Annotated in this window: 48 protein-coding genes, 1 pseudogene and 1 riboswitch (1 of these 50 cut by a window edge); of the genes and pseudogenes, 22 read left to right on the top strand and 27 right to left on the bottom strand. The window is 59.6% G+C overall.

The genetic code is table 11. From position 1 onward, the window contains the following. The 7 genes from CQ012_RS06320 to CQ012_RS06345 form a co-directional block, all read right to left on the bottom strand. Positions 1-38 carry the beginning of a GntR family transcriptional regulator gene (locus CQ012_RS06320; RefSeq protein WP_105661647.1) on the bottom strand. It extends 637 nt beyond the left edge of the window, so 38 of the gene's 675 nt are visible here — the first part of the coding sequence; it begins with the start codon at positions 36-38; its stop codon lies beyond the left edge, outside the window. 52 nt (positions 39-90) lie between these two features. Next, the gene (locus CQ012_RS06325; protein WP_105661648.1) at positions 91-1,830 is read right to left on the bottom strand and encodes an acetyl/propionyl/methylcrotonyl-CoA carboxylase subunit alpha; all 1,740 of its coding nucleotides are present in this window, start codon (positions 1,828-1,830) and stop codon (positions 91-93) included. A 9-nt stretch (positions 1,831-1,839) separates the two neighbouring features. After that, the gene (locus CQ012_RS06330) at positions 1,840-3,444 is read right to left on the bottom strand and encodes a 5-oxoprolinase subunit B/C family protein (protein ID WP_105661649.1); all 1,605 of its coding nucleotides are present in this window, start codon (positions 3,442-3,444) and stop codon (positions 1,840-1,842) included. Next, complete coding sequence (locus CQ012_RS06335; RefSeq protein WP_105661650.1) at positions 3,441-4,199, bottom strand: LamB/YcsF family protein; 759 nt, start codon at positions 4,197-4,199, stop codon at positions 3,441-3,443. The genes CQ012_RS06330 and CQ012_RS06335 overlap by 4 nt, the downstream gene beginning before the upstream one ends. A gap of 225 nt (positions 4,200-4,424) precedes the next feature. Beyond that, entirely contained in the window at positions 4,425-4,574 is a 150-nt protein-coding gene (locus CQ012_RS17570; protein ID WP_181149023.1) for a hypothetical protein, read from the bottom strand. 165 nt (positions 4,575-4,739) lie between these two features. Continuing rightward, positions 4,740-6,425: a formate--tetrahydrofolate ligase gene (locus CQ012_RS06340; protein WP_105661651.1), complete on the bottom strand. Its 1,686-nt coding sequence runs from the start codon at positions 6,423-6,425 to the stop codon at positions 4,740-4,742. Between the two features lie 502 nt (positions 6,426-6,927). Continuing rightward, the gene (locus tag CQ012_RS06345) at positions 6,928-8,388 is read right to left on the bottom strand and encodes an MDR family MFS transporter (RefSeq protein ID WP_105661652.1); all 1,461 of its coding nucleotides are present in this window, start codon (positions 8,386-8,388) and stop codon (positions 6,928-6,930) included. 147 nt (positions 8,389-8,535) lie between these two features. Here CQ012_RS06345 and CQ012_RS06350 point away from each other — a divergent pair, with 147 nt between their 5' ends. The 4 genes from CQ012_RS06350 to CQ012_RS06360 all read left to right on the top strand — a co-directional run bounded on the left by CQ012_RS06350 (position 8,536) and on the right by CQ012_RS06360 (position 13,610). Then, positions 8,536-9,129, top strand: a complete 594-nt coding sequence (locus CQ012_RS06350) for a TetR/AcrR family transcriptional regulator (RefSeq protein ID WP_105661653.1) — start codon at positions 8,536-8,538, stop codon at positions 9,127-9,129. Positions 9,130-9,341: 212 nt separating this feature from the next. Then, positions 9,342-11,564 carry an NADP-dependent isocitrate dehydrogenase gene (locus CQ012_RS06355; RefSeq protein WP_105661654.1) on the top strand — a complete coding sequence of 741 codons (2,223 nt, stop codon included), beginning with the start codon at positions 9,342-9,344 and terminating at the stop codon, positions 11,562-11,564. 708 nt (positions 11,565-12,272) lie between these two features. Continuing rightward, on the top strand, positions 12,273-12,446 hold the full coding sequence (locus tag CQ012_RS17860; protein WP_498724228.1) for an NADP-dependent isocitrate dehydrogenase: 174 nt from the start codon (positions 12,273-12,275) through the stop codon (positions 12,444-12,446). A gap of 144 nt (positions 12,447-12,590) precedes the next feature. Further along, positions 12,591-13,610 (top strand): RNase H family protein, encoded by a 1,020-nt coding sequence (locus CQ012_RS06360; protein WP_181149024.1) that lies wholly within the window; start codon positions 12,591-12,593, stop codon positions 13,608-13,610. A gap of 19 nt (positions 13,611-13,629) precedes the next feature. Here the strand turns inward: CQ012_RS06360 and CQ012_RS06365 are convergent, their stop codons facing one another. After that, positions 13,630-15,162 carry a deoxyguanosinetriphosphate triphosphohydrolase family protein gene (locus tag CQ012_RS06365; RefSeq protein ID WP_105661656.1) on the bottom strand — a complete coding sequence of 511 codons (1,533 nt, stop codon included), beginning with the start codon at positions 15,160-15,162 and terminating at the stop codon, positions 13,630-13,632. A 253-nt stretch (positions 15,163-15,415) separates the two neighbouring features. Between CQ012_RS06365 and CQ012_RS06370 the strand changes: the two genes are divergently transcribed. Further along, a complete protein-coding gene (locus tag CQ012_RS06370; protein WP_286134612.1) occupies positions 15,416-15,967 on the top strand; it encodes an NAD(P)/FAD-dependent oxidoreductase in 552 nt (183 codons plus the stop codon). Here CQ012_RS06370 and CQ012_RS06375 read toward each other — a convergent pair. Continuing rightward, positions 15,964-16,881, bottom strand: coding sequence for an NAD(P)-dependent oxidoreductase (locus CQ012_RS06375; RefSeq protein ID WP_146112915.1), 918 nt, complete (start codon positions 16,879-16,881; stop codon positions 15,964-15,966). The genes CQ012_RS06370 and CQ012_RS06375 overlap by 4 nt on opposite strands. Before the next feature lie 138 nt (positions 16,882-17,019). Here CQ012_RS06375 and CQ012_RS17390 point away from each other — a divergent pair, with 138 nt between their 5' ends. After that, positions 17,020-17,223 (top strand): hypothetical protein, encoded by a 204-nt coding sequence (locus CQ012_RS17390; RefSeq protein WP_146112916.1) that lies wholly within the window; start codon positions 17,020-17,022, stop codon positions 17,221-17,223. Positions 17,224-17,266: 43 nt separating this feature from the next. Here CQ012_RS17390 and CQ012_RS06380 read toward each other — a convergent pair whose 3' ends face one another. Further along, complete coding sequence (locus CQ012_RS06380; RefSeq protein WP_105661659.1) at positions 17,267-17,836, bottom strand: YdeI/OmpD-associated family protein; 570 nt, start codon at positions 17,834-17,836, stop codon at positions 17,267-17,269. 205 nt (positions 17,837-18,041) lie between these two features. After that, a complete protein-coding gene (locus tag CQ012_RS06385) occupies positions 18,042-18,695 on the bottom strand; it encodes a helix-turn-helix transcriptional regulator (RefSeq protein ID WP_502692948.1) in 654 nt (217 codons plus the stop codon). 464 nt (positions 18,696-19,159) lie between these two features. Between CQ012_RS06385 and CQ012_RS06390 the strand changes: the two genes are divergently transcribed. Further along, positions 19,160-19,618, top strand: a complete 459-nt coding sequence (locus CQ012_RS06390; RefSeq protein ID WP_105661660.1) for a hypothetical protein — start codon at positions 19,160-19,162, stop codon at positions 19,616-19,618. A gap of 522 nt (positions 19,619-20,140) precedes the next feature. On the opposite strand, the gene CQ012_RS06395 is transcribed toward CQ012_RS06390, so the two are convergent. The 3 genes from CQ012_RS06395 to CQ012_RS18045 form a co-directional block, all read right to left on the bottom strand. Continuing rightward, positions 20,141-20,884, bottom strand: coding sequence for an SDR family NAD(P)-dependent oxidoreductase (locus tag CQ012_RS06395; RefSeq protein WP_105661661.1), 744 nt, complete (start codon positions 20,882-20,884; stop codon positions 20,141-20,143). A 145-nt stretch (positions 20,885-21,029) separates the two neighbouring features. Further along, positions 21,030-21,287, bottom strand: a complete 258-nt coding sequence (locus CQ012_RS17865) for a YdeI/OmpD-associated family protein (protein WP_502692953.1) — start codon at positions 21,285-21,287, stop codon at positions 21,030-21,032. After that, the gene (locus tag CQ012_RS18045; RefSeq protein ID WP_502692954.1) at positions 21,288-21,407 is read right to left on the bottom strand and encodes a hypothetical protein; all 120 of its coding nucleotides are present in this window, start codon (positions 21,405-21,407) and stop codon (positions 21,288-21,290) included. It abuts the gene before it with no gap. A 203-nt stretch (positions 21,408-21,610) separates the two neighbouring features. Here CQ012_RS18045 and CQ012_RS06405 point away from each other — a divergent pair, with 203 nt between their 5' ends. After that, positions 21,611-22,468 carry a TIR domain-containing protein gene (locus CQ012_RS06405; protein ID WP_105661662.1) on the top strand — a complete coding sequence of 286 codons (858 nt, stop codon included), beginning with the start codon at positions 21,611-21,613 and terminating at the stop codon, positions 22,466-22,468. Between the two features lie 455 nt (positions 22,469-22,923). Here CQ012_RS06405 and CQ012_RS06410 read toward each other — a convergent pair whose 3' ends face one another. Then, positions 22,924-23,490, bottom strand: coding sequence for a YdeI/OmpD-associated family protein (locus CQ012_RS06410; protein WP_105661663.1), 567 nt, complete (start codon positions 23,488-23,490; stop codon positions 22,924-22,926). 223 nt (positions 23,491-23,713) lie between these two features. On the opposite strand from CQ012_RS06410, the pseudogene CQ012_RS06415 reads away from it, so the two are divergent. The 3 genes and pseudogenes from CQ012_RS06415 to CQ012_RS06425 all read left to right on the top strand — a co-directional run bounded on the left by CQ012_RS06415 (position 23,714) and on the right by CQ012_RS06425 (position 30,226). Continuing rightward, positions 23,714-28,492 (top strand): annotated as a pseudogene (locus CQ012_RS06415) (DEAD/DEAH box helicase). Positions 28,493-28,543: 51 nt separating this feature from the next. Continuing rightward, positions 28,544-29,191 carry a helicase associated domain-containing protein gene (locus CQ012_RS06420; protein ID WP_105661664.1) on the top strand — a complete coding sequence of 216 codons (648 nt, stop codon included), beginning with the start codon at positions 28,544-28,546 and terminating at the stop codon, positions 29,189-29,191. Between the two features lie 165 nt (positions 29,192-29,356). After that, on the top strand, positions 29,357-30,226 hold the full coding sequence (locus CQ012_RS06425) for a DUF6602 domain-containing protein (RefSeq protein WP_146112917.1): 870 nt from the start codon (positions 29,357-29,359) through the stop codon (positions 30,224-30,226). Here CQ012_RS06425 and CQ012_RS06430 read toward each other — a convergent pair. The 3 genes from CQ012_RS06430 to CQ012_RS06440 form a co-directional block, all read right to left on the bottom strand. After that, complete coding sequence (locus CQ012_RS06430; RefSeq protein WP_105661666.1) at positions 30,210-30,722, bottom strand: DUF4411 family protein; 513 nt, start codon at positions 30,720-30,722, stop codon at positions 30,210-30,212. The genes CQ012_RS06425 and CQ012_RS06430 overlap by 17 nt on opposite strands. Before the next feature lie 2 nt (positions 30,723-30,724). Then, on the bottom strand, positions 30,725-31,894 hold the full coding sequence (locus CQ012_RS06435; RefSeq protein ID WP_105661667.1) for an ImmA/IrrE family metallo-endopeptidase: 1,170 nt from the start codon (positions 31,892-31,894) through the stop codon (positions 30,725-30,727). Positions 31,895-32,119: 225 nt separating this feature from the next. Next, positions 32,120-33,169, bottom strand: coding sequence for a serine/threonine-protein kinase (locus CQ012_RS06440; RefSeq protein ID WP_181149027.1), 1,050 nt, complete (start codon positions 33,167-33,169; stop codon positions 32,120-32,122). Positions 33,170-33,192: 23 nt separating this feature from the next. Here CQ012_RS06440 and CQ012_RS06445 point away from each other — a divergent pair, with 23 nt between their 5' ends. Together CQ012_RS06445 and CQ012_RS06450 are read left to right on the top strand one after the other, a co-directional pair. Continuing rightward, positions 33,193-33,642 (top strand): hypothetical protein, encoded by a 450-nt coding sequence (locus CQ012_RS06445; protein ID WP_105661669.1) that lies wholly within the window; start codon positions 33,193-33,195, stop codon positions 33,640-33,642. 733 nt (positions 33,643-34,375) lie between these two features. Next, positions 34,376-35,005, top strand: coding sequence for a hypothetical protein (locus tag CQ012_RS06450; RefSeq protein WP_146112918.1), 630 nt, complete (start codon positions 34,376-34,378; stop codon positions 35,003-35,005). A gap of 747 nt (positions 35,006-35,752) precedes the next feature. On the opposite strand, the gene CQ012_RS06460 is transcribed toward CQ012_RS06450, so the two are convergent. Together CQ012_RS06460 and CQ012_RS06465 are read right to left on the bottom strand one after the other, a co-directional pair. Continuing rightward, on the bottom strand, positions 35,753-36,793 hold the full coding sequence (locus CQ012_RS06460) for a methionine synthase (protein ID WP_105661672.1): 1,041 nt from the start codon (positions 36,791-36,793) through the stop codon (positions 35,753-35,755). A 31-nt stretch (positions 36,794-36,824) separates the two neighbouring features. Beyond that, positions 36,825-37,817, bottom strand: coding sequence for a DUF1852 domain-containing protein (locus CQ012_RS06465; protein ID WP_105661673.1), 993 nt, complete (start codon positions 37,815-37,817; stop codon positions 36,825-36,827). Between the two features lie 122 nt (positions 37,818-37,939). Here CQ012_RS06465 and CQ012_RS06470 point away from each other — a divergent pair, with 122 nt between their 5' ends. The 5 genes from CQ012_RS06470 to CQ012_RS06490 all read left to right on the top strand — a co-directional run bounded on the left by CQ012_RS06470 (position 37,940) and on the right by CQ012_RS06490 (position 44,533). Next, positions 37,940-38,881, top strand: a complete 942-nt coding sequence (locus CQ012_RS06470; RefSeq protein ID WP_105661674.1) for a LysR family transcriptional regulator — start codon at positions 37,940-37,942, stop codon at positions 38,879-38,881. A gap of 228 nt (positions 38,882-39,109) precedes the next feature. Continuing rightward, positions 39,110-39,200, top strand: a riboswitch (SAM riboswitch). An 89-nt stretch (positions 39,201-39,289) separates the two neighbouring features. Further along, the gene (locus CQ012_RS06475; protein ID WP_105661675.1) at positions 39,290-40,603 is read left to right on the top strand and encodes an O-acetylhomoserine aminocarboxypropyltransferase/cysteine synthase family protein; all 1,314 of its coding nucleotides are present in this window, start codon (positions 39,290-39,292) and stop codon (positions 40,601-40,603) included. Further along, complete coding sequence (locus CQ012_RS06480) at positions 40,600-41,820, top strand: cystathionine gamma-synthase (protein WP_105661676.1); 1,221 nt, start codon at positions 40,600-40,602, stop codon at positions 41,818-41,820. Before CQ012_RS06475 ends, CQ012_RS06480 begins: the two co-directional genes overlap by 4 nt. A 71-nt stretch (positions 41,821-41,891) precedes the next feature. Next, positions 41,892-42,761, top strand: coding sequence for an AraC family transcriptional regulator (locus CQ012_RS06485; protein ID WP_105661677.1), 870 nt, complete (start codon positions 41,892-41,894; stop codon positions 42,759-42,761). A 62-nt stretch (positions 42,762-42,823) separates the two neighbouring features. Beyond that, positions 42,824-44,533 carry an HNH endonuclease signature motif containing protein gene (locus CQ012_RS06490; protein ID WP_105661678.1) on the top strand — a complete coding sequence of 570 codons (1,710 nt, stop codon included), beginning with the start codon at positions 42,824-42,826 and terminating at the stop codon, positions 44,531-44,533. Between the two features lie 65 nt (positions 44,534-44,598). Here CQ012_RS06490 and CQ012_RS06495 read toward each other — a convergent pair whose 3' ends face one another. Together CQ012_RS06495 and purU are read right to left on the bottom strand one after the other, a co-directional pair. Beyond that, positions 44,599-45,117: a gamma carbonic anhydrase family protein gene (locus tag CQ012_RS06495; RefSeq protein ID WP_105661679.1), complete on the bottom strand. Its 519-nt coding sequence runs from the start codon at positions 45,115-45,117 to the stop codon at positions 44,599-44,601. A gap of 37 nt (positions 45,118-45,154) precedes the next feature. After that, positions 45,155-45,997 (bottom strand): formyltetrahydrofolate deformylase, encoded by an 843-nt coding sequence (purU, locus tag CQ012_RS06500; RefSeq protein WP_105661680.1) that lies wholly within the window; start codon positions 45,995-45,997, stop codon positions 45,155-45,157. Positions 45,998-46,323: 326 nt separating this feature from the next. Between purU and CQ012_RS06505 the strand changes: the two genes are divergently transcribed. Further along, entirely contained in the window at positions 46,324-48,069 is a 1,746-nt protein-coding gene (locus tag CQ012_RS06505; RefSeq protein ID WP_219844351.1) for a hypothetical protein, read from the top strand. Positions 48,070-48,078: 9 nt separating this feature from the next. Here the strand turns inward: CQ012_RS06505 and CQ012_RS06510 are convergent, their stop codons facing one another. Then, a complete protein-coding gene (locus CQ012_RS06510) occupies positions 48,079-49,113 on the bottom strand; it encodes a flavin-containing monooxygenase (protein ID WP_105661682.1) in 1,035 nt (344 codons plus the stop codon). 170 nt (positions 49,114-49,283) lie between these two features. Between CQ012_RS06510 and CQ012_RS06515 the strand changes: the two genes are divergently transcribed. Beyond that, positions 49,284-50,150 (top strand): bifunctional methylenetetrahydrofolate dehydrogenase/methenyltetrahydrofolate cyclohydrolase, encoded by an 867-nt coding sequence (locus CQ012_RS06515; RefSeq protein ID WP_105661683.1) that lies wholly within the window; start codon positions 49,284-49,286, stop codon positions 50,148-50,150. A gap of 266 nt (positions 50,151-50,416) precedes the next feature. Continuing rightward, positions 50,417-52,039, top strand: a complete 1,623-nt coding sequence (locus CQ012_RS06520) for an AAA family ATPase (RefSeq protein ID WP_181148836.1) — start codon at positions 50,417-50,419, stop codon at positions 52,037-52,039. 204 nt (positions 52,040-52,243) lie between these two features. On the opposite strand, the gene CQ012_RS06525 is transcribed toward CQ012_RS06520, so the two are convergent. From CQ012_RS06525 to CQ012_RS06540, 4 genes are read right to left on the bottom strand one after another with little or no spacing between them, the layout of a single operon-like run. After that, the gene (locus CQ012_RS06525; RefSeq protein WP_105657406.1) at positions 52,244-53,635 is read right to left on the bottom strand and encodes an MFS transporter; all 1,392 of its coding nucleotides are present in this window, start codon (positions 53,633-53,635) and stop codon (positions 52,244-52,246) included. A gap of 32 nt (positions 53,636-53,667) precedes the next feature. Then, positions 53,668-54,888 carry an NAD(P)/FAD-dependent oxidoreductase gene (locus tag CQ012_RS06530; RefSeq protein WP_105657407.1) on the bottom strand — a complete coding sequence of 407 codons (1,221 nt, stop codon included), beginning with the start codon at positions 54,886-54,888 and terminating at the stop codon, positions 53,668-53,670. 1 nt (position 54,889) lies between these two features. Next, a complete protein-coding gene (locus CQ012_RS06535) occupies positions 54,890-55,213 on the bottom strand; it encodes a 2Fe-2S iron-sulfur cluster-binding protein (protein WP_105657408.1) in 324 nt (107 codons plus the stop codon). Between the two features lie 15 nt (positions 55,214-55,228). After that, positions 55,229-56,494, bottom strand: a complete 1,266-nt coding sequence (locus tag CQ012_RS06540; protein WP_105657409.1) for a cytochrome P450 — start codon at positions 56,492-56,494, stop codon at positions 55,229-55,231. A 105-nt stretch (positions 56,495-56,599) separates the two neighbouring features. Here CQ012_RS06540 and CQ012_RS06545 point away from each other — a divergent pair, with 105 nt between their 5' ends. After that, positions 56,600-57,511 (top strand): LysR substrate-binding domain-containing protein, encoded by a 912-nt coding sequence (locus CQ012_RS06545; protein ID WP_181149028.1) that lies wholly within the window; start codon positions 56,600-56,602, stop codon positions 57,509-57,511. Positions 57,512-57,671 lie beyond the last annotated feature (160 nt).

Here is a 57,671-nt window from a genome sequence, read left to right on the forward strand (position 1 = left end):
GCCTTGGCTGGATGCGAGGTGCTGCTGGTGGCTTTCATGCTTCCAATTTATCCCAACTGGCTTGCGGGTACGGACTTCATGGCCTGGACGCTAGCCGATGGTGCCCAAGGTGTCGCCGCGGCGTACGGCTGACCCTGCGCTCAAGTCCGCTGCACGGAAGATGCCATCACGGTGCGCGGTGATGGTGGATTCCATCTTCATCGCCTCGACGATGGCAATGCTCTGCCCTTCGGCGACTGCACTGCCATCTTCTGCAGCGAAGCGGACGAGGTTCCCGTCCATGGTGCTGGGTACCGCGGCGGCATCGACCTCGCCGGCAGCATCATCCTGGGTGGCGGCGGCGGTGCCGGCTCCGGGGGTATTGCGCAACGCGTTGGTCAGTGCAGCGGGAAGACCCAGCTGGACGGCCTTGCCATCGAGCTCTATGGTGATGGTTTCACGGCTGGTATCGCGCTGGTCCAGATCCATCTCGTCGCTGGCCTCCACCTCGTTGAGGAACTCGTCCTCGATCCATGTGGTGTAGACGCCCAGGGATTCGCCGTTGAACGCTTCGTGCTCGATGACGGCGCGGTGGAATGGCAGGACCGTAGGTACACCGGCAATGCTGATTTCTTCCAGCGCCAGGCGGGCACGGCGCAACGCCTGGTTCCGGTCGGCACCGCGCACAATCAGCTTGGCAATCATCGAGTCGTAGAACGGCGGAATGACCGAGCCGCTACGGACCCCTGAGTCCACGCGCACGCCGGCGCCGGTTGGCGCTTCGAACCGCTCCACGGTGCCGGGCGCAGGCAGGAAGCCGCGAGCCGGATCCTCGGCATTGATGCGGAATTCGATGGCATGGCCGGTAGGCTGCGGGTCCTCGGTAATGGACAACGGCAGGCCATCGGCAATGCGGAACTGCTCGGCCACCAGATCGACGCCGGAAGTCTCCTCGGTGATCGGGTGCTCCACCTGCAAACGGGTATTGACTTCCAAGAAGGAGATCAACCCGTCCTGGGCCACCAGGTATTCCACGGTGCCGGCCCCGACATATCCGGCTTCCTTGCAGATCGCCTTCGCGGACTCGTGGATCCTGGTCCGCTGCTCATCGGTCAAGAACGGGGCAGGCGCCTCTTCCACCAGCTTCTGGTGGCGGCGCTGCAAGGAGCAGTCGCGGGTGCCGACGACCACCACATTGCCGTGGGTATCGGCCAGCACCTGGGCCTCGACGTGGCGCGGCTTGGCCAGGAAACGTTCCACGAAGCACTCGCCACGGCCAAAGGCCACGGTGGCCTCGCGGGTGGCGGACTCGAAAGCATCGGAGATCTCATCGAGCGAGTAGGCGATCTTGATGCCGCGGCCACCGCCGCCGAAGGCCGCCTTGATGGCGACCGGCACGCCGTACTCTTCAGCGAAGGCCCGCACCTCGCCGGCGTCCGCTGCCGGGCCGTCGGTGCCCGGGGCCAGCGGCGCACCTGCGCGCACCGCGATCTGCCGGGCCGTGACCTTGTTGCCCAGTGCTTCGATGGCCGCGGGAGGCGGACCAATCCAGCTCATGCCGGCTTCGATGACGGCGGTGGCGAAGTTCGCGTTCTCCGAGAGGAAACCGTAGCCGGGGTGCACCGCATCGGCGCCGCAGCGCTTGGCAATCTCGATGATCTTCTCGATATCCAGGTAGGTGTCCGCACCGGTGGAACCGTGCAGCGGGTACGCTTCATCTGCGCGGCGCACGTGCAGGGCGTCGGCATCCGGGTCCGAGTAGATGGCTACCGACGAAATATTTGCGTCGGTGGCCGCCCGGGCAATGCGGACCGCGATTTCGCCTCGGTTGGCGATGAGAACTTTTTTCATGGCAATTCCTTAGGCGTCTGATGCCGCGTGGCTGGCAGCGGGATGGAGTTCGAATCGAATTCTGCTTCCGGGCGGAAGCTGCGCGGCTGCGCTGAGATCTTCGGCAATGACGGTGGCGATCACCGGATAGCCGCCGGTGACCGGGTGATCTGCGAGGAACAGCACCGGCAGGCCGGAGGGCGGCACCTGCAAGGATCCGCGGGCTACGCCTTCACTGGCCAGTTCCCCGGAGCGGACGCGCTGCAGCGGCTGCTGCCCGGTATCCAGGCGTACACCCACGCGGTTGGATTCGCTGGTGACATCCCAAATCTGGGCGGCGAGCTGGTCCAGGCCCGCCTGGCCAAACCAATCGGCACGCGGACCGGGCATGGCGCGCAGCGTGTACACGCCGTTATCGTCTGGGACCGGCAGGGTGCTCGGTTCGCTGTTGCCAACGATGTGGCCCAGATACGGGCGGTTCACCGGCAGCAAGCCACCGGCTTGCAAAGGCTGGGGACCGACTCCGGAAAGGGTGTCGGTAGACAGCGAGCCGAGGACCGGTTCCTGCTCGATGGTGCCGCGCACCGCAAGGTAGCTGCGCAGCCCGCGGCCGGCGGGTTCAACCTCCAGGCGCTCGCCGTGCAGCAGCGCGAACGGTGCATTGGCCGCGGCCTGGCGCGGGGTGCGGACCTGGTCGTCTTCGGCCGGGGTGATCCAGAGTTCTGCTTCGGCGCCGGTGAGCGCCAGCACTTGGTCTTGCTCGGCTTCAACGGTGATGCGGCTGCCGAGGTTCTCGATCACGGCTTGGCCTGGTTGGTTGCCCACCAGGCGGTTGGCCTGGTGGAAGGCGGCCGGGTCTGCGGCTCCTGCGACGCCAACTCCGAGGTTGCCATAGCCGATGCGTCCGGCATCCTGGAGCAGGGACTGCAGGCCGGCGTCGATGATTCTCAGGCCACCGGCAAGTGCCTGCCCTGATGCTTCGTCTTGTGCGGCGGGTGCCTGGCTCACCGATATTTTCCGGGTGGCCCGGACGAACTGCACGGTATCCTGCGGCCGGATCAATGCAGGATTTTCGCGCTGCAAATCCCACATTTGCAGATCGGTATGTCCAATCAGCTGCCAGCCTCCGGGGGATTGGCGCGGATAGACGGCCGAGTACTCACCGGCGAGCGCCACCGCTCCGGCGGGCACCTTGGTGCGCGGGGAGTCTCTGCGCGGGACATGCAAGTCCTGGTTTTCGCCGAGCAGATAGGCGAAGCCGGGAGCGAATCCGCCAAATACTGCACGCCACCTCTGGCTGGTGTGCGCATTGATCACAGCTTCGGTGCTCAGCCCGGTCAGCCCGGCCACGGCGGCGAGGTCTTCGCCATCGTAATTCACTGGTACTTCAACCAGCTTGCCCGCAGCGTGGAGTGCATAAGCTACTTCAAGTTCTGGCAGTGCTGCCATGGCCCGTTCGGCGCTCTGCGCGGAATCGAATTTCAGCAGTACCGTTTGCGCGGCGGCCAAGAGGTCGCGCTGTCCGGACAGGGGAGAGGTTTCCAAGGCGGCGTTGAGCGCCAAGACAGCATCGAGCGAGTCCAGGTCGATAAGCAGATCATGGGAACCTGCCCGGTGAATGGCGCGGATGCTCACGCGAAGCTCCGGATCTGCACGCCGGCATGTTCCAGTCCTGCGCGCACGGCGCTGGCCATGGCCACTGCACCGGCAGTATCCCCGTGCAGGCAGATGCTCTCGGCTTCCATCTTGATGGTGCTGCCGTCCACGGCAACAATGGTGCCTTCGGTGGCCAGGCGGACCATGTTCTCGGTGACCTGCGCGGGGTCGTGCAATACGGCGTTGGATTCGCGGCGGGAGACCAGGGTGCCCTCGGGGGTGTAGTTGCGGTCGGCGAAGGCTTCTGCGACGCCGCGCAGGCCAGCGGCTTCGGCCTTTTGCAGGGCGAGAGAACCTGGCAGCAGCAGGACCGGCAGGTCGGTGCCGAAGGCCTTGATGGCATCGATGACGGACTGGGCATGCACCTGGTGGTGCACGATGGTGTTGTACAGGGCGCCGTGCGGCTTGACGTACTTGATTTCGCTGCCTGCGGCGCGTGCCAGGGCTTGCAGGGCTCCAAGCTGGTAGAGGACGTCATCGGCCAATTCGGTGGCCGAGCAGTCCAGGAAGCGGCGGCCGAAACCGGCCAGGTCGCGGTAGCCCACATGGGCTCCGATGGTGACGTTGGCGCTGACCGCATCGCGGCAGGTCTGGGCGATGGTGCTGGGGTCTCCAGCGTGGAACCCGCAAGCTACATTGGCCGAAGACACGGAGGTGAAGATGGCGGCGTCGTCGCCCATCGTCCAGTTGCCGAACGACTCGCCTACGTCTGAATTCAGGTCTATGTATGGCATTGTGATCCCCGTCTCGTGAAAACCTCTTGGTAAAAGAATGCCCCACTTTCGGTAATTGTTCAACAATCTTGGCAGGGTTTTTGAGCATCGCTTCCCGGAGTTCCGCTGGAGTGGTGCTCCCATCTGTCATCTGATCAGGCATTTTGCACGTGGAATAGCAAAGCCCGAGGCCAGGAATCCTTGCGGAATCCTGGCCTCGGGCAGGTCTTGTGGCTGGCGGTGCGGCTACTGGCCTTCTTCGCCGTCGGAATCTTCATGCCCGAACGGAATAGGCGCGTTCTGGGCCGCATCCGGATCAGGGACAGTAGTGTTCTTGCCCTCCGGGTCCGGAGTCTGAGCTGGACCTGTGGTTTCGTCGTGGTTTTCGGTTCCCATGGTTATTTCCCTTCATCCGTGCCTTGCTTGATTGCCAGCTATCGGGTGCTGGTTCACATAGCCTAGCCGTGAATCGTGGCGAAAAGCGGTGCGATCAGGGAATTACCATGTTCGCCCGCCGTGGAATCCCGGCACGCCGGCGATCCCCGTGGCCTTGCCCGGCCGCTAGGACAGTCCGATGGCGTTGCCGTGCTCGTCGACATCCATGTGCAGGGCCGCTGGCACCCTCGGAAGTCCCGGCATCGTGGTGAGCGCCCCGGTGATGGCCACGATGAATCCGGCACCGGTCTTGGGGATCAGCTCGCGGACCTGCACAGTGAAGCCGCTGGCGGCGCCTAGCAGCTGCGGGTCATCGGAGAAGGAGTACTGGGTTTTGGCGATGCAGACCGGCAGGTGCGACCAGCCATTGTCGTGGATCTGCTGGAGCATCCTCCGGGCCTTGGGGGAGTACTCGACGCCTTCGCCCCCGTAGACGCCGCGCACCAGGGCCAGGATCTTGTCCTCGACCGGCTGCTGCAGCTCGTACAGCGGGGCAAAATTGCCCGGTTCCCCGATAGTCCGCAGCACCATGGCGGCCAGCTCGTCTGCTCCGGAGCCGCCTTGGCCCCAGACATCGGCGATGGCGCAGGCAATGCCCTGCTGTTTTGCCCAGCCGGTGACCGCTTCCAGCTCGGCGTCGGTATCCGTGGTGAAGCGGTTGATGCCGATCACTGGCTGGATGCCGAACTTCGAGACGATCGAGGCGTGGCGTTCCAGGTTCGGCAGCCCGGCCCGCACGGCCTCGACGTTTTCTTCCCCCAGCTCCTCCTTGGGCACCGAACCATGCATCTTCAGTGCGCGGACGGTGGCGACAATGACCACCGTGTCCGGCGGGCACCCGGCGTAGCGGGCCTTGATGTCCATGAATTTCTCGGCGCCCAGATCGGTGCCGAAGCCGGCTTCGGTCACCACCACGTCGGCCAGTGCGCGGGCGGTGTTGGTGGCGATGGCCGAGTTGCAGCCATGGGCGATGTTGGCAAAAGGCCCGCCGTGGATGAGCGCGGGAGTGCCCCCGATGCTCTGCACCAGGTTGGGCTTGATGGCTTCCTTGAGCAGCAGCGCCATCGCACCCGCCGCGCCCAGGTCATCGGCGGTGACCGGGGTCTTGGCGTAGGTGTATCCGACGGTGATCCTGCCCAACCGGGCGCGCAGGTCCGCCAGCCCGGTGGCCAGGCAGAAAACAGCCATGACTTCGGAGGCGGCGGTGATTTCGAAGCCAGTTTCGCGCGGCACCCCGTTGGCGGTACCGCCCAGGCCGATCACCACGTGGCGCAATGCGCGGTCGTTCATGTCCAGCACCCGCTTGAAGGTGATGGATCGCGGGTCGATGCCCAGCTCGTTGCCCTGCTGCAGGTGGTTGTCGAGCATGGCCATGAGAAGGTTGTTCGCGCTGGTGATGGCGTGGAAATCCCCGGTGAAATGCAGATTGATCTCGTCCATGGGCAGCACCTGGGATTGGCCTCCGCCGGTGGCTCCGCCCTTCATCCCGAAGCTCGGGCCGACTGAGGGCTCGCGCAGCGCGATGATGGTCTTGGTCCCGGTGGCAGCCAGCGCGTCGCCCAGGCCCACCACCATGGTGGATTTGCCTTCCCCTGCCGGCGTCGGGGACATGCCGCTGACCAGGACGACTTTTCCGGGCCGGCTTCCGTTGGCCGGCAGCAGGGCAGGATCAATTTTGGCCTTGTACTTGCCGTAGGGCTCCAGCGCGTCCTGCGGGATTCCGGCCGCCTCGGCAATCCGGGAGATCGGCCTGAGCACTGCCCGCGAGGCAATGGCCAGATCGCTCATATCGGTTTCCGGCAATGCTGCCATGTTGTGTCCCCTGTCTGGCTGCCCGGTGACCCGGGGGTGAGGAAGACCAAGGCTTCTGGTTTTCCCTGATTGGCCTTCAAGCTATCACCTTGCAGGCAAGGCGAGAAGGCCGTGATGGGCAGAACGTGGGTCGGTTCTCGGCCCGGTCCGAGGGCCGGACAAGGGGTAATGGCACCCTAAAACCAACTTCTCAAGAATTTAGTTGCGCCCAAGCCGCGGTCGCTGCTTGAAGATCGCGAACCAGGCGGTTTCGTGGCCAGCCTCGCGTTGGGGGAACTTATGAGGTCGCCGTAGCCATGCAACTGCCCAGAACCCAACGGACAAGGAAGCGGCCGACAGCCCGGGGTGCCTCCAAGGACAAATGAAGCCCGAGCGGAGGAATTCCACCAGGAATTCCTCCGCTCGGGCTGAACACTATATTTATCCGGGACGCCTGCCGCTTTCCCGGAGGTCAGCGTCTGCGCATCCAGGCCTTGAGGGCCAGCAACGCCGAAGTGGCGCCTCAGTGATTCGCGTGCGGCTTCTCGCCCTTGATCATGAAGGCGAAGACGATCCCGATCGTGGCCAGCACGGCGCCGACGATGAACGAGATATGCGCGCCAGAGAACAAGGCCTCGGCCAGCTCGGACCCGGCGTCCAGCTGGACCTTTGACAGCAGCGACATCACGGTCACGAAGACCGTGGTGCCGATGGCACCGCCCAGCTGCTGCGCGGTGTTGAAGATCGCTGAACCATGGCCGAACAGGCGCGGATCCACCGAAGCCATCGCGGAGGACATCAGACCGGTCATCAGCAGCGCCAGTCCGATGGAGAAGACGATGTGGCAGAGCATGAACATCCACAATTCGGTCTGCGCGGTCACAGTCGCGTACATCCACTGCCCGGCGGCCAGGAACACGGCGCCGGGGATCAGGACCGGGCGCGGACCGCGCTTGTCGTAGATCCGCCCGAAAATCGGCGAGGCGATGGCCTGTGCCAGTCCGCCGGGAAGCAGCATGATGCCGATCTGCAGCGAGTCGACGCCCTGCCCGGATTCCAGCAGGATCGGCACAATCATCAGCGAACCGAGCAGGGTGCCGAAGGCAATCATGATCATCGCGATCGCGAAGCTGAAGCTGCGCGAGGCAAACGGGGTCAGGTTCAGCAGTTCGCGGCCGCTGGCGGCCAGCTTGACCTGGCGAATGATGAACAGTGCCAGGGCCACCAGGCCGATGGCGAAGCTGGCGATGGTCATCGTGGCGTTATCCGCGGCATGCTCGATGCTGGAAATGCCGTACACCAGGAACCCGAAGGCCAAGGCGGATAGCAGGACCGAAGCGGAATCCACCTTGATCTTGCGTGCACTGGAAGGGATCTTGAAGAAGATGGCGCCCAGTACCAGGACCGCCACGGCGATTGGCAGCATCAGGATGAAGATGTAGTGCCAGCCCAAGGCGTGCACGATGGCCCCCGAGGCGGTAGGCCCGATAGCCGGGCCGACGCCGATGACGATCGAGTTCAGGCCCATGATGGTGCCGCGCTGGTGGACGGGCACCAGCGTCAAGGTGGTGGTCATCAGCAAGGGCAGGACGATGGCCGTGCCGACGGCCTGGATAACGCGTGCCAGCAGCAAGAAGCCGAAGCTCGGCGCCAGCACCGCGATGACGGTGCCGAGGATGAAGCTGATGATGGCGAAGAAGAACAGCGACCGGTGCGCGAAGCGCTGCAGCAGGAAGCCGGTGGTGGGGATGACGACCGACAGGGTCAGCAGGAATCCGGTGGTGAGCCACTGGCCGGTGGACGCCGAAATGCCCATGTCCTGCATGATGCCGGGCAGCGCTACCGTGAGCACGGTCTCGTTCAGGATCATCATGAAAGCGGCCAGGGCCAGCGAGGCGATGATGCCTGTCAGGGTTTTGGCGGAAAGCTGCCCGGCGGGCGCCGCGCTTGGCTTGGCGCTGGTTCTAGGGGGATTTGTAGTCACGAAGTCTTCTTCCTGTGGAGTGTCAACCGCTAAATACTGTCACACTCTGCCACTTTTTCGTAAGCGAATCTGTCAGACTGTGACAGGAAACAATTTTGGTGGACGAGGCCTGCGCAGCACAGGCAGTCCGGAGCATCGGAGAGCGCCATGGGGATTCGCGAGGAACGCAAAGAGGCAACGATCCAGTCCATCCGGGCAGCAACCCTGGACCTGGTGGAACTCCATGGCCTGGAATCGGTGACGGTGGGGCAGATCGCTGCCCGGGCCGGCATTTCCGAGCGGACCTTCTTCCGCTACTGCGAATCCAGGGAAGCGGCCATGGTGCCGGCGCAGCATGAATTGATCCAGGCCGTGACCGAATGCCCCATCGCTGACGGCTCCACGAGCGCGCAGATTTTCCGGCTGCTGGCCAACGAATGCCGCCGGATCCTTGTTGCCGAGATCCGCGGCAATGAATACCGCCGCATTTCCCGGTTGATTGCCACGGAGCCGAAGCTGCTATTGGCCATCACCCGGCAAGATCAAGCCTTCTGCGCTGCCACCTCGCAGGAGCTGCGCCGCCGCGGGCTGGTGCCGGCCATGCCCGCCTTGATGATTGGCGAAGCCTTGGCCGCCCTCTGGCGCGTGGCCTGGCAGAGCTTCGGCCAGGCGGAACGCGCCGGGGAGCCTGCAGATCCAGTTGAGCTCTTCGATGAGGCCATGGCGAATCTCGAAGCGCTGGCCGGCGGAAGAGCCGAATAGCGAATAACTCTGTTGAGTTATCGCTGATTAACTTAAATGTGACGAACTGCTTGCAGGCTGTCCAGCCCGGCATTTCGGTGAATAAACGGCGTTGCCGCGCGTATTTCCCGCTGCCGCAAAGTGTGGTGCAGAGCAAAATCAGGTAGATTTGGAACGTTGAGTTCAGGGCGGTAACACCGCTTCCGCACGACGTTCAGGGAGACGCCACACCTATGGCAAAGATTATTTACACCCACACCGACGAAGCGCCTATGCTGGCGACCCACTCGTTCCTGCCAATCGTGGAGGCCTTCGCCTCGACCGCCGGTGTGGAACTTGAGACCCGCGACATCTCGCTGGCTGGTCGCATCATCGCTACCTTCCCGGATTATGTCACCGAAGAGCAGCGCATCGGTGATGCTCTGGCAGAACTTGGCGACCTGGCCAAGACCCCGGATGCAAACATCATCAAGCTGCCGAACATCTCGGCTTCGATCCCGCAGCTGAAGGCTGCCATCGCCGAGTTGCAGGCTGCCGGCTACGCGCTGCCTGACTACCCGGATAACCCGACCTCGGATGAAGAGACCGATGTCCGCGCGCGCTACGACAAGATCAAGGGTTCGGCTGTGAACCCGGTCCTGCGCGAGGGCAACTCGGACCGCCGTGCACCGCTGAGCGTGAAGAACTACGCTCGCAAGTACCCGCACTCCATGGGCGAGTGGGCCGCTGATTCGAAGACCAACGTGGCCACCATGGGCGTTGACGACTTCGCTGCCAACGAGAAGTCCGTAGTCATCGACGCGGACAAGAAGATCTCGATCCGCTTCGTCGGCGAAGACGGCGAAGTCAAGGTCCTGAAGAAGCCTTTCGACGTGCTGGCCGGCGAAGTCATCGACGGCACCGTCATGCACGCCGCGGCCCTGTCCGAGTTCCTGAAGAACTCCGTGGCCCGCGCCAAGGAAGAGGGCGTGCTGTTCTCGGCTCACCTGAAGGCCACCATGATGAAGGTCTCCGACCCGATCATCTTCGGCCACGTGGTGAAGGCCTACTTCTCCGAGCTGTTCGAAACCTACGGCGACGAGCTGGCAGCAGCCGGCCTGAACCCGAACAACGGCCTGGCAGCCATCCTCGGCGGCCTGGACGAGCTGTCCGACGAGGTGCGCGCCGGCGTCGAGAAGCTGATCGCCAAGGGCCTGGAAGAGGGCCCGGCAGTTGCCATGGTCGATTCCGACAAGGGCATCACCAACCTGCACGTTCCATCGGACGTGATTGTCGACGCTTCGATGCCGGCCATGATCCGCCTGGGCGGCAAGATGTGGGATGCCAAGGGCAACACCGCAGACACCCTGGCAGTACTGCCGGATTCCTCCTACGCAGGCATCTACCAGGTGGCCATCGACGACTGCCGTGCCAACGGCGCGTTCGACCCGACCACCATGGGCACCGTGCCGAACGTCGGCCTGATGGCGCAGAAGGCCGAGGAATACGGCTCGCACGACAAGACCTTCGAAATCGCTGGCAACGGCCACGTGCAGATCGTCGACGAGAACGATGCAGTGCTCATCGAGCACCAGGTCTTCGCTGGCGACATCTGGCGCGCCTGCCAGACCAAGGATGTAGCCATCCGCGACTGGGTGAAGCTGGCAGTGAACCGCGCCCGCGCCTCCCAGACCCCGGCTGTCTTCTGGCTCGATGAGAACCGCGCCCATGACGCAGTGCTGATCGCCAAGGTCAACGAGTACCTCAAGGAGCACGACACCGAGGGCCTGACCATCGAGATCCTCTCTCCGGTCGAGGCGACCCAGTACTCGATCGACCGCATCCGCAAGGGCGAGGACACCATCTCGGTGACCGGCAACGTGCTGCGCGACTACCTGACCGACCTGTTCCCGATCCTGGAACTGGGCACTTCGGCCAAGATGCTCTCGATCGTTCCGCTGCTGGCTGGCGGCGGCCTGTTCGAGACCGGTGCCGGCGGCTCGGCTCCGAAGCACGTGCAGCAGCTGGTGAACGAGAACCACCTGCGCTGGGATTCGCTGGGCGAGTTCATGGCCCTGGGTGCTTCCTTCGAGCACCTGGCAGTGACCACCGGCAACGCCCGCGCCCAGGTGCTGGCCGATACCCTCGATGCTGCAACCGGCACCTTCCTGCTGGAAGACAAGTCGCCTAAGCGCAAGGTGGGCGAGCTGGATAACCGCGGCAGCCACTTCTACCTGGCCAAGTTCTGGGCTGAAGAGCTGTCCAAGCAGGACAAGGACGCAGAACTGGCCGAGGCCTTCTCCGCAGTTGCCAAGGCACTGGGCGAGAATGAAGAAGTCATCGTTGCCGAGCTGGCCGAGGTGCAGGGCAAGGCTGTCGAGCTGGGTGGCTACTACCGCCCAGACGAAGCCAAGACCGCAGCGGCCATGCGCCCAAGCGCAACCCTGAACAAGGCTCTTGAACTGCTGACCAAGTAGTCCTTGCAGCCAATCAGCTGGCCTCAATCCTCAGTGAGGATTGGGGCCAGCTGCTTTAACGCGCGATGAAGCCTCGGTCGTCAGTTCCTCGCTGGTTGTTCCACTAGCGCGGCAGCAACTGGACAATCATTTTCCGGGTTTCTTGCGATTTTCGCCGTTGATTCCTGAAATTCCTGGAGCTGATAGTGGACAGGTTAATTCCGTTATCAGGAAATTGCCCGGGCCATTAAGGTCGGTGAGTGATTGCATGAATTCTGGCGGCAGGCCAGTATCCATAGGGCAAGTCGGAGGCAATGCGAGCTGGTTACCAACTGGCAAGTAGCAGTCGCTGGTACGGCAGTCAAGAATTCTAATGTAAATCGTTCATTGCATCCGTGTAAAAAGTTTCTAATATTCTCTAAATTTGCTCTTGTCAGAACCATGTTGAGTTAGGGTTATACGTGTCGGAACGAGTGGCTCGTACCAACACGAAACATAGATAAGACGAAAATGAATGAGGTAATTTGATGTTGAGCGAACTTCTTGCAGCCTTGGTAGAACTTATCCGCAGCCTGGGTCTCTAAGCTTCAGATCTCGGTCATTGAACCGATGCCATTGATCGCCACTCGTGAAAATGAGTGGCGATCAATGAATTTAACACGGCAGATAAATGCCTTGCTTGAACGGATATGCCGGATCAGGAGTTCGACTTGCGGGGCGTATTCCTCAGTGAATCCTTTTGGCAAAAGAATCCATTATTCAATATGTTTCGCGCTGCACGACTATCTGGCCGACCCGTTTCCGATGGTGGCACTGGCCACCTCGGCCAAGATCCTGTCGATCGATCTGCCGCTGGCTCGGGTCGGCCTGTTCGAGACCGGCGCTGGCTACCAGGCGAAGTAACACGGCCGGTTCATGGAAACCGAAGTCCGCGATATCCTCACCAGGTGCCCGCACCAGAACATTCAGACCCGGGGCTAAATCGTAGGTGCCAGTCGATAGGATCGCCTGACATCAACAAAACAGGCAGGAGGAATCTCAATGCTGGTGTCAGTTCCACGTCCGCAGATGCCCATTGCGCTTGAACCGGATGGCGTGCGGAGATTGGCTGGCGCACAGCGGCAGCCGCAGCCTTCGCGGCTGATCGCCGTTCTCGAACGTTCAGCGTTCATTCGCGATGCCCACGGTAAGAAGCAGCAGTACGTTCCATTTGCGGAGCGGATTGTCGAGGAAAAGCACCTCGCCCAGCGAAGCATGCACGGTCTCCACTTCGATTTTGCACTGACCTTGTGCGATTTCGTGAACCGTCCATTGCTGACTCTCACGGGTACTGCTGTCAACGGGGAATTGGACCAGACCATCCTGCAGGCTATCGCGGAGTTCTCCGGTACCTGCAAAATCTCGCAGCCATCATCGATCGACCTGTTGGTCCCGGACTATGACGACCTCGGAATGGCAGAATTATCGATGAATCCCGTTTTCTGCCTCAATCCGTCGTGGCAATTCGGGCTGGATCTGGGCGTTGCCAACGAGGCCAATAGCCAGGCGCTGGCCCCGCTGGTACAGGACTACACAGCGAACCTTCCAGTCATTGCCTATACAGACGGTTCGGTGCCGCGGAACAGGAAGTTCCGCAGCGCTGGAGCGATGGTGACCTCGCAAGGACATTGGGCCTGCGCAATTTCGCCGAAGCACTACGTCCAGGACACCCTGCTGGCAGAAACCACTGGCGCACTGCTGGCGCTGACCCACGCCCCGCTCGATTCGGACCTGACAATTTTCAGCGACAGCCGTGCCCTGGTGAAAGCGGTCAATGATCTTGTGCAAGGACGGCAGCGCACTGTGAAGGTCCATCATGAGCTGCGCGAGAGTCTTGAACTTCGTACCGGGCGCACCCGAGCCCGCTGGGTTCGAGGACACGATGGAAATCGGCACAACGAAGCAGCCAACCGGATGGCCATCCTGATGTCGCGGCATTTCAGCGCCCGGATCAATCCGCATCTGACACAGTCGATGATGACCCAGATCGTGCGCGAGGAACTGTCCCAGCAGGCTCTCGCGGCATGAAACATGCCGCACCCGGCCGCTAGAGCCCGCGGCCGGCTTCCCAGAGATTGTCCGAGGTGCCGGTTAGCAGTGAATTCAACGAGACGGCTTGGGCATCGGTGAAGGAAGCAATGTAATCGACGATGGCCCGGGCTTGGCCCAGCCGCTGGATTTCTTGCGGGCCGGACTGCGAGAACAGCTCCGGGGTGCTCTCGCGCAGCTGGCGGTATTCCTCGGTGGTAGCTTCCACCGAGTCCAGCAAACGTCGCGGTGCACGCCCTGCATCCTCCGGATCATTGAGCCAGGTGTTGAAGCCTTCTGCCAGGGAACGGATAATTCGCGTTTGCCCACGCTGGTAGACCGCCAGGTCCGAACGGTCCAAGACGAAGCGGGCATGGACGAACTTGAGTACTACGACGTCATGCCATGCTTCATCGCTCAAGCGGATATGGCCGCTGCGCACATTAGGCGTGCGTTCAACGGTGATCGATTCCTGCAACCGGTCAATCCATCGCCGAGTGAAGGCGGTAACCGCACGGTCCGCCTGCAGGCCGCCGTCGTAGGGAACTGCGAGCAAGCCATCGACGAGGTCATGGCCGACCCGTTGCACCGAGGCGCGGAATGCCTCTGGATTGGCAATCCAGGGATCCTTCGCCAGGACATGGCGCCACGTAATTTCCAGCGCGTGGCCCGGCTGCCGCTGGTCCAGCTCTGGAGCCTTCAGGGCTTGGAAGCGCACGGACTGATCCAGCCACGCCCGCAGTTCAGCGGAGACGCTGGTGTATTGCAATATGCCAGCTCGATAGAAATCATCGAGGTCATGAACCGCGTAGGCGATATCGTCTGCGATATCCATAACCGAGCTTTCCAGCGTCTGCTGGTATTTTCCGATGCCCGGGAAGACCGAAAGGACATCGTCCATTTCCTCGGCCTCGATATCGTAGGCCGAATACTTCATTGCGCCAGCAGCCGGATTCGCGCCGACGCCGCGGGGGAGCAACTGCGGGGCGACCGGGGCCTGGCTGCGCCATTCATTGCGCGTCCAGGGATATTTGAGCACAGCCGCGCGAACCGCGCGAGTCAGGTTCATGCCGCGCGGTGTGGCATCGCAGCTATCGAGGGCGGTCAGGATCCGGAAGGTCTGTGCATTGCCTTCGAACCCATCAGGAAGCCCCAAGGTATCGCGGGCGACCCGGTCGAGTTCCTGCTCTCCCAGATGCCCGAAGGGCGGGTGGCCCAGATCGTGGGCCGCTGCCGCTGCTTGGACGACTACCGGGTCGCACCCTCCTAAGTCGGAGATTAGTCGCCTAGTAGGTTCGTCACGCCTTCGGAGGCCGATGGCGATGGAACGGGCCACCGCCGAAACCTTCAGCGAATGGGTCAATCGGTTGTGGACCAGGGTGCCTGAACCCGCCTGGGGAATCACCTGCGTCACCGAGGACAGCCGGGAGAAGTACGGGGAGAAGCGGATGCGCTCAATGTCTACGCGGAACTCATCTTCACCGGTGCGATTCCGTTCGGCGATCGCGCGGTCGCGGCCGCCGGTCTGATGTGTCTGTGCTCTAGTTTCCATCGTATGAACTAGCCTAGGCGATCGAGCAAGAGAAGCCACGCGAATTGGTGCAACTTCGTTTCGGGGCCACGAACGTCCAGTGCCGTTGGGCAGTTGCGCAAAATGCGGAATGGCGGAAATCATCCGAACAACGGCGTTGGGTAATCCCTGTTCGCTGTCGCCTAGTTGGTAAAGTGCTCGTGAACGCCGACAGCAACCACCAGATCTTGCCAGGACATCCCAGTGCCCTTGAAGATGTTAGGCAGGTCAAGTCATCGACTACGAAGCCACCGGATCCAACCTGCACACCTTGGTCACGGACACCGGGAAAGTCTCGGCGCGACACGTTGTATTGGCAATGGGAGCCTCCAGCCGTGAAACCGGCAAGGCCTTGGGAGTCAGGGTGCCAGTTGAGCCTGGATACGGCTGGTCGGTGACTCTGGAAGATCAGGACCGCTTGGTTAGCCGTGCCTTGATGGGGATGGAAGATCATGTGGTCATCAGTCCAATGCCTGGACGTGTGCGAATTACGGGCGGAATGCGTTTTGGCGGCATGAGCAATGCAGTGCCAGCGGATTCGGATATTTCAGCCCTGCGCCACGGTGCGGAAGCATTGCTGCCAGAGCTTAGGCATTTGCCGGAACTTAGCCGTTGGCAGGGTGCTCGGCCGACGACTGCAAGCGGCGTGCCGATCATTGGGCAACGCAAATACGAGAACCTGACAGTAGCAGCGGGGCATGGACCCCTCGGCGTTACCCTGGCTCCGATTACCGTCGACAAGGTTCATGAAATTGTCGAGCGTTCCTTGGCGGCAAGCAGGGCCTAGCCAAGGTTGCGGCGAACAATGTTGTGCGGTGCCGAACCGGTGGATAGCAGCTGAACTTGCTGCGTCGCCAAATCCGACACCAACCGCATGAATTCCGAGGTATCACCAGCCATATGCGGCGTAATGATGCAGTTCGGCGCGGTCCACAACGGATGGCCCGTGGGCAACGGCTCGGGATCGGTCACATCCAGAGCCGCGCGCAGGCGTCCCGAGCGCAGCTCGTCGAGCAGATCTGCGGTGTTCACAATAGGGCCGCGGCCGACATTCACCAGCAGTGCGCCGTCGCGCATGCGCTGGAGGAATCCTGCATCTATAAGGCCTTGGGTCCGGGGTGTGTGCGGCAGAGTGCAGATGACGACATCTGCATCAGGCAGGAGCTCAGCTGCATCGCGCAGGGCGACAACATTGGTGCCATCATCCAGGATTCGCGGGGAACTGGCGACTCCGGTGATTCTGGCTGGTTTGAAAGCTTTGAGCCGTTCAATAGCGGCCGTGCCAACACCGCCCACTCCGAGCACCACGACATTGGAGCCGAAAAGCGAGGACGTCCACAAGCGAGGCCATTCCTGCTCTTTCTGTGAGGCCATGGCCGCAGGGAGCTCGCGCAATGCGGCCAGTACCAGGGCGAGGCAGTGCTCAGCGGTGGAGTCTTCCACCGCGCCGCGGGAATTCGACAAGACTGTTTCGCCGGGGAGATGCTCCAGCACCCACTCGTAGCCGAGGGATAGCAGATGCACGTGCTTGAGCCCCGGGATTCTGCTGACTCGCGAGCGATGCGCAGGATCCAGCGGCCGCTCGGTAACGAGCACATCAGCTGCTGGAGGCTCGCCATCATTGATATTCCACAAGACGGTTTCGACCCCGGGAATCTGCATGCTGTCGACCAAGCTCTGCCACGGAACTAATACACGCAAACCATGAGTCCAATCGTGAGATGAGATTTTGCCGGGGTTGCCCGGGCGTTGAATTCCACGGTACCAAGGCCCCCGCGAAAATGATCAGTTCCCGAAACCATTTTCCCCAGAGCTCAGCCCTGCGTCTAAACTGGCGATATGACTCAGAGCGTGAAGAAAACTCGACAGGCCGGACTGGGAATGACTACAGGAGCAATGTTCATTGCCTGGACCTTGGGCCTTGTCGGAGTAGTCATGCTGATTCTTGGAGGGGGCACTGCAGCCGCGCTAGTCATTCTTGCGGCAGCGATTCTGCAAGCTGGCGCCATGATCGCCGAAGCGATATACCGTTCCAGAAGCTAGCGCTCAGCAGCACCATCCGCGTAGTGATGGACCGGAGAAAGGATCAGCCTTCCGGAACTCGCTCAAGTTCTGCAACGAATCGGGCCAAGCGGGCGGTCCTCGTTTTCTCCGTTCGGGCAATCATCAGCTGATGCAGGATGTGATAGCGCGGTTGGGATTTCAAGGCCGCAAAGTTCTTGGCCGCCACGGCCGAGCGATCCAGCGCTTCTTGCAAATCCGGAGGAACCTGGGCGGTGGCCTGGCCTTGGTAGGCACGCTCCCACCGTCCATCTTCCTTGGCCTTCTGGATTTCCGCGAAGCCCCGTGGCCGCATGCGTCCTTGATCAATCAATTCCTGGGCGAATTCAGTGTTCTTCTGGGACCAGACAGAGTTCTTCCGGCGGGGAGTGTAGCGCTGGAGGAAGGTCGTCTCATCGCGTTTGCGACGGATGGCATCGATCCATCCGCTGCAAAGCGCCTCGGGCAATGCTTGTGCGACAGCGAGCGACGTGGGGGAAGTCGTTCCCTTCTTTGCCACTACCAGCCAAACGCCATCGCTGGTTTCTTCGTGTTCGTCGAGCCACGCGCGCCAAGCGGTGACATCAGGAAGAATCAAAGCATCTTGTGGATCCATGGAATCTATCCTGCACCTCGTTGCCCATAGTTGCTAGAGCTTGGATTCACCGTCGGGATGATGCCTGCCATTGCTTGCCCGATGGGCGGCAGGCCGTGGCTGGAGACCGTGGAGCAATTTCCTGCTCCGGAACATCATGAAATGACACGCCACGGATCATGGCGAAGAGCGCGGCCGGCCGTCGGCGGGCATCAATGCCGGCAGGCTACGTGGAGCTGGCCACCCCATGGCTGTGCGCCAGCGCGACAGCTTGGGCGCGGGAGCTGACGCCCATCTTCTTGAAGAGATTGCGCACGTGGAATTTCACCGTGTTCTCGCTGATTCCCAGCGCCTGCGAAATAGCACGGTTGCGCTGCCCCGCTGCCAGGAGCTGCAGGACCTCGAATTCCCGGCCACCCAGGCTCCATTCGGCGATTTCCGTCACGGCCGACGGCGGGGCATCCAGCGGCAGCCGCACCGCGACCTCCGTGCCCCATCCGCCCATGACCTCAATCTCGATCAGCCCGTTCAATGCCTCCACACGCCGCACGAGGCGGTCCAAGGCCGCCGCGGAGGGATCGATGCCGCCGCGTGCATCGTCGCGGACATTGATCAGCAAATTCTCGCCGTCGCAGTTCCACTGCACCCGGATCCGCTGGATGTCTTCCTGCTCCATCATCGCCAGGGCCAGACCGCGCACGATGGCCCGGGCGGCATGGGCCACCTCGCCGGGCAACGCCCTGCCGTTCTTGGGCGGCTCGACGAATTGCAGGTCCACGCCGCTCAAAGTGGTCAAGGGGCGCAGGTCATCGCGCAAGCGGGTGAAAGCCGAAGCGACCGGTTCTTCCCCGATGCTATTGGTGCCGTCATCCACGAGCATTTACGCCGGATTGAGCGAGCGCTCGCCGATCTGGACCCGCACCCCGGGCGGTAGGAACGGCTAAGAAACTTGTAGTGAGTGCGGCAAAGTCAGTGTTGCGATCAAGAGGCCGAGAACCTGGTGAGCTAGACATATCGGAACTTGTACTGGACACCCGGTTCTGTCTTGGTGAGCACTTGTCCAGCCCTACTGATGGCGCGGACGGGCAACAGCCTACGAAGCGCATTCTCGGCGAGCGGTCTGCGGTCGATGTAGGTCTCGGCGAGTAAAGAAACGACGGTACGGCACCGGGCAAGGTCCCGGCGAGCCTCGCATTGGTCTGTGTCCGCGCCATGCGTACCTTGCCATATCGGCGGCACACGCATGGTGAGAGCTCATGTTGGACACGTTGCAGGACGCCATGGCGCAAGCAGGACGGCACATAGGTAGCCCAAAATGTCGGCGGTATCTCCTATGGTTCAGCTATGACTACAGAAGAGATAACCCTTTGGGTTCAGACGGCCGCCGTGGTGGTTGCTGTTGGCGCGTCCATTGTCGCGTTGGTTGTGTCGGCGTTGGATCGGCGAAACGCTCGGTCAATCGCGGCGAAGGACCGCGAACACGCTGTGAGGCAAGCGAAGCTCATGTTTGAGCGTGAATCGCTATTGCGTCTCGGGCAGATTCGCCGTCGTGGCGGTCATGTCGACAAGGAAAAGAGCAAGGACATGGGCGCCGAGGCGGCGGCACTGGTCGGCGCGCTAGGAGCGGAGCGGTTGCCGAAGAATTGGCTGGGTGCCGTCGAGCGTGACGATGCAGGGTTGCGCGCGTTCGTGGAGGACGAATCGAACGAAGAATGGCAGAGAAAAGCGGTAGAGGTCCAACTGGCGCTAAATGCAGTGACCGCCGAAATGCAAGAGCTGCTTCGTGAACAAAAAGCCGCATAGGCAGCCATAGAAACGACAAATTCCTCTAGCCATATTTGCCGACATAATTGGCGTCATTCACGAATTAGTACCGGGGCAGCTTTTACCGCCTGGCGTTGCAAGTATTTCTCGCGGTCGCACTCGCGGCAATAGCCGCGTAGCCTGTCGAGCGATTAACTATCGAGGGAGAATGCCGAGACCGGGAGGTCGCGGTCACAGTGGCGGCTGTGCATACCAACGTGCCGGAGGTGAAACTCGCGGCGGCGCACCGTGGTCTCGTTGAGGAACTGTGAGCCTTGAATTAGCTGGCCGAATTCGTCCCGGCCCACCCACCCCGCTCGGATGGACAATTCCTAAGAATGACAACCTCGGGTCAGCCATGAGATGAGTCAGTTCCAGGGTTGCGGCGGCTGGTTCTTATCCTGCCAATTAGCCTCAATCCAGCCAACTGAATACTCGCAGCATTAAACCGATTAGCGTTAATGCATTCCAGAGCCCGGGGAAAAATCCCGGCCCTGGAGTGGCAGGAAAGAGTTCTGAAGACTAGTAGAGCTTGTTGGCTCCACCATCTGCCATGAGAGTTTGCCCGGTGACGTACTTGGCGTCATCCGAGAGCAGGAAGGCGACCACTGGTGCGACGTCGGCTTCCGGATCGCCGAAGCGGCCCAGCGGAACCTTGGCCAGCGACTGCTTGTACAGGTCAGGGAAGGCCTCGCTCCAGGCCTTGACGCCGTCGGTCAATGCCATGGGGGAGACCACGTTGACGTGGATGTTATTGGCGGCCCATTCGTTGGCGGTCACGCGGGACAAGCCTCGGATGGCTTCCTTGGCCGAAGCATAGGCCGCCTGGGTCGGCTGGCCGACCATGGCCGAGCCGGAACCGAAGTTCACAATCGAACCGCCGTTGTCCTTCAGATGCGGGTAGACGGCGAGCATGAACTGGCGGGTGGCCACAAAGCCGGTGTTGAAGGACAGATCCCAGGCAGCCTGGTCCAGATCGGTGAACGGTGCCTGGCGCGAGGCATGGGCGTTGTTCACCAAGCCGTTCAGTCCGCCGAAGTTCTCCACGGCCGCGGCAACGGCTGCATCTGCGGTTTCCTGTTTGCTGACATCGCCAGCGATGAAGATCACCGAGTCGCCGAATTCTTCTGCCAGCGCGGCACCGGCCTCGGCATTCAGATCCACAGCCACGACCTTGGCTCCGCGGCGAGCCAGGACTCGCGAGATCGCTCCGCCAATGCCGGACGCGCCCCCGGTGACAATGACGACCTTGTTCTCAAGCTGCATGAAATTCTCCCTTCGGCGGTACCAGAACCGCCACGGTCCAAGCGCCGATTACCCGACGTCATTCCGGAGTCTACCGCAGCAAGAATCGTTCGGGGAGCGCAGTCCCAGTGGAAGATTATCCGATATTGACTAGCGGAAATGGTGCTCACCTGCTACCGGATTCTCCAGCTTCCTCATTCAATTGGGCGATGAAACGGGAGATGCGCGCAGCCCTGGCCTTCTCCGTCTTGGCGATCATCAGCTGGTGCAGTATGTGATAACGCGGCTGGGACTTCAGCGCCTCAAAAACCGCCTTGGCCGCCGGATGAGCATCCAGCGCGCGCTGCAGATTCGCGGGGACCTGTGCAGTCGCCTGTCCTTGGTGGGCGCGATCCCACCGGCCATCGGCTTTGGCCTTGTCGATCTAGGCCTGTCCACGAGGGCGTATCCTGCCCTGGGCCATCAGTTCCTGGACGAACTGGGTGTTCTTTTCGGACCAGACGGATGATTTGCGCCGGGGAGTGAAGCGCTGCAGGAACGGCAGAGCTCGACCAACGCGTCAAACACCAAGATTTCACCGCTGTTAGAGAGCGAGATAAACTTCGAGAGATTCCCAACGAGCGGCAATCCGTTGTAATACTGTCCCGGCGAGCGGCGAGAGTATAGATACAGCCTTGGTCTCCGTCTTTCTACGACATAACAGGAAGGTTGTTCGACGGGGTCCGACTAGTCTGGGAAGATTGAAGCATGAACGTACGCTTGCAGATTTCAGCCTCACAATTGGGCACCCGACTTGACGAAGCTATAGCTCAAGGCAAAAACCTCATTGAGAGTAGTGGTCAAGATGACATAGACGTTTTATCTGCCGGGTACCAAACGTGGGATCGGCGAAATCAACTCCTTTTGGATGCAAGTTTCCATACTAAAGGATTCTTCACGAGTGGCCCAAAGAATGACTACTTGGATTTTCGAGGGCTTAATTATGCTTTCGGACTGGAAGTAGCTGAATCAGTAACCGTCGATGGGGTCCGAGAGGATATTTTAACTAAGTTGAACCGGCTAAACGAGCTGAAAAGTAATCTGGGATTCTACGCTCTGGAACCAGAAATCCAAGCCGATAGTGCGAACGTTGCTGAAACAGCTGGGGACAAGCCATCAGAGATTTTCGTCATTCACGGTCGCGCTGATGCTCCACGGCTTGAAGTGGTGAACTTGATTCTCCGTGCCACCTCGCACCAGCCAATCGTACTCATGGAGCAGCCAAACCAAGGCAGAACCATCATCGAAAAACTTGAGGAGCATCTTGGGAAGACTGCGGGCTTTGCCGTGGTAATTGCTACCGGAGACGACGAAGGTCGACTAGCAGGTACCTCTGAGCTTCAGCTACGGGCCCGACAGAATGTAATCCTTGAACTTGGCTATGCAATGGGACGCTTGGGTCGACAGAACGTAACCATCCTGCATGAAGAGAATGTCGATCTTCCATCGGATATAAGCGGCGTCGCATACTATCCATTGGATTCGCACGGAGGCTGGCAACGTCGGTTACTCGGCGACTTGAAAGCCGCCGGATTCACAGTGAATGCAGAGGCCATATTGGGTTAATTTCGTCGCAGTAGGCGGACTAATCAAAATTCGTATCGACCCCCTAGAATAATCACAACTGAACGCTAATTTTGATGTTTAGGCACAACAGGGGAAAGTTCCGGAGATACTTTGTGACGGCTAGATATAAAGGGTAATTTCTTGTAGGTAGCGTTGGCATCACGAGTATAGATATCCGCACATGGCAGACAAGGAAACAAAGTTGGCCCTCTGATACCAAAACTTGGTATGGCGCCGCTCTGGCTCGGTGCGGAGATAGTTCTAGTCCGAGGCGCTTGTTGCGCATTCCGTGGGTGTTTGTGGAGAAGGCGGAGTTATCTGTCTCCATTCCCCATGCCCGCCAAACTGAACTACGAGCAACACCTATCAAACATTCTCGCGTCAGAAAAGACCACGATGAAAAATCTCAGTACTCGATTGTGCATCTGAAGGTAGTGCAACTTTCCTGGCTTCAATTAGTCAGCGCTGTGATTCAACTGTGAGATGAAACGGGTGATGCGCGCAGTCCTGGTCTTCTCCATCTCGGCAATCATGAGCTGGTGCAGGATGTGATAGAGCGGCTGGGACTTCAATGCTTCAAACGCCGCCTTGGCGGCAGGCTCAGCATCCAACGCGCGCTGCAGGTCCTCAGGGACCTGGGCCGTTGCCTGCTCCTGGTAGGCGCGATCCCACCGGCCATCGGCTTTGGCCTTGTCGATCTCAGTCTGACCGCGCGGACGCATCCTGCCTTGGGCGATCAGCTCCTGGACGAACTGGGTGTTCTTTTCGGACCAGACGGAGGCTTTGCGCCGGGGAGTGTAGCGCTGCAGAAATGTCTTCTCATCGTTGCTACGCCGCTGTCCGTCGATCCAGCCGCTGCATAAGGCTTCCTGCAACGCGTCGGCAACCAGCAATGAGGTCGGTTCGGTGGTGCCTTTCTTGGCTACGAGCAGCCACACGCCATCGCTAGTTTCTTCGTTTTCATCCAGCCAAGAGCGCCACGCATCAACGTCCTTGAGTATCAACGGATTGTCATAGTCCATGGCAATTATTGTCCTGGCCATGGGTGCTGAGCGCGAGGGATGGGCAGGATGAGGGTAATAGAGTCAATCAAAAGTAATCGGGGCGCAGGCATTGCGGTGTACTCACACTAGACTTAACTGGAAGTTATCCAGTTCTTATTGGTTTGCGTTCTTGGAGGTTATAGTGGCGACACCGTTTGATCGTCTGCTTGATTCGTACCGTGCTTTGTCAGATTCCAAGCGCATGCAAGGCAACTATTTGGAAGCGTTAACAAAGAACTTCTTGCTCAACGATGGTGTGCATTCCCTGCAGTATAAAAACGTGTGGCTTTGGAATGAATGGCCAGGCAGGGACGGTCGCGCCGATAATGGCATAGATCTGGTAGCAGAGCGATACGACGGCGGAATCACCGCAATCCAATCGAAGTTCTACGCCGAAAATACCCAAATCGCCAAGAGCGAGATTGACTCTTTCATCTCGAACTCTGGCAAGAAACCCTTTACTCACCGTTTGTGGGTTGATACAACCGGTCGGGAATGGTCCAAGAATGCTGAGGAGATGCTCGATGGGCAGCATCTACCCATCCAGCGAGTGGGATTAAGCGACTTCCGCAGCTCCAATATTGACTGGGCGACCTACGAAATTACCGTGCCGGAGAAGGCGCCGGGGCTGTATGAGAAGAAGCAGCTTCGCCCGCACCAGCATGTCGCCGTGAGCAAAACCCTGGAAGGGTTCGCGGAGAACGAGCGTGGAAAGCTGATCATGGCGTGCGGTACCGGCAAAACCTTTACCGCGTTGAAGATTGCCGAACGCTTCGCTGAAGCAGAAGGCCACGCGCGAATCCTGTTTATGGTGCCTTCTTTGACGCTGATGTCGCAGTCACTCAAGGAATGGTCGGACGAGACGGAGCTGCCGATGCACGCCTATGCGGTCTGCTCGGATACTAAGGTCGGCCGCACCAATAACAACGACATGACCGATGTGGCGATCCATGATCTGCAGATCCCTGCCACCACCGATGGAAAGACCCTGGTCGAGGCGATGAGCCTGCGTTCGCTGGACGAGGGGATGACGGTCGTGTTCTCCACTTACCAGTCCATTCAGGCCGTTTCTGAAGCGCAGCGGGCCGGGTTGCCAGACTTTGATCTGGTGATCTGCGATGAAGCGCACCGCACTACCGGTGCCACATTAGTCGGCGCGAGTGAGTCGAACTTCGTGAAGATCCATTCCAACCAGGTAATCACCGCGGATAAGCGGTTGTACATGACCGCGACTCCGCGCGTGTTCAACGACAGCATCAAGGACAAGGCCAAGGAAAAAGACGCTGTCCTGTGCTCCATGGATGATTTGGAACTTTATGGCCCCGTGTTCCACAGGATCGGGTTCGGGGAAGCCGTTACTAACCAGTTACTGACCGATTACAAGGTGCTGGTGCTCGGCGTAGACGAAACTCAGATCGTTGAAACTTTCCAGAAGCAGCTTTCTGATTCGAATATGGAGCTGCAGATCGATGACGTAGCGAAGCTGATTGGTTGCTGGAACGGGTTGGCCAAACGCCGGGCAGGGTTGCATGAGGCCTCTTTTGGTACGGATTTGGCGCCGATGCGTCGCGCGGTCGCGTTCAACCGGGACATCAAGTCCTCGAAAATGGTGGAATCCGGGTTCCAGCACTTGGTCAGCACTCATCTGGCGGATCTGGAGAATGATGACCCGACCGATGACCTGCAGGTGCAGGTGAAGCACGTGGATGGCGGTTTCAACGCAATCCAGCGTGCCGAACGTCTGGACTGGCTGAAGGAAGACACCACCGATAAGGGGCAGGTCTGCCGTATCCTGACCAATGCCCGTTGCCTGACCGAGGGTGTGGATGTCCCTTCGCTGGATGCAGTGCTGTTCCTGAATCCGCGCAATTCCATGGTGGACGTGATCCAGGCAGTGGGGCGCGTGATGCGAAGAGCTGAGGGAAAGCAGTTCGGTTACATCATCTTGCCCATTGCGATCCCGGAGGGCATGTCGACCTCTGAAGCACTCAAGGACAACGAGCGCTACAAGGTGGTCTGGCAGGTATTGCAGGCGCTGCGTGCGCACGATGAGCGCATGGACACCGCGATCAATCAGATCGAGCTGAACAACAAGGCCCCGGAATCGATCATCGTCGATAAGATCGACCTGGCACCTAAGAAGAAGTCAGACCGAATTATTGATCCGCGGCCTACCCCGATTGACGAACCTGGCGACCCCGGTCCCACTCAGAAACCGGTGCAGCCGATGCTGGAGTTCCCGGTGGAGGAATGGAAAGACTCCGTCTACGCGAAGATCGTGGACAAGTGCGGCAACCGCATGTACTGGGCTGACTGGTCCAAGGACATCGCCGATATAGCGAACAAGCACATCGCTCTCATCAAGCAGCTACTTGCCGACGCAGATAGCGGACACCGTGCGGCGTTCGATGAATTCATCGAGGGGCTGCAGCAGAATCTGAACCCAGAGATCGATGACGAGCAGGGCATTGAGATGCTGGCTCAGCATCTGGTGACTAAGCCGGTGTTTGATGCGATGTTCAAGGATTCGAACTTCACCGAGCACAACCCGGTATCGGTGGCAATGCAGAAGATCCTGGAACAGCTCGATGAAAACTCGGCGTTCGAGAACGAACGCACCGGGCTAGAGAAGTTCTATGAGTCGGTCCGCGCCCGAGTAAAGGACATCGACAACGCTAATGCGAAGCAACAGATCATTCTGGAACTGTATGACAACTTCTTCCGCAATGCTTTCCCCCGCGTCGCAGACCGCTTAGGGATCGTGTTCACGCCTGTACCGGTGGTGGACTATATTTTGCGTTCTGCTGATGCTGCGCTGCGCCTGGAGTTCGGCAAGTCCCTCTCCGATGAAGGCGTCTCGATTCTGGAACCGTTTGTCGGCACCGGCACCTTCGTCACCAGGCTACTGCAGTCCGGGCTGATCAAGCCCGAGGACCTGCACAGGAAGTACACTCAGGAACTGTTCGCCAACGAAATCGTCCTGTTGTCGTACTACATTGCAGCGATCAATATTGAAACCGTCTACGCGGAACAGTCCAAGCAACTGGGCGTGGATTCAGGAGAATATGTTCCATTCGATGGCATTGCTCTCACTGATACGTTTCAGCTGAACGAGGATGACGGACAGATGAAGTCCAATGACTTCTTCCCTGAGAACCACAAACGTGTGGCCCGGCAGAAGAACCAAGACATTCGTGTCATAGTGATGAATCCTCCGTATTCGTCCGGCCAATCGTCGGCAAACGATAATAATCAGAATCAGAAATATCCGGCACTGGACGCCTCAATCGCTGGTACCTATGCCAAGCACTCAACTGCATCGTTGAAAAACAGCCTTTACGATTCTTACATCCGCGGCATCCGCTGGGCATCGAACCGCGTTAAAAAGGATGGCGTCATTGCGTTCGTCTCTAACGGGTCTTTCATTGATGGAAACGCAGCAGACGGAATCCGCAAAACCTTCGCCAACGAATTCAGCCGCATCTTCATCCACAACCTACGTGGCAACGCCCGTACCTCAGGTGAACAGCGACGCAAAGAATCAGGCAACGTTTTTAAAGAGGGGTCGCGAACTCAAGTAGCTATTGCTGTCCTGATCAAGAACAGTGCTCATAGTGGGCCGGCGGAGATCCTTTACCGAAATATTGGGGACTATCTGTCCCGGGAGGAAAAGCTCGATATTCTCAGCAATGAGGCATCTCTCGAAGGGACTGATTGGGAAAGAATCAGTCCGAATGAGCATGGTGATTGGATCAACCACCGGGATGAGAAATACGATACCTATCAGCCACTCGGCGACAAGTCCACCAAGGGTCAGAGTCATACTCTTGGTATTTTCGAAAACTATTCAGGTGGCGTCAAAAGCAATCGAGATGCGTGGGTTTACAACTTTTCTATCGAAAGAGTTTCATCTAATGTTCATAATCTCATCAACAACTACCAAGCTGAGATTGACGCGGGGAGCACAGACCCAAATCTAGATCCCGCATATATTGGCTGGAGTCCTGGGATGCTACAGGATTTCAGGCGAAGAAAAGAACTTAAGTTTCAGGATTCTGGCATTCGTTCTAGCATCTATAGGCCTTTCAATAAGCAGAATCTTTATATGGGAAAGGGGCTTATCGAACGCCCAGGGCAAATGACAAAGCTTTTTCCAACACCGCAACATAGGAACTTCGCATTTGGAGCTACTGGACGAGGATCCACAAAGGAATTTTCGGCGCTGATGGTTGATTCACTTCCTGACCTTGAATCAATCTCGAAGGCCCAGTGGTTTGCCTTGTATACGTACGAACCAGTTGAGCTCGATCCCAATGATTTGCTGTCGTTGGTAGACGATCCAACCTTAATTAATGGATATCGCCGCAAAGACAACATCACTAAGGCAACGCTTAAGTCCTTCCGAACTATCTACTCAGACCAGAAACTCACGAAAGAGGACATTTTCTTCTATGTATACGGTCTCCTGCACAGTGGCCAGTACAAAGAGAAGTACTCTGCAGACCTTGCAAAATTGCTTCCGCGTATTCCGAAGGTTAAGGATTTCTGGGGATTCAGCAAATCCGGTCGTGCTCTCTCCGAATTGCATTTGAACTATGAGTCTGTTGAACCCTACCCGCTTGAATAAGTGGTGAAAAAGACCGTAGCGGATGAATACGAGATGTACCGTGTACAGAAGTTGGGCTTCCTGGGGCGTAAGGACAAGACCGGCATCGTCTATAACCAGAACATCACGCTCAAAGGTATTCCGGAGGAAGCACTGGAGTACCAGGTGAACGGCAAGTCGGCGTTGGAATGGATTATTGACCGCTATCAAGTCTCGGTTCATAAATCATCCCAGCTCCGTAATGACCCGAACGACTATTCGCGAGAGGTTGGAAACCCTCGATACATTATTGATTTGATCAAGCGAATCATCACAGTATCTTTGGAGACCAACAAAATCGTTGCTAATCTCCCGGCGCTTGAAATCATAGAGTAATTGCGTTGATTCTATGTCTGGAAGGTGTCCTTCATTCTAAGGCACCAATGTATGGCGTATTTTAGTGTCATGACAAGTTGGGAAGTTTCTCGACATCCAGAATGGGACATGATGTATGCCGCTGGCCTGACAGTGCGTGAAATAGCTGATTTGTGTCATGCTAACGTGGCCACAGTTCACCTGCATTTTCGTGTCAGGGAAAAGTACACGCCAGGGGTACACGAAATCCATGCCGTTGCTTTGGGTAAACGAGACCCTGACCGGCCTTCGACGAGATGGCGGCAGCGTCTCTCCGAAGTGCTCACATTCCAGGAAGCTCACCACCGGTTGCCGGACAGTCGGGCCGAAGAGGAGGAGGAACGCTTTCTAGCTCGATGGCTTGCGACACAACGCAATGCCTATCGAAAAGGACGATTGTCAGCGGCGAAAGTTATTCTCCTTGACGGGGTGAAACGGTGGCAAGTCAACTTGTCGCAACGACGCCGCGACGAACACTGGCGAACCATGCTGGAAGCAGTGAGAATTTTCGTCGTTTCTACTGGCCACATGCCTCGTTATAGAACTTACGAGACAGAGGAAGAGCGTGCCTTAGGTGTTTGGCTACACAACCAGCATCAAGGACGCATTGAGAACACCTTGCAACCATGGCGACTGGCCGCCCTAAACAACGCTGTTCCGGAGTGGCGTAGCCGAGCCTAAGCCAGATACCGTATTTCAACCAATAAGGAGTTCTAAGAAGAACATTGGAGCACTTCGATGCCGTCAAACAAACGGCGAGGTTTCGAATTCCTTATCGAGTGTTATCCAAACCTGGATTGGACCGATGGAACAACGAGGGGTTCCCGCCGGTATAGACTTTCTATTATGAATTCATCAAAACCAATAACTCCTCCAGCAGTCCAGAGATACTGGAATGCTGTTTCCAATATCTTGCGTATTGAATCGCAAGAAATTGCCGGTTTAGTGAATCACATTGGGACCAGAGGAACGGCCGATGAGAACTCGATAATTAAAGTCCTGGACAAGGTATTACCGCCGTCCACCCGTGTTTCCAACGGGGAAGTCATCGACTCGGATGGACGAATATCTGCGCAGATGGATGCACTCGTACTATCGAATACTTCGCATCCAGTCCTTTTTGGCCAGACCGCAGACGAGTTGATTTTTCCAGTTGAATCGGTTCTTTTGGCCATTGAGGTTAAAGGAAATTTGAGTAAGGCGGATGTTCAGAAAGATATCGTGGAAAAAGTCCGGAAGCATTATAATTTGAATAGCTCTCACGAATTACGCCCGGTATTTGCTGTATTCGCGCATGAGGCGACGTCTCATCCCAGAACTGTCGCGAAATGGTTTCATGACTTGCCGGAAGATGCCCGCCCGGAATTTTTTCTAGTGAATGATTCAGCGCTGTTCGGAATTCATAACTCCAACTCAACTGACGGATACCAAATTGTCATGCCCTTTGCACCAAAAGCCGGGGAGAACGAGGCAATGGAACTCGCTCAGCTCGGAGGATTCGAAGCACAGTTCTGGAGGCCTATGAACCTGCCAACGGGTCAACAAGTGCGAGTCGATCATGGGGCAGGGATGCTGTTATTCATCAAGGCTGTTTTGGACGTCCTTAGCGAAAGAGGATTCGCCGATGCAGCTTGGCTAGAACGATATTTGGACAAGGTGAGCACCAAGAGAATTCGTTACGTTAAGGACAACGAACCTGTCATGGAACTTCAGTAACAAGTGTAATGGCCTCAGCCTCCAAAAAGTCCTTCACTGTGCAGCAGGCGATTCCAAGGAAGATGCAGGCTTCTGACACAGTACATCGATCCTCTATTGTCCACTCTTCATCGGAGACGACGATGACCTCGTAAGACGTGGCTAGTTGCTGGGCTAGGGCAATTGTAACGATAGCTTGTTGCTGATCGGTTTCCTCATTATTGATATCTAGAATGTGCTGCTGGGCTGGATTCAATCCAAATTTAGCGCACACAGAATGGACACTTTGGTAGCGAACTTCTGCTGCTTCTTTTAGACTCCGCCAACCAGCTGCAGCCCAAATCGTAACAGGCTCGCCTTTGGCATACTCTTGTCGTTCATTTTTTGTAGCTTCACAGTAAATAACACGGGATTTGTCGCGCAGATCTGTGAGCTTTTCAGTAAGCGTGGCATCCAGAGGTGCCAACTTGTTCAAGGTCTGTAACGCCGAGCTGTCGAGTACATAAATCTGAGTCACCTCTACACGGCCTCCCGGCCCAGTGTAAGGAAACTAAGGAGCTCGTTTTGGGACTTAAGATTAAGACTCTTACGTACTTCGATCTCCGAGAGATTGGCGTTCTCAAGTGCCTCGCCAAATAGCCTGGCTATGCCGGTCCCGTAGGCGGCAATTCGCTTTTGTGCTCGTGTCTGGCCTCCACGTGCAAATCCGTCTTGCGCGGGCTCAACAAAACTGCCCGAAACTGCATCTACAAGGCCAGCACTTGCGAGACCCAACTCCTTGAGCCGGATAGCCACACTAAAGTAACTGCAGTAGAAGTAACCCGCGATGCGTCGAACAGATTCGATGTCGTCGTCATGAATAAATACCTTCTTGAGGTACTTTTCCATGTAAGTCGTCAGTTCCTCCTTAGGCATGAGAAACGCAGCTGCGAAACGGTTGCACCAAGATTCTTCGCTGGTGCGGGACTGTAGGTCATGCTTATCACATGCCTTATCGACTCCGCGTAGCAAATGTGCGAGTTCGTGTAGGAGCGTGAATGAACGAGCGGCTGGATGTTTTGCAGCAGAATTTACAAAGATGAGCGGTACGTAATCGTGGTGGAGTGTAAAGCCTCGCAATGAGTCACCTTGGATCGGCAACAGGTTGGTCATCACGCCTTGGCCTTCTAAGGCTTCTCTGATCGACACAAACAACTGGGATTTGCTTTTGATCCTCCTGCGGCGGCTGCTTACATTCCCCCATTGCAGCCAAGCGGCAACAGCTAGGGCTGCTGTCTCTGGATTCGCGTTTGAATGAATGGAGGGGTAATCGACACGTCCGTGTACGAGCTCAGTGCTTATTTTTGCAGCGGCTTGCTGGCGTCTCTTCGCGTCTCTTAGCGCTGCACGTTCGTCAGGGTTTAGTTCCCGGGCCTGTCCTGAGTTGGACATGGGAGCCCGGAAATTTGCGTCCACGGAATGCCGACTTATTGTGGGTGGTGTGGGGAGGGCAAAGAAATAGATCGAGCGCCGAGTAGCTTTCGCAATGAAATTGAGGTCTTCTTCAGCAATGGTGAGGGGGCCTGTAAGAAGTGTGGATTGCCCTGCATGCGTACTAAGTCCAACTGCTTCTAGGATCTCGGCCCTATTTACTCCGGCATCCTCCAACGCCCACTCAAGAACATCTCCTTGAACGGTGGCATTAGTCATGTTGGTAATCCTAGGCTATTTTATATTTTTCTGAAGTAAGTGTGCAGTGTCTATCAGCGGAAATTGAGGCAGATATGTTTAATTTTACCCGTAGAACAGACAATTAGGGAGTAACTAATCTGGTGGAAGCGCGAGTTCTACGTTCATCCATTGATTTAGTCTGCGAATCTACAGAATTGTTTTTGACGCGCTTCGGTAGTGAGCTGGGCCTTTCTTAGGTTGTCCTTATAGGCTAGAAGTCAGCCGTTGGAGTTCAATGGCCAACCTGCTTTCGGTGATATGCCTATCAGGATAACCAGAGATCTGCCGACCGCTTGCATGCATTTTTGCGCTGACCCGAATCTTGCCGTCGTTGGAGGCAATTGCACAAACGCGTACCGCTTTCTTAGCGCCATGGTTAGCGCCAATGAGACAGTGCAGGTGATCTGCGTGGGTCACCCGTTCCCAGTCACGACTGCCTTGTACGGCCTGAGCGAGAGCGTTTCCGAATTCCGTGACGCTCGAGTGGCGCTTCGCCGGATCGCGACTGAGCGATTTACGCACGACCGAGCCGACGGCACGGGAAATGTGTGGCGCAATCGATCGAAGTTCACGCAGCGAACCGGCCATAATTTTATCGTTCTGTTCCTGACGAGAAATTTGGTGGTCAACCGGATACTCGCCGCTCAATAGATAAAATGTTGTTGCTGCCAGTGAGTAGACATCGGTTGCCTTGGAGCACTTGCCGTTCGCGCCGAGTGCTTCAGGCGCGACTGTGCAAAAACTTCCATTCGGGGGAGTGATTCCATCGGAATCGAGCAGATGACAGAATCCGAGGTCGCCCAATACGGTCTGATCGTTGTTCAACATGGCATTGCCTGGTTTGACGTCTCGGTGAAGCATGCCCGCGCGATGAATACGGTCCAGCCCAGACGCGATTTGCTGTACTCTCTGCGCCACTTCTGAGGGGAGCAGTCCATGCGGCCTGCAGTGGTTTTCCAGGTCGCCGCCGTTCATTAAAGAAGTGACAATAAAACGGAGGTCACTGTTGATCACGATATCGGCATTCAACACCTCAAGTAAGTATCGCGACCTAAGCTGTTGAAGCAAGCGGGCCTCTTGCCAGGGCATGCCAAGGGTGTCATGAGTCGGGTCGAGAATTTTCACCGCAACGATGGCATCAAGATGCCTGTCATGGGCTTTGTAAACTGAACCGCCGGCACCATCACCCAATTTTTTAGTCAGTTCGTAGCGATCATTAATTGTGGTCCCCAAAGGAATTTCTGACAGATTCACAGTTACAAGGATAAAGTAAAACTATGCGTGTACTTGGAATATCCGTAGAACCTGCTGGTGGTAAGCCGAAGGTCCATGTCGTTACTGTTGAATCGAAATCGCCCGATTTTGAAGTTGTTGAGAGCTTCACGCTTCACACGACCGCGACTGTACCTGCCGAACAAGCTGTCAATCTTGCGCAGCTGCTCCAAGGACGGCTTCCGGGGATGACGTTCGATTCGGCCGTCATCAAGACTGCAGGTGCTTCACCAGTAGCGCGGAGGAGCCGCGCCGCGTTCCAGCGAGCCCATGCGGAGGGAGCCATTCTGTTCGTCCTGCACGAGATTGGTGAAATTCGCGTGGAAGCCAAGGACGCTCAAGGGCTGGCAACGCTTGCTGGAAAGAAGAAAGCTGATTTAGAGGCTAAAGCGCAGGGGCTACATTCTGCGCGCAAGTTCCACGATGCTGTCTACGCTGCTTTGGCATTGCTCTGACGAATCCCAATCGCATTCGACATGAACGACATCCAATTCTGTGATGCGAATCTCGGGGCCAGTCTCTACCAGCGGGTTGAGCACTAATCCTACAAGCGAAAATTCATTGCCATTATCTCGCAATTTTCGAGCTGCACGCGCGAGTAGCGTCCCGCTGGCGTAGTTGATGTCAAAGATAATTGTCGGGCCGTTGCGGCTACCGTGAATAGAGGGTTCCAGCATCATCGCAGCTCCCAAAACCCGCTCTGCCTGGGGACTCGCGGCGACAACACCGAATCCCGCATACGCTCTTGCCGTTCTCAGTAGAACTTCAGCACACTGTCGAAGAGCTACCGCAGAGTCATTGTTGTGAACAACCGCTGTACCGTGATTCATGATGCTGAGTAAGTCCACAAGTAGCTCCCTTCGGCTCAGACTAATAAAAAATGCTCGACTCATAACAGTATCGGCACATTTGTTCCTGAAAGGAATCTCTGGGATCCAATTCCGTGCGTTTCTCAAGTAAGGGTACCGACTAGCCGCATCTTCAATGAAACTTGACACTATTCGTGCTGCTGGAACATTACGATCGACAGTTGAGGACGCATTGGAACAAACGTGTCGCGGAGAATGTAACAGGGGAATCTGAAAGTGGAATTCTTCGTAACTGAGGAGCGCATCATAGGTATCTTGCCAATGGATATTCGAAACAGTTAGAACTACTCAAGTGTTTCTTGCTGGCAATATTGGGATCATGAGTATGGATGACGATCGTGAACTTATCGACGAGATTCGGAAATGGGTACTGCCCCCGGATATGGAGATGCGACCTAAATCGGAACAAATTGCAATTGGGACTGCACTGCTCCACCGTTTGAGAGAAATGCTCGCGAACGGTCCAGAATCGCTCAATCGTCATGTGTCCCGGCGACAAGTCAGTCCGGAGCTCCCGACGCTCAACGGTGAGGTAGTCATCGCCGCTGCCTGGTCAGAGGACGCAGGGGGTACGTTGTCGCAAGCGACATCGGGTGGCTGGGATACACGGACAAAAAGATACGACGACACGAGTACGCGTCTTGTCAAGGCCCTGCGTGCTGTGGCACCGAAGCAGCTTGTCGACCGTTTGGAGACGGCACTAGAATTGCGGCACTTCGTCGTTCATGGAATTTGGGTTGACGGATCCTTCGTCAAACATCCGGTGACCCGGAAAGCCTATGACTTTGTTTCGATGAAGCGTAGTTACCGTACTGACGCTCCTGAAAAGGACATCAAAGCTTTTATGCCTAATTCATTGAAGTGGCTGGCTGCGGAGTTCTGGGAGCTCGAGGACGAAATCGAGAAGCTCCACTCCCAGGTGATCTTCGGCAAAGACTATACTGGCTAGAGTACCTTCGAGATGCTGATGCTGATGGAGATTCACTATATCGTCAAGTGGCTTCGTGTGGGTGAGAGTCGTGCTCAAGGCAGAATGGCTTCGGCGCCAACGCCGCGCGCAGCCAGTCGTGCATCTCATCAGTGAACGCGAGGCGGGTGGCGAGGAAGCGCGTGATCGATGCTTCGGGGTACTCCTCATCGGGGGTGTGCTCGGCTACTGCTGTGGGCCTGACTGACCTTCCTGACGTGTCATCCGGAGCCTTACCGGTCGTCGCCGTGTCGCCGATCCATAGACGGGTTCGACGGTCGTCGCGTGCTTTATCGCAGGAGAAGAGTCATAGTGAAAAAGTGTTCGGGCATCTCGTCCTTTCACTTTGTCGTCGTTGGCCCTGCGGCCGACCTTCGCGCTGATCACATCATAAAAATTTACTGCGACAGGCAGAGGCCTCGGTCGTAGCGTGTCGTACTTACGGTGCAGTGGAGGTTAGTAACCAGCTTTGTCCCATTCAACCCGGATGCCCGTGTAAGCGTTCGCGCCCGAGGCGGAGAAGCCCCGAAGCCGATCATGTCTGCAGTGAACTTCATTCCAGTCATCTCGAGCAAAGCACATAGCAGCGGGCACTTCTTCTCGATCATTGCGGCGTCCCGCGCGGCGGTCACGACCGGTTTTCGCATGCATCCGAGGTACATAGCGCGTCCCGGGCACCAGCAACAGATTACTTTGAGATCTTCCGCGAGTAAGGCGCCTGACTGAATTTCAAACGCTTGTTCCGACAAGCTCCTCACGCAGCACCGCGGCCCCGGCGTTCAGAGCGCTGAGCTTGGCCAGAGCGACCTCACGGGGGAACGGCGCCATGCCGCAGTTGGTGCTCGGGATCAGTTTGTCTGCATCCACGTATTCCAGCGCCTTGCGCAGGGTTTCGGCCACTTCGTCTGGGGTTTCTACCTGTTGGTTGGCCACGTCGATGGCACCGAGCATGACCCGCTTGCCGCGCACCAGTTCCACGACCCCCTGCGGGACATTCGAGTGGTGGGATTCCAGCGAAATGGTGTCAATTGATGAGCGTTGCAGTAGCGGGAAGGACTTCTCGTAGTGCCGCCACTGGGTGCCCAGGGTCGCTTTCCAGTCATTGTTCGCCTTGATGCCGTAGCCAAAGCAAATATGAGCCACGGTCTCGGCCTTCAGGCCCTCGCAGGCGCGCTCCAGCGCGGCTACGCCCCAGTCGGCCACTTCGTCGAAGAAGACATTGAAGGCAGGCTCGTCGAACTGGATGACATCAACTCCGGCGGCCTCCAATTCCTTGGCTTCCTGGTTCAGGATGGCAGCGAACTCCCAGGCCAGCTTCTCCCGGCTGCCGTAGTAGCCGTCGTGCAGGGTGTCCACCATGGTCATCGGACCGGGCAGGGTCCACTTGATCTGGCGGTCGGTTAGCGTGCGCAGGAACTTCGCGTCCTCTACGAATACAGGGGCCTTGCGTTCCACCGCGCCGACGACGCTGGGCACGCTGGCCTCGTAGCGGTCGCGGATGAGTATGGTCTGCTTGTTCTCGAAATCAACGCCTGACAGATGCTCGATGAAGGTGGTCACGAAGTGCTGGCGGGTCTGCTCTCCGTCGGAAATGATGTCGATGCCGCGGCGGGTCTGTTCCAGCACCGCGGCGCGCATCGCGTCCTGCTTGCCCTCGGCCAGCGCCGTCCCTTCCAGCTTCCACGGAGACCACAGGGTCTCGGTTTCAGAAAGCCAGGAAGGCTTGGGCAGGGAGCCGACGATAGAGGTGGGAAGCAGGGAATTGGTCATAACTGGTCCTTCGGAATCTGAAGATAATTGATTAGGCGGTGGGGACGGCGCAGTTGGCAGCCCAGGATTCGAGCAGTTCGCGATTTGGAATAATGAAATGCTCTTCGGTGAACTTCCCTTGGACCTTGCCTAGCTGGGTTCGTTCTTCGCGGTCATAAAAGACGCGGGTAGGGGAGAAATCCTGGGCGCCGAGACTCGGGTGGTACACAGCAGGCGCTGCCGAATTGGCGTTGTAGATTTCCGGACGGTAGATCTTCTGGAAGGTCTCCATGGCGCTGATCAAGCTGATCAGCTGCAGATTGGTGTAATCGTTGAGCAGGTCGCCACGGAAGTAGAAAGCCAGCGGTGCAACAGCACCCGGCGGCATGAAGTAACGCACGCTCAAGCCCATTTTTCCGAAGTACGCGTCGGTCAATGAATTTTCATCCTGCTGGTATTCCAAACCGAGCACCGGATGGCTATTGCCGGTGCGGAAATAGGTCTTGGAAGTCGAGACGCTGATGCAGATCACCGGCAGCTGCTCGAAGCGTTCGCCGTAGGCATGCGAGTTCAAAAAATGCTGGAAAAGCTGCCCATGGAGATCGCCAAAATCTTCCGGAAGCATCGGAGCTCCGCTGTCATTACACGAAGCTGGAAGCACCACGCTGAAGTCGTAATCGCGGACATAAGAAGAGAAATTATTGCCGACCATGCCCTGGGACCGGGTACCCGTGAGTTTATCCACGATCGTGGTTTCAAGCACTTCTAAAAGTGGAAATTCCTGTTCGGTATTATCGGCGGAAAAATGCACATTTGCTGAAATGATTTCCAATTCCAGCGCATAGCGGTCGCCCTGGGGATTGTCCCAGTGAGCCAAGGAATTGAAGCGGCGGTTGATCATCGTCAGAGCATTGCGCAGGTTCTCTTCACGACGCTCTCCGCGTGCCAAATTAGCGAAGTTTGTCGTGGTTCGAGAATTCGCAGAAGGGGAGTAATTCTCGTCGAATCTTGTGGTGCTAATGCTGAAATTTAATGCGTCTGCCATGATGGCCAATCTGTATTTGGGAGGCCTGGGCAGGCCCAGGGGAAGTCGTTGCGTCAATCATGCAGGGTGATTCTTGATATCAGGTAACTCGATATAACTATGGATTCATATAGACTCTGGCTATGGTTCAGGGAACGAATGGTCTGACACTGCAGCAGCTTCGCTATTTTGTGGCGGTGGCCTCCGAGGGGTCGATTTCGGCTGCCGCCGACCTCATTTACGTCGCGCAGCCCAGCATGTCCGCGGCGATGAAGGAACTCGAATCCCGGGTGGGACGCACCTTGCTGGTGCGCTCGGCCAGGGGAGTCACGCTCACCGCCGAAGGCGCAGAATTCCTCGGCTACGCCCGGCAGGTTCTGGAACAAGTGGAGCTCCTAGAACATCGCTACCTCGGACGTCCCTCCGCCCGGCGGCTGCTGGGCGTCTCCACCCAGCATTACTCATTTTCGGTGGATGCTTTCGTGCGGATGGTCCAGGCCAGCGGGGCCGAGGAGTACCAGTTTTCGCTGCGCGAGACCCGCACGGAAGAGATCATCGAGGACGTGCGCACGCTGCGCAGCGACATCGGGATCCTGTACCGCAACGACTTCAACCGGAAGGTCATCGACAAGCTGCTGCGCGAATCCCGGCTGGTCTTCCACCCGCTGTTCCTGGCCGATCCGCACATTTTCATCTCGCGCAGCAACCCGCTGGCCACCCGAACCCAGGTCACGCTCGAAGACCTCGAAGACCTGCCCCGGCTGACCTTCGACCAGGGGGCGAATAATTCCTTCTACTTCGCCGAGGAGGTGCTCTCCACGCGCTCCAGCCAACGCGAAATCCAGGTCTCGGACCGAGCCACCATCTTCAACCTGATGATCGGCTTGGGAGGTTACACGATCTCCACCGGCATCATCAGCGACGAGCTGGATCCCTCCATCGTGGCTATCCCGCTGGCCATCGAGGAGCGCATCGAGATCGGCTGGATTGACCACGCCGCCATCCCGCTCACCGACCAGGCCCAGCGGTACCTGCAAGAAGTACGCACCGTGGTCGCCAGCTTCGGGGTAGAAGTGCTCGGCTGAGCCGCCAGCAGCGTAACGCCCGGTCATCGAGCACCGGCACATCGTCACAAAATTCAGGAGAAACCGCTAAACCATGCGGTTTTTCTCAATTCTGCGCGTCATAAAAGGGTTCAGGCCCCCGCGTCATCATGACAAGGCGACGACATATGAAGCGTGGCGGCCTTGTATGAAGCCGGGCGCCGGATACCGCTTGCACCGTTTGCGGCGGATAGCCAACCATGGAAGAACATCCCATCAAGAGCGGCTGAGAGATCTGGCTCGAAGACGCCGCAGCAACCATCGGGAAACCGAAAGGTGCTACCGCCAGGAACGATGGAGCAGTTCCGAACGCGCTTTTGCGTGCTGTGCTTCGTGCCTTTGCACGATGCCTAATCGGTGCACTCCCTCGCAGAGAATCGAGGAGGAGCCATGAGCCAGGAAACCGACGCGGTGCACGCAGGGTACCGCCCGAGCGGAGACTTCCGCCCGATGCTGCCGCCGCTGCACAATTCCGCAGCCTACCAATTCGCATCGCACGCCGAAGCGGTCGAGAAGTTCGCGCTGCGCCAGGCCGGCTTCACCTACTCGCGCACCGGCAACCCCACCGTCTCGATTCTCGAACAGCGCGTGGCCGCCCTGGAAGGCGGGGCCCACGCGGTGGCCACCGCCACCGGGCAGGCCGCCGTGGCCCTGTCCCTGCTGGCCCTGACCCAGGGCCCCAAGCACATCGTGGCCTCCTCCTCGCTCTATGGCGGCACCGTGGACCTGTTCACCGACACCTTCGCGGACTTCGGCATCCGCATCAGCTTTGTCGACCAGGCCGATCCGTCCGCCTGGGCCGCTGCCATTGAGTCGGACACCCGGGCGTTCTTCCTGGAGTCCGTCTCCAACCCGCTGTGCACCGTGGCCGATCTGCCCGCCATCGCGGCGATCGCCCACGAGCACAACATCCCGGTGGTGGTCGACAACACCCTGGCCACCCCGCTGAATATTCGGCCTCTGGAACTCGGTGCCGACATCGTGGTGCACTCGGCCACCAAGGGCCTGGCCGGGCACGGCTCGGTGCTCGGCGGCGTCGTGGTGGACTCGGGGAAATTCGACTTCTCCGATGCCGCCCGCTGGCCACAGATCGCCGCCCCACGGGTGCGGCTGAACAACACCTCGCTGCTTGAGCGCCACGGACCGGCCGCCTACGCAATGCTGGTGCGCTCCAAGTTCCTGCACGACCTGGGCCCGACCCTGGCCCCCGCCAGCGCCCAGGGCATCCTTGCAGGCATCGAGACCCTGCCGGTGCGCGCCGCCCACGTGCAGCGCAGCGTCACCAGGCTGATCGACGCGCTTGCCGAGTATCCGGGCATTGCCGCCATCCACCACCCTTCGCTGCCCTGCCACCCCAGCCACGAGCTGGCCCGGACGCTCACGCCCAAGGGCACCGGCTGCGTGCTGGCCATCGAGCTGGCCCACCCGTCGCTGGTTTCCCCGGTAATCGACGGGCTCAAGCTGATTTCACTGGCCGCGAATGTGGGGGACACCCGCACCATGGTCTCCCACCCGGCGACCATGACGCACTGCCGGCTCTCGGAGCAGCAGCTGGCCGCCGCGGGCCTGAACACCTCCACCCTGCGCCTGTCGGTGGGATTGGAAGACTCCGCCGACCTGCTCGCAGATATCACCCAATCGCTGGATCTTGCATTGGCCGCAACCCAGGCCACCGCCGGCACCAAGGAAGTGAGTTTCGCATGAGCGGCTTCAACACCCTCGCCGTGCACGCAGGCCAGCACAAGGACCCGCACACCGGTGCGGTGATCCCGCCGATCTACCAGACCAGCACCTTCATCCAGGACGGCATCAACGTGCTGCGCGCCGGGCACGAATACTCGCGCGGCTCCAACCCGACCCGCAACGGGTTCGAATCCCAGCTCACCGCGCTGGAAGGCGGCGCCGCCGGCTTCTCCTTCGCTTCGGGCATCGCGGCCGAAGATGCGCTGCTGCGCGCAGTGCTGGCGCCGGGCGATCACATCGTGCTGGGTGCCGATGGCTACGGCGGCACCAACCGGCTGATCTCGAAGCTGCACGGCAAATGGGGGATCACCTCTTCGGCGGTGGACATCACCAACCTGGATGCGGTGCGCGCCGCGATGCGCCCGAACACCGCGCTGCTCTGGGTGGAAACCCCGTCCAACCCGCTGCTGGGCATCGCCGACCTGGCCGGCTGGGCTGCCATCGCCCGCGAACACGGCGCCCTGCTGGTGGTGGACAACACCTTCGCCACCCCGTACCTGCAGCGGCCGCTGGATTTCGGCGCCCACGCGGTGGTCCATTCCACCACCAAGTACATCGGCGGGCACTCCGATGTGCTCGGTGGTGCGGTCATCGTGGCCGATCACCTGCACCGCGGGCAGAGCCTGGCCGAAGCCGTGGGCTACCAGCAGTTCGCCGGCGGCGCGGTCTCCGGTCCGCAGGATTCCTACCTGGCCGCTCGCGGGCTGAAGACTCTGGGCCTGCGCATGGAACGCCACGGGGCTACCGCTTCCACCCTGGCCCGCTGGCTCGATGACCAGCCCGAGGTCACCCGCGTCTACTACCCGGGACTGGAACGCCATCCGGGCCACGAACTGGCCAAATCCCAGTCCGCGGCCGGCCGCGGCTTTGGCGGGATCCTCTCCTTGCAGCTCTCCGATGAAGCCGCTGCCCGCGCCTTCGCCCAATCCATGGAGTACTTCCAGCTCTCGGTGTCCCTGGGCGGGGTGGAATCGCTGGTCTGCTATCCGCGCGAAATGACCCACGCTTCGCTGATCGGCACCCCGCTGGAAATCCCGGCCAATCTGGTCCGCCTCTCGGTGGGCATTGAAGAGCCCGAGGACCTGATTGCCGATCTGGAACGCGGCCTGTCCGCGGCCCGCGCGGCGTCCAAACCGGTCGTCGCCCGGGTATGTGAAAAGACTCTGGAAAACGCCTGATCGCTTCGAACCGCGATTATCGGGCGGCGTGCCCCTACCCTGAAGAATAGTAGTTGGGGAAGGGTGGAATCATGATCGGAATTCTCAATCGGCTCATCGAGCAAATCGAGGCTCAGCTACGCGCCGAGATCAACCTCGCTGACCTGCTGCGCACCGAAGGCAGCACCGAATACCATGTGCGGCGGATGTTCTCCTCGCTGTCCGGCATGCCGGTCTCCGAGTACATCCGCCGGCGCCGCATGACCCAGGCCGCCGCGGATCTGCTTGCCGGTCAGGACCTGCTGAGCATCGCGATCCGTTACGACTATGGTTCGGCCGAAGCATTCGGCCGGGCCTTCCGAGCGGTGCATGGCGCGTCCGTGGCCGATGTCCGCGAGAATGGTGGCCCCCTTCGAAGCCAACCAATCATCAGGTTCAGCCTGACCGTCGAAGGGAATCGTCCCATGGATGCACGAATAGTTGATCGAGAAGAATTCCAGCTTATTGGATACGCCACGCAGGTACCGCTGATTCACAACGGTGCCAACCCGCACATCCAGGCCCACATCGCCTCCATCCCGATAGCCGAGCACGCTCGGCTCAAGGAGCTGTCTTCCGCGCAACCTGCCGGTTTGCTGCAGGTCAGCGACCAGGTAGACCCCGATTACCGCGAAGGCAGCGAGCTGACCTACCTGCACGGTGTCGCCGTACCCGGTGGCATCCAGGTGCCCAAGGACCTGGACATGATCCAGGTTCCTGCTGGCCAGTGGGCGGTCTTCAGCGTTTCGGGCCCCTACCCGTCAGCGTTGCAGGACCTCTACGCCGCCACCGCTACCGCGTGGTTCCCGTCCAATCCGTGGCGTTTGCGCGTGGGGCCGTCCATTGTCGCCGTGCTCGATCGGGCCCCGGACTTCAGCACCGCGACCTGCGAGCTCTGGCTGCCGGTTGAAGCCGGCAACTAGACTTGTCCACAGCCCGTACACGCATGCCCTGCAGATCCATTTCTGCGGGGCATGGTGTACCCATGAGCAGAGAAATCGCGCAAGCGCTGAAGGACCTGGCCGACGCCAACGCGTTGGCCGCTTCAGCGACCCATGTCCTGGCCCAAGGCGGCCTCACCGCCGGCCAGGCCGCCTATTTTTCGATGCTCGCTGAAGACACGTCCCAATCTCTCGCCCGGACCCAGGTCCACGCGGCAGCTGCCCTGCGGCGTACCGGCGCCCACAAGCTCGACCAGGAATCCTTCCAGGCCATCTCCGATCTCGGGGCCCACCCCACCGTCGAGCAAATCGAAGCCGCGAAGGGGCGCACCACGACAGCGCGCACGCATTTCAAGGACGCCAAAGGACTGATGACCGACTGGCTGGATATCCCGCGCAGCACCGCCGCCGCCCGCCTGGTGCAGGCCGACTGCCTGCTTGGCGGCACGGACGAGGCAGGACAACCGACTGATCCGTGGCTGCCGGAGCTTGCTACGCAGTTCGACGACCCGAGCATTGATCCGCGGCTGGTTGCCTCGGCGGCAATGAAGCTGCATTCGCTCCGCAAGGATCTGGGCGAAGGCAAAGCCGCAGAGGCGAAGAAGCAGCAGCTCCAGGCAGAATCCGCAGCCTTCCTGCGTTCAGAGCCCAAGTCAGCGCGCAAGCACATCAACGACATGGTCTCGCAGATCAAAGCGGGCCAGCGCCCGCTCAAGGCTCTGCTCGACGGAATCGGGATCTTCAAGCGCGGTATGCGCAAAGGGCTGGTTGAATACATCATTCGTGTTCTCCCATCGCATGCCGCATACATCGAGGCCTACTTCGCCAATCTGGATAATCCGTCCACCGTTGCCGGCAACCGCGAGGGCTTGAAAGACGTTGATGCCCAGTTCACCGGTGAGGAAACCAGCGGCTGGGACGATGATGAAAGCAAACCCGACTGGGCAAAAGACGGACCGGGTGGCGACGCTACGGAGGACATTGGAGATCTCGACTCGGAAGACGAGAATCTCCACTGCGGAAATGATGAGCTCCAGCCAGAAGTTGCTTCCGCCGAAGCGAAGCCGGCCAACGCTGAATGGGAAGACCTGAAACCCGAGCGAAGACGACTCGTTGGTTTCATGGCCTTGCTGATGAGCGAACGGAAACCCAGCGGAGGCCCGCCGGAACAGCAATCAGGACTTGCCAGCGCGCAGGTGAGCGTCATCTTGGATTGGGATAAATTGCAACAGCGGACCGAGGATTTCGCTGTGACCTCCTCGGGGATTCTGCTATCCCCGGGAGAAACCAGGACCGCACTGTGCAATGCCGGGATTCTCCCGGTGGTGCTGAACGGCAAGAGCCTGCCCTTGGATCTCGGACGAACGCAGCGGCTATTCACCAAGGCCCAAGTCCGAGCCCTGCGGGCAGCCTATCGAGGCTGTTCCTATCCCGGGTGCAGCATGCCTGCGCAGCGGTGCGAAGCGGATCATCTGGATCCGTGGGAGAAGGGCGGGCGCACTGATATCAAGTCTGCGGTGTTGAATTGCTTGATTCACCATACGGCCAGGCATTGCGGATTGTTCCAGGCGGTGAAGATCCCTGGGAGCCGGCCGATGGTGCTGTTGCCGCCGGAGTTGGATCCGGAGCAGAATTTGCGGATCAACACCTATTTCATGACTCCGGCCGAAGGGTTGGAGGCCGAAGCATTGGCGGAGGAGACCACGGTGAAGTGGCGTGCTGGGTTGCTGGACGTCGAAATCGCCGAGCCATGAGCAGCACGCACAATGCTTAAAGCGAAAGGTCCTGGAAGCAGTGCGCTTCCAGGACCTCGCAAACTCTAGGCGTTGGCTTCCAGATGCTTGGCTGCCAGCACGAGATAGTGATCAGCGTTGGTCTTCAACCCGGCGACTTCTTCATCGCTCAGTTCGCGGCGCACCTTCGCCGGAACGCCGGCCACCAGCGACCGCGGTGGAACCTGGGTGCCTTCCAGCACCAGCGCGCCGGCAGCCACAAGTGACTGCTCGCCAATCACCGCGCCATTCATGATGGTCGCGCTCATGCCCACAAGGCAGCCGTCACCTACGGTGGCGCCGTGCACAACCGCCGAGTGTCCCACCGACACTCCCGCGCCCAGGGTGCAAGGGAAACCGGCATCCGCGTGAAGCACGACGTTGTCCTGCAAGTTGGTGCCTTCACCCACACGAATCGGCGCCGAATCGCCGCGCACGGAGACGCCATAGAAGGCGCTGGAGCGATCCGCGAGGGCGACATCCCCGCTCAACACTGCGGTGGGTGCGACAAAAACGTTCTCGCCGACCTGTGGGGTCGACCCGTCAATAGTAATCATGTGGCTCATGCCACCTACTCTAATTGGCTCAGGCGCACGGGGCGAGTCACGAGAAGACGATGGTGCGCTGGCCGTCGAGCATCACGCGATGCTCAGCATGCCACTGCACGGCGCGGGTCAGCGTCCGGCCCTCCACGCTGCGGCCCAGCTCAACGAGCTGCTCGGCGGTGCGCGTGTGCGAGACGTGGGTGACTTCCTGGTCGATGATCGGACCTTCATCGAGGTCCGCGGTGACGTAGTGCGCGGTGGCACCGATCAGCTTCACGCCGCGGGCGTAGGCCTGGTGGTACGGCTTGGCGCCCTTGAATGAGGGCAGGAAGGAGTGGTGGATGTTGATGACCCGGCCTTCCATGCGCTCGCAGAGCGAATCCGAAAGGATCTGCATGTAGCGAGCAAGCACCACCAGTTCGATGCCGTAGTCCTCGGCGAGCTTGAGCAGCTCAGCCTCGGCCTGGGACTTGTTCTCCTTGGTCACCGGCAGGTGCACGAAGTCCACCCCGTAGAAGTCGGCCATCGGCTTCAAATCCAGGTGGTTGGAGACGATCACCGGCACATCGATGGGCAAGGTGCCAGCACGCTGGGCGAACAACAGGTCATTGAGCGCATGCCCGGCCTTGGAGCACATGATCATGGTGCGGGTGCGCTTGGCGCCGTCGTCCACACGGAGGGACATGTGGAAGTCATCGCGGATGGGCGCGAGCCCTGCGCGGATCTGTTCCAGGGACTGCTCGGTGGCTACCTCGATGCGCATGAAGAAGGTGCCGGTTTCGGGCGAGAGGAACTGCTGGGACTCGGTGATATTGCAACCGGCACCCAGTAGACCCCCGGAAATGGCATGGACGATGCCGGGACGGTCGATGCAAGATAGGGTGACGATGAAATTGTTCATGCATTGAGATTAACCGGCTGGCGCGCTGCATGCACATTCGTCTCGGTGGAGTTACACAGTTAGGCGTCGAAGCTACTGGATCATCAGCAGGTTTCCGCACTCAGCCGAGGTGCTTTATGCGTCTTCAAAAAACACCGTGCGAACTAATGATCAATACCTGGCCGCGCTATGACATGATGTCTATAAATTTGGCATTTTCACGCTTGGGGAAACACATGAGGCTGCTGCATCGTTTTACTTCGGTTATAGGCGCCACCGCCTTGGTATTCGCCGGGCTCGTGCCCCCAGCCCACGGTGCTATCAGCCCTGCAGACTGCTTTGAGTACTTGGATGAGACCGCTAGTGTCGTCGTGGGTTTGTCCTGCAAGAACGTGGCATCGTTGCAGGAACTGCCGATGACGCGCGATATCCAGTGGATCGGCGTCGACACCCAGAAGGAGCAGGCGCTCGGTGGGCTGGAAGTCCTGGCCGCCAACCCCCAGTTGCAATCGGTGCGGATCAATAAGGCTCCACAGGAAATCATCGCGGAACTAGCCAAGCTGCCAGTGCTGGAGTCACTGTCATTGACATTCCCCAAGGGGCAGCAGGTGCAGCTGGCTGGGCTGGGACAGTTGTCTGACCTGAAGGAACTTGAAGTGCTCGCCACGAGTTCGACGGATTATCGCTGGGCCAAGGATCTGTCTGATCTCGAAGTACTGGATCTGGCTAGCTACACCAAGCCGCTCATCGAACTGAAGATCGGTGCCAGCACGGAAATTGAACCGGTGATCACGGTGGATGGCAGTGTGCTCAAGCCGTGGGAATACACCCGCGAACGAATCCTGGGCCAGATCAGCCCCACCGGATTCACCGCGAACAAAGCCGGATACGCGGGTGTGGCGGCTGAACTCACCGACTTCGAGGCGGTGATCCCGGGACAGGAGAATCTGAAGTCTGTCAGCTACGCAGCCAGCTGGCACATTGGCGTGCGCGATACTGCCCAGCTCGGCCGAATTTCACTGAACAGGAACCCGTCGCTGGCGGGCCATGACGCGGCGGTCGTGGGAGATGACCTGCTGGCACCGACAACCAATTACCCATACACGGCCCTGCAGTGGACCCGCAACGGGGCACCGATTCCCGGTGCCGTGGGAGAGAGCTACCAGCTGGTGCGCGAAGACTCCAAGAAAGTCATCGCGCTGAACTATGAGACGAAAGCAGTTCGTCAAAACGGCGAAGTATGGGTCCCCTCGGCGCAGGGGACGATGAAGTACGGAGCGCCGATTGCCGCGACAGTCGCCTCGATCGCCAAGCCGACGATCAGCGGCAGCAAGATCGTGGGACAGAAGCTCACCGCTTCCCTCGACGCCGCATACTTCCCGGAGTTCACACGCCATTATCAGTGGCTAGTCGACGGTTTCGAGATTCCGCGGGCTACCGCGAAAACCTATACCCCACCTCAGTCCTATGCCAACCGCAAGATCGCCGTGCGGGCAAATCTGCACGCGGCGGACGGAGAATCGGTATGGCTGCCGGCCAGCTCGGCAGTCAAGGTCGTCAAGGGTACGATCACGGTTGCCAAGCCAAAGGTCTCTGGAACCTCAAAAGTCGGTTCCAAACTCACCGCCAAGGCCGCCACACCGGCTCCCTCCGCCCAGTCCACTAAGTACCAGTGGCTGCGCAGCGGCCAGAAGATCAAAGGTGCCACGGCAAAGACCTACGCGCTCAAACCCGCAGATCTGAACCAACGGATCTCAGTCTCGGTGACCTATGCCAAGGCCAACTACACTACCAAGACCGTGACCAGCACTGCGACCGGGAAGATCGCAGCCGCCAAGCTCAAGGTCCTGAAGAAGCCGGTGATCACCGGCAAGAAATCCACCGGCAAGACCTTAAAAGCCACGGTAGGCAGCTACAACACTAAAAACGTGAAGATCTCCTACCAATGGACGCGCTCCGGAAAGATCATCCCCAAGGCCACCAAGCCGAACTACAAGGTCGTCAAAGCCGATGCCCGGAAGACCTTGGGCGTGTGGGTGACGGCCTCGAAACCCGGCTACACCACCGTGCTAACCAAGGTGAGCAAGAAGTAACTGGGCACGCTATACCGCAACCGCGGACAGGAACTTGCTGGCTGCCAGCGCCGCCTTCCTCCCTGCCCGGGTAGCGCCCAAAGTCGAGGCCGACGCGCCATAGCCGACGAAGAACAGCCCCGGCACCGCCACGGCAGCCACCCCGTCCTCCATCAGGATGCCGCCCTGCGCGGTGTGCAGTTTCAGATCGCGCAAATGCCGGTGGGCATGCCGGAAGCCGGTCGCCCACAGGATCGCATCGATCTTTTCGCGTGACCCGTCGGAGAAGACGACGGCGTCGGATTCCAGCCGGTCGATCTTCCCCCGCGAAACCAGCGCCCCGGAGGCGATCCCGGCACGCATCTTCTCGGTGAGCAGCAACCCGGTGGTGCCCACCACCGACTTCGGCGGCAGCCCTGCACTGGTGCGCTCGTTGACCTGGCGCTCCACTTCCTGGCCCCATTCGGCACCGGTGGGAACGTCGCGCCAGTCCGGTGCGCTGCGCGTGGACCACAGGGTATCCACGCCGGCAGCGCGCAACTGCACGATGAACTGGGTGGCACTGGCGCCGGCCCCGACCACCAAAACGCGCTGCCCGGCGAATTGCTGCGGGGAGACGAAGCCATTTGTGTGCACCTGCGGACCGTCGAAGTGCCCGGGGTAGACCGGCCAGAACGGATTGCTCCAGGTTCCGGTGGCGTTGATGATGGTGCGCGCCCGGTAATCCGCATCGGCGTGCACCACGAAGTTTTCTCCGTCGTTTTCGACCGAGGTCACCGGTGCGCCGTGGCGTACCGGCAACGCGAAGCACTGTTCGTATTCCGCATAGTATTCGGACACCACTTGCGAGGCCGGTCGGGTGGAATCCTGCACTTGGAGCGGGAAATCGGGCAAGGGGTGGATATGATGCGCGTCGCCCAGCGTGAGGGTATCCCAGCGGTGCTGCCAGGCCCCGCCTGGTGCAGGGTTCGCGTCGAGCACCAGGAGGTCGATGCCGCGCTTGGCCAGATGGTAGGCGGCGGCAAGCCCGGCTTGCCCTGCGCCGATCACGATTGTCGAGTACACGCTTAAGGTAACCCTGCGCACTTCAAAGTCATTCCCGAAGCCATTTTCGCTACACTGGAACGCGTGACTGGCGTTAGGTGGGTAACCACCAGGGAGCTAATCGTGCGAGCCGCGCGCCTGGGTTTGCACACCACCCGCCTTGGGAACAGGGCACCTACGGAAGGAACAGCGTGAGCGCACGCATTCTCGACGGCAAGGCCACCGCGGCCGCCATCAAGCAGGAACTGGCCGAACGCGTTGCCAAGCTCAAGGCTGCCGGGCACACCACCGGACTGGGCACCATCCTGGTTGGCAACGACCCGGGCTCGGCCTGGTATGTCGGTGGCAAGCACAAGGACTGCGCCGAAGTGGGCATCGAGTCGATCCGAGTGGACCTGCCCGAGGAAACCACCCAGGACGAGCTGCTGGCCAAGGTGCGCGAGCTGAACGAGAACCCGGACTGCACCGGCTACATCGTGCAGCTGCCGCTGCCCAAGCACATCGATACGGACGTGATCCTCGAAGCTATGGATCCGGCCAAGGATGCCGACGGCCTGCACCCGATGAACCTGGGCCGCCTGGTCGCCAACGTCAACCGCCCGATGGCCTCCCCGCTGCCATGCACCCCGCTGGGCTGCGTGGAACTGCTGGCCCGCCACGATATCGACCTGAACGGCAAGCACGTGCTGGTCCTGGGCCGCGGCGTGACCATCGGCCGCCCTGTCGGCCTGCTGCTGACCCGCCGCGACGTGAACGCGACCGTCACCCTGGCCCACACCGGCACCACCAATCTTCCTGAACTACTCGCCCAGGCCGATGTCATCATCGCCGCTGCCGGCGTGCCGCACATCATCAAGGCCGACGCCATCAAGCCCGGTGCGATCGTGCTCGACGTGGGCGTTTCCCGCGTGGATGGCAAGGTCACCGGCGACGTGGACCCGGCTGCCGCCGAGGTCGCGTCGTGGATCTCGCCGAACCCGGGCGGCGTGGGCCCGATGACCCGCGCGATGCTGCTGAACAACGTGGTCGAGGCCGCAGAGCGCAACGCCGCCAACTAGACGCGAATGAACTCAAACACCAACGGCCTGCCATGATGGCAGGCCGTTGGTCTTTTACGTCCAGCAGCGGTATTTACTAGGAGACGTAATTCCTCTGGACGCAAATTGGTTTTAAGGCCGTTCCGAAAGCATTTAGATTTGCGTTTCCCTGATTAATGTTAGTGGTTCATCAGATTTAATAGGTGACGTCCTTTTCTGTAAGTGTGTCGTTGGCTTTTCGTTTGGCTAATAAACGAATGATGGTTGGGTATCGTAATATCGGTCTCATGACTCAAATTGGCGAGGTGCCCACACCTTTGGCTCAGTGGAATATTCCAGTGTTTACGGGTGGTTTCTGCAGCGTGCAGGTGAGTGCGGGAGAGGTGTTGACGATCCTAGGGGCGAATGGCTCGGGTAAATCTGCTCTGGCTTCGTGGATGCCGAGGAATTCGCAGGCAACGGCTATCCGGAGAGTGTTAGCGCAACGAAAACTGTGGTTTACTCAGTCGGGACCTTCCATTACTCCGGCAGACCGAAGAACGCGATTTGCCCAAATCACGCATTGGGATCAGGAATTTAGTTCGCGCTATCTTGATCACAGTGATTCACAGCGCTCGGGGATTGCCTTGTTCGATATGCTAGCCAAGATCAACCAGGAGAACAGGGCACGCGTAGATCTGTATGAGGCGGGGTCGAGCACTGAAGATGTTACCCGGAGGATAGGTCCACGTGTTCTCGACACGTTCAATACAGTGCTTCAAACTTCGGGCCTGGAAATTGAAATAGGCGTGGATTCTACAGAGAATTTTTTTGCGAAGCATCTCAATTCTGACGTGACATATCCGATTCATTTGATGTCCGATGGTGAGAAGAGCGCGCTATTGCTCGCCGCTGAAATTATTACTGCCCCGTCCGGGGTGACGTTTATTATCGATGAGCCGGAGAGACATCTGCATCGAGCAATTTCCGATGAACTCATAAAAACCATTATTGCTACACGTAATGATTGTGCTTTTGTCGTGTTGACCCATGACCTGGACCTCGCCGCGAGCCTTTCTGAACAAAGAGGGAAAGTGCTAACCGTGTTTGGTGTGCGGTGGGAAGGCGAACAAGCCATGCAGTGGGATCTGCATGAGATTGCACAGGACGACTCCTTGCCTGAAATCGCCCGACAGGCCATTCTTGGTGGGCGGAAGGAGATTCTCTTCATTGAAGGAGAAACGACGAGCCATGATCTGAGCCTTTACAAGGTGCTCTTCCCAGATTGGCTACTGGTGCCTAGCGGAGGATGCGATACGCTCATCCGGTCAGTGTCTGGCCTACGGAATAGTGCGAGTTTCCATTGGGTCAGAGCACGCGGTTTGGTTGATGGGGACTGGCGATCTGAGCAGGAAATTGAATCCTTATTTAGTCTTGGTATTCATGTTCTGCCGGTGAGCGAAATTGAGAACCTCTACTACACTTCGGAAGTGCTGCAGGCAGTAGCAGAGCAACAAGCTTCGACGTTTGGCTACGATCCTCAGGTCAAAGTTGAGGAGGCCAAGAGCGCGGCCATGAAGGCGCTAGGAAAGGACGGGACGTTAGAAAGACTGACCGGACAGCTTTCGAAATCTGTGGTCGCGAGGAAACTAGTCGAGTACATGCCAGATGTGGTTGATGAGAACGCAATCGAGATCAACTTTGACTCGCCATTTCCACAAATTCTCAGGCAGATGAAGGATCATGTTACTGCTTGTGCGTATGACGAGCTGATCAAAGCGCTCCCGATTCGTAACACCAGCATGAGAATTGAGATTGCTAGGCACCTCGGTTTTCAGAGTATCCAGGACTATGAAACTGCGGCCCTTCATCGCATCCGCAATTCTCCGCCGTTGCAAATAGATTTGCACATCCCCATCGAGAAGCAGTGAGGTCGAGAGCCCACTGGATAAACCTTACAGAGAAATCCAGCGAGGTCCGGTCCTAAGGAAATCTTGGTGCGGTGCGGTGGGATGAGAACCCGATTACCCGATTGTGGTGTCCATTAAAGCCGCAGAGCGCAACGCCGCGAAGTAGACGCGAAAAACCGGCAGTCCGCCAATGGTGGGCTGCCGGTTTTTTGATCCCTGCAGATCCTACAGCGCGTCCTGGGGCACGGGCTGCCCCGCGGTCCGCTTGTCGAAGACCAGCGCGCCGACTTCCTGCTCGGCCTGGTTGCCGATACCCAAGTCGATGCCGCTGCGATCACGCACCATGCTGACCGCCGCCAGCGATATTGCGGTAAGCGCGAACAGGTACCAGCCGACCGCCGTGGTCCCGCCGGTGGCCTGCACCAGCGCGGTGGCGATCATCGGGGCGAACGCCCCGCCCAGTATCGCGCCGAAAGCGTAGGAAATGGAAACCCCGGAGAAGCGCACCGAGGCGGGGAACAGCTCGGAGTACAACGCGGCCTGCGGACCGTAGGAGAAGCCCAGACCGATGGCGAACAACGCGAACGCCACGTAGAGCAGCGGCAGGCTAGCGGCGTTGACCAGCCAGAATAGCGGGAAGATGCACAGCAGCTGGCTGATGAAGCCGATCTGGTAGGTGCGCTTGCGCCCGATCCTGTCGGCCACGACCCCGGAGAGCAGGGTGAAGGCGAACCACATGACTGCACCGAAGGAGACGGCCAGCAGCACCTGCGTGCGGGTGAAGCCCACAGGCCCCTCAGGGTCCGTCATATAGGCCTGCAGGAATCCGCCGGTGGTCATGTAGCCGGCGGCATTGTTGCCAGCGAAAATCAGCGCGGCAACCAGCACCAGCAGCCAGTGCTTCTTGAACAGCACCACGATCGGAACGCGGGTCTGTGCCTTCTTCTGCGCGATCTCCTCGAAGACCGGGGACTCGTCCACCGAGCGGCGGATGAAGTAGCCCACCACGATCAGCACGAAGCTGAGCAGGAACGGCACGCGCCAACCCCAGGCCATGAACTGCTCGCCGGGGGAGATCACGCCGGTCATCAGCGCCATCATTCCCGAGGCCAGCAGCATGCCCAGCGGCACGCCGAGCTGAGGGTAGGCGCCGGCCCGGGCGCGACGGTCCTTCGGGGCGTGCTCAACGGCCATCAGCACCGCGCCGCCCCATTCGCCACCGGCGGAGATGCCCTGGATGATGCGCAAGAGCAGCAGCAGGATCGGGGCCAGCACGCCCGCGGTCTCATAGGTGGGCAGCACGCCGATCAGCGTGGTGGAGGCGCCCATGAGGGCCAGGGTGAGCACCAGCATGGCGCGCCGGCCGATTTTGTCCCCGTAGTGCCCGGCTAAGAACGCGCCCAGCGGGCGGAAGAGGAAGGAAATGCCGACGCTGGCGAAGGAGAGCAGCAGGCCGATCTGCGCGCCGGCTGGTTCGAAGAACAGGTGGGCGAAGATCAGCCCCGCTGCGGTGGCGTAGATGAAGAAGTCGTACCACTCGATGGTGGTGCCGATGACGGTGGCGAAGGCGACGCGCCGCTGGCTGGTGCCGGGGTGCCGCTGGGTGGGTGTGCTCATGAGCTGACCTCATTGGGATAGTAGTGGGGGTGCTAGGCCGCGACCGGTGCGGCGTTGGCCAGGTCCTTCAGGGATGCTCCAGCGAGCATCGCTTCGGTGATGCGCTCGCCGCGGGCCAGCAGCTTGCGTGCGGCAGCGTGGTCGGCGGGACGGTTAATGGATTCCACCGCGACCAATTGCCCGTCGCGCAGCCGTGCGATGGAGAATTTTTCGCTGCCCGGGTCGCCCAGCAGCACGCTGCTGTCGGTGGGCTCGGCCAGCCCGGCGATTTGCAGCCGGTGGCGGCCCTGGATGCTCCAGAACCAGGCAATCTCCGAGTACGCCGTGGGCTCGCCGCACAGGGTGCGGGCCAGGCTGCGCGCCTGGTCCGCGGCGTTCTGCACCGACTCCAACCGCACCCGCGTGCCGTCGCGCCCGACATTGGCGCAGTCGCCCACCGCGTAGACGCGCTCATCGCTGGTGCGCAGCGCGGCATCCACCAGGATGCCGTTCTCGCACTCCAATCCCGATGCTTCGGCCAACTCAATGTTGGGGAGCACGCCGATGCCGTAGACCACCAGATCCGCCCGGCAGCTTTCCCCGGCGGAGGATTGCACTAGCAAATCCTCCTGCACGTCAATGGACTGCACGCCTTCGCCCAGGCGCAGCTCGATGCCGTCGCCGCGATGGGCCTGGGTGAACCAGTTGGAGAGCTGGGCGGAAACCGAACGGTTCAGCACCCGGGGAGCGGAGTGCAGCACCGTGACATCGATCCCGCGGGCCCGGGCCGAGGCCGCGAACTCCAGACCGATGAAGCCGGCACCGGCCACGACGACCCGCTGGGCGCCGTCCAGCTGCCGGCGCAGGATTTCCGCGTCCTGCAGCGTGCGCAGCCCGATGACCCGCGGGTCCTCGGCGCCGGGGCAGGACAGCACCCGGTTGCGTGCGCCGGTGGCGAAGACCAGCCGGTCATAGCCGCGTTGCTGCCCGTCGGACAGGGTCACGGTGCGTGCGGCGCGGTCAACGGCGGTGGCGCGCGCACCGGTCAGCAGTTCGATGCGCTGCTGGGCGTAGAAGTCCTCCGAGCGCAGCGGCAGCACCTCGGGTTCCTGGGCGGAAGCCACGAAGTCCTTGGACAGCGGAGGGCGCTGGTAGGGCTGTTGCGCGCCCTGGTCGACCAAGGTGATGGCGCCGGCATGGCCGTGCTCGCGCAGCGTTTCGGCCAGCTGCACGCCGGCGTGGCCGGCGCCGATGATCAGGATGCTTTCGTTCATTTCAGACCTGTTCGGAGGGTACGGCCACGCGGATGGACTGCAATGCGCCGCCCAGGGAAACCTGGCAGCCCAGCCGGCTGTTCGCGGTGCGCTCTGCGGTGGTGCAGTCGAGCATTTCGTCTTCGTCTTCCGAGAGTTCTGGAAGACCAGCTGCATCCTCGGGGTTAACGTAGACGTGGCAGGTGGCGCACATGGCCTGGCCGCCGCATTCGCCGACGATCCCGGCGATGCCGTTGGTGACGGCAGCGCGCATGATGTTGCCGCCTTCGGCGACCTCGACGTCGGTCGCGGTGCCGTTTGGCTGTTCAAAGGTGATGGTAGGCATGGAAGGCTCCTTGTATTAGGCGTCCCAGAGGACGCGCATTTTGGTCATGCCGCGGAAGACCCAGCCGGCATCGATGCTGGCGGTGGCCGGATCCAACCGCAGATTGGGCAGCTTCTCGAAGACCGCCGGCAGGGCGACCTGGGCCACCTGGGCCCGGGCGATCCAGGTGCCGGCGCAGAAGTGCACACCGCCGCCGAAGGCCAGGTGCGGCTTCTTCTCGCGGAAGATGTTGAACGTTTCGGGATCCTCGAAGACCAACGGGTCGCGGTTGGCCGCGCCTAGCACCACTCCGAGGCGCGCACCGGCTGGCAGGCTGATGCCTTCGAGCACCAGCTCCTGGGTGGTTTCACGCGGGTACATGCCGATCGGGGCGACCCAGCGCACCGATTCCTCGAAGGCCTTGGGGAGCAAAGCCGGGTCCTGGCGTACCGCCTGCAATTGCTCGGGGTTCTCCAGCAGCGCCCAAACGGTGGTGGCCAGCACGTCGCGCGGCTCGTTCAGCCCGCCGCCGATGGTCATCTTCAGGTTGGCGCGGATGGCTTCCAGCGGGATCGGCATGGTGGCCAGGTTGGAGAGCAGCGAGTGGTCCGGGTTCTTCGCCAGATAGGGGAGCATCTCGTCGATGGCCGCGTCGACCTCTGCCGAGGAAGCCTCTGCCTTGGCCCAGACCTCTGGGTCATCGGCGTAGTTGCCGGTGCCGTCGATCATGGTCTGGCTCCAGCGCTGCATGTCCTGCTGGGTGGCATTGTGGAAGCCGCAGATCAGCCGCAGGTTCTCCGCGGTGTACGGTGCGGCGTAGTCCCAGACGAAGTCCGAACCCGGCCCCTTGGCGAGCAGCTGGCCCAGGTACTTCTCGTTGTTCTGCGCGAAGATCCCGTTCCAGTGCTTCTTGATGGTGCCCGGGCGCAGGGTCGCTCCGTAGGAGTCGCGGTCCACCTGGTGCTCCGGGTTGTCCTTGCGCAGCATCGAGTGGCCCATGGACCGCTTCATCAGCGAGTTGCGCTCGTTGGCGGAGAAGCGGGCTTCGTCCTGCTCGATCTCGTGGCAGGCGGCGTAGGAGGTCACCATGTAGCGGTTCACCGCCGGGACCCAGTGCAGCGGGGCCTCGGCGCGCAGGCGCTGGTAGATCGGGAACGGATCGCGGTACAGGTCCTCGATTTTTACCCAATCGGCGACCGGGGCCTCGCGGACTGCGGATTCGGTGCTGGCGTGCGGCACTGGTGCGGTGCCGGGGGTGGCCTGGGCGCCGGTGAACGGGCAGGTCGCTGGGGCGGTGCTCATGCTGTCTCCTTAGTGGTTCCTTGTTCAATCACTAGTGTGAGGCAGGCCATAACCACGGGTAAAATGGTTATATTCGAGGAATATCCACTGAATAAGCGAGGAATAGTGCCGAAATTTACGCTGCGTCAGCTCGAATGCCTGGCCGCCGTAGGGCAGCTGGGCTCCATCACCGCCGCCGCGCAGTCACTTAATTTGTCAGCCTCCGCGGTGACCGGCGGGCTCAACGAGCTTGAACGCGTGCTGAACACGCAGCTGACCATCCGGCGCAAGGCCCATGGCGTGAGCCTGACCCCGGCCGGGCGCTACGTGCTGGACGAGGCACAGGGAATCCTGCAGGCCTCCAGGGACCTGGAGCAAATGGCCAGCGGTGCCGGGGAAGTGCTGGCCGGAAAGGTTCGGGTGGGCTGCTACTCGTCGCTGGCGCCCACGGTGCTTCCGGAGCTGCTCGCCGAATACGGGCAGCGCTACGCGCAGGTGGAAGTCGATTTCTTCGCCGGCACGCAGCAGGAGATCTTCCAGATGCTGGCCGCCGGGACGCTGGATCTGGCCTTCGTCTACGACTTCGGCCTGCCCGAAGGCATCGAGCGCACCCAACTGTTCCGCACCGAACCCTATGTGCTGCTGCCCGCGGGGCATCCGCTGGCCGAAGAGCCGAAGGTGCCGCTGGTGCGGCTGGCCAGCGAGCCGATGATCCTGCTGGATGTCCCGCCGAGCCGCGAGCACACGCAGAACCTGTTCGAATCCGCCGGGGTCGAACCGTGGATCCGCTACCGCACCGCCGACTTCGAGGTGACCCGCTCCATGGTGGCCCGCGGGCTCGGCTACGCGGTGCTGGTCCAGCGCCCGGCGGTGGATGTTTCCTACGAGGGTCTGGACCTGGTGGTGCGCCCTATCCACCCGGTGGCCCGAACGGTGCGCGTCGCACTGGCCCGCCCCCGCGCCGTCGCCCCGTCCAAGGCGGCCACCGCCATGCATGACCTGGCACTAGAACTGCATTCGACGAACGCCGCTCACTGACCGGGCTACTGTCTGGCGGAGCAGGCACCCGCATCCGCGGGCCAAGGCCGCAAGGCCAACGCCCGGAGTATCCTCGGTGCCGCTGGTGGGCTTGGGGCGCAGCCGCTGGGAGGACTGCATTAAGACAGCGGCCGAACGCCAACGCCACGAGCGCGTCGAG

The organism is Arthrobacter sp. MYb214 (genome assembly GCF_002979865.1).
Classification (GTDB): Bacteria; Actinomycetota; Actinomycetes; order Actinomycetales; family Micrococcaceae; genus Glutamicibacter.

Excerpts from the sequence above, each read along its gene's own strand:
- CQ012_RS06450 (WP_146112918.1), top strand. The coding sequence starts at position 34,376 with ATGAGTATGGATGACGATCGTGAACTTATCGACGAGATTCGGAAATGG.
- CQ012_RS06410 (WP_105661663.1), bottom strand. The coding sequence starts at position 23,490 with ATGGACTATGACAATCCGTTGATACTCAAGGACGTTGATGCGTGGCGC.
- CQ012_RS06405 (WP_105661662.1), top strand. The coding sequence starts at position 21,611 with ATGAACGTACGCTTGCAGATTTCAGCCTCACAATTGGGCACCCGACTT.
- CQ012_RS06525 (WP_105657406.1), bottom strand. The coding sequence starts at position 53,635 with ATGAGCACACCCACCCAGCGGCACCCCGGCACCAGCCAGCGGCGCGTC.
- CQ012_RS06495 (WP_105661679.1), bottom strand. The coding sequence starts at position 45,117 with ATGAGCCACATGATTACTATTGACGGGTCGACCCCACAGGTCGGCGAG.
- CQ012_RS06385 (WP_502692948.1), bottom strand. The coding sequence starts at position 18,695 with ATGCTCGTGGATGACGGCACCAATAGCATCGGGGAAGAACCGGTCGCT.
- CQ012_RS06350 (WP_105661653.1), top strand. The coding sequence starts at position 8,536 with ATGGGGATTCGCGAGGAACGCAAAGAGGCAACGATCCAGTCCATCCGG.
- CQ012_RS06425 (WP_146112917.1), top strand. The coding sequence starts at position 29,357 with ATGAATTCATCAAAACCAATAACTCCTCCAGCAGTCCAGAGATACTGG.
- CQ012_RS06420 (WP_105661664.1), top strand. The coding sequence starts at position 28,544 with ATGGCGTATTTTAGTGTCATGACAAGTTGGGAAGTTTCTCGACATCCA.
- purU (WP_105661680.1), bottom strand. The coding sequence starts at position 45,997 with ATGAACAATTTCATCGTCACCCTATCTTGCATCGACCGTCCCGGCATC.
- CQ012_RS06480 (WP_105661676.1), top strand. The coding sequence starts at position 40,600 with ATGAGCGGCTTCAACACCCTCGCCGTGCACGCAGGCCAGCACAAGGAC.
- CQ012_RS17570 (WP_181149023.1), bottom strand. The coding sequence starts at position 4,574 with ATGGGAACCGAAAACCACGACGAAACCACAGGTCCAGCTCAGACTCCG.
- CQ012_RS06465 (WP_105661673.1), bottom strand. The coding sequence starts at position 37,817 with ATGGCAGACGCATTAAATTTCAGCATTAGCACCACAAGATTCGACGAG.
- CQ012_RS06535 (WP_105657408.1), bottom strand. The coding sequence starts at position 55,213 with ATGCCTACCATCACCTTTGAACAGCCAAACGGCACCGCGACCGACGTC.
- CQ012_RS06540 (WP_105657409.1), bottom strand. The coding sequence starts at position 56,494 with ATGAGCACCGCCCCAGCGACCTGCCCGTTCACCGGCGCCCAGGCCACC.
- CQ012_RS06435 (WP_105661667.1), bottom strand. The coding sequence starts at position 31,894 with ATGACTAATGCCACCGTTCAAGGAGATGTTCTTGAGTGGGCGTTGGAG.
- CQ012_RS06355 (WP_105661654.1), top strand. The coding sequence starts at position 9,342 with ATGGCAAAGATTATTTACACCCACACCGACGAAGCGCCTATGCTGGCG.
- CQ012_RS06445 (WP_105661669.1), top strand. The coding sequence starts at position 33,193 with ATGCGTGTACTTGGAATATCCGTAGAACCTGCTGGTGGTAAGCCGAAG.
- CQ012_RS06490 (WP_105661678.1), top strand. The coding sequence starts at position 42,824 with ATGAGCAGAGAAATCGCGCAAGCGCTGAAGGACCTGGCCGACGCCAAC.
- CQ012_RS17390 (WP_146112916.1), top strand. The coding sequence starts at position 17,020 with ATGACTCAGAGCGTGAAGAAAACTCGACAGGCCGGACTGGGAATGACT.
- CQ012_RS06475 (WP_105661675.1), top strand. The coding sequence starts at position 39,290 with ATGAGCCAGGAAACCGACGCGGTGCACGCAGGGTACCGCCCGAGCGGA.
- CQ012_RS06340 (WP_105661651.1), bottom strand. The coding sequence starts at position 6,425 with ATGGCAGCATTGCCGGAAACCGATATGAGCGATCTGGCCATTGCCTCG.
- CQ012_RS06470 (WP_105661674.1), top strand. The coding sequence starts at position 37,940 with ATGGTTCAGGGAACGAATGGTCTGACACTGCAGCAGCTTCGCTATTTT.
- CQ012_RS06335 (WP_105661650.1), bottom strand. The coding sequence starts at position 4,199 with ATGCCATACATAGACCTGAATTCAGACGTAGGCGAGTCGTTCGGCAAC.
- CQ012_RS06380 (WP_105661659.1), bottom strand. The coding sequence starts at position 17,836 with ATGGATCCACAAGATGCTTTGATTCTTCCTGATGTCACCGCTTGGCGC.
- CQ012_RS06460 (WP_105661672.1), bottom strand. The coding sequence starts at position 36,793 with ATGACCAATTCCCTGCTTCCCACCTCTATCGTCGGCTCCCTGCCCAAG.
- CQ012_RS06520 (WP_181148836.1), top strand. The coding sequence starts at position 50,417 with ATGACTCAAATTGGCGAGGTGCCCACACCTTTGGCTCAGTGGAATATT.
- CQ012_RS06365 (WP_105661656.1), bottom strand. The coding sequence starts at position 15,162 with ATGGAAACTAGAGCACAGACACATCAGACCGGCGGCCGCGACCGCGCG.
- CQ012_RS06485 (WP_105661677.1), top strand. The coding sequence starts at position 41,892 with ATGATCGGAATTCTCAATCGGCTCATCGAGCAAATCGAGGCTCAGCTA.
- CQ012_RS06395 (WP_105661661.1), bottom strand. The coding sequence starts at position 20,884 with ATGCAGCTTGAGAACAAGGTCGTCATTGTCACCGGGGGCGCGTCCGGC.
- CQ012_RS06530 (WP_105657407.1), bottom strand. The coding sequence starts at position 54,888 with ATGAACGAAAGCATCCTGATCATCGGCGCCGGCCACGCCGGCGTGCAG.
- CQ012_RS06325 (WP_105661648.1), bottom strand. The coding sequence starts at position 1,830 with ATGAAAAAAGTTCTCATCGCCAACCGAGGCGAAATCGCGGTCCGCATT.
- CQ012_RS06390 (WP_105661660.1), top strand. The coding sequence starts at position 19,160 with ATGACTACAGAAGAGATAACCCTTTGGGTTCAGACGGCCGCCGTGGTG.